Origin of the sequence: Burkholderia sola, from assembly GCF_905400185.1 — a bacterium.
Classification (GTDB): Bacteria; Pseudomonadota; Gammaproteobacteria; order Burkholderiales; family Burkholderiaceae; genus Burkholderia; species Burkholderia sola.
The window spans coordinates 1,257,413-1,315,083 of the sequence record NZ_FR989677.1 but is presented as its reverse complement, the minus strand read 5'-3'; the positions used below and the strand labels follow the sequence as shown (position 1 = coordinate 1,315,083).

At 65.4% G+C, this 57,671-nt stretch carries 34 protein-coding genes, 2 tRNA genes and 3 rRNA genes (2 of these 39 running past the window's edge); 26 read left to right on the top strand and 13 right to left on the bottom strand.

The genetic code is table 11. The features are described from left to right. Both KR541_RS35795 and KR541_RS35790 read left to right on the top strand, forming a co-directional pair. Window positions 1-35, top strand: the final stretch of a protein-coding gene (locus tag KR541_RS35795; RefSeq protein ID WP_050018218.1) for a hypothetical protein. The gene continues 214 nt to the left of window position 1, outside the view; only the last 35 of its 249 coding nucleotides appear in the window; the start codon falls outside the window, past its left edge; it ends in the stop codon at window positions 33-35. Window positions 36-116: 81 nt separating this feature from the next. After that, entirely contained in the window at window positions 117-4,142 is a 4,026-nt protein-coding gene (locus KR541_RS35790) for a DUF3683 domain-containing protein (RefSeq protein WP_332371627.1), read from the top strand. Between the two features lie 50 nt (window positions 4,143-4,192). On the opposite strand, the gene KR541_RS35785 is transcribed toward KR541_RS35790, so the two are convergent. After that, window positions 4,193-5,152: a thioesterase II family protein gene (locus tag KR541_RS35785; protein WP_143328928.1), complete on the bottom strand. Its 960-nt coding sequence runs from the start codon at window positions 5,150-5,152 to the stop codon at window positions 4,193-4,195. Window positions 5,153-5,248: 96 nt separating this feature from the next. Here KR541_RS35785 and KR541_RS35780 point away from each other — a divergent pair, with 96 nt between their 5' ends. From KR541_RS35780 to KR541_RS35750, 7 genes are all read left to right on the top strand, one after another. Beyond that, window positions 5,249-5,959 (top strand): ABC transporter ATP-binding protein, encoded by a 711-nt coding sequence (locus KR541_RS35780; protein ID WP_050016640.1) that lies wholly within the window; start codon window positions 5,249-5,251, stop codon window positions 5,957-5,959. Next, a complete protein-coding gene (locus KR541_RS35775; RefSeq protein ID WP_216090210.1) occupies window positions 5,956-7,347 on the top strand; it encodes an ABC transporter permease in 1,392 nt (463 codons plus the stop codon). The genes KR541_RS35780 and KR541_RS35775 overlap by 4 nt, the downstream gene beginning before the upstream one ends. A gap of 61 nt (window positions 7,348-7,408) precedes the next feature. Continuing rightward, a complete protein-coding gene (locus KR541_RS35770) occupies window positions 7,409-7,843 on the top strand; it encodes a FixH family protein (RefSeq protein WP_235356274.1) in 435 nt (144 codons plus the stop codon). Between the two features lie 59 nt (window positions 7,844-7,902). Then, on the top strand, window positions 7,903-9,042 hold the full coding sequence (locus KR541_RS35765; RefSeq protein WP_176017054.1) for a DJ-1/PfpI family protein: 1,140 nt from the start codon (window positions 7,903-7,905) through the stop codon (window positions 9,040-9,042). Between the two features lie 113 nt (window positions 9,043-9,155). Then, window positions 9,156-9,938, top strand: coding sequence for an outer membrane lipoprotein-sorting protein (locus KR541_RS35760; RefSeq protein WP_080334354.1), 783 nt, complete (start codon window positions 9,156-9,158; stop codon window positions 9,936-9,938). Beyond that, the gene (locus tag KR541_RS35755) at window positions 9,935-11,206 is read left to right on the top strand and encodes a hypothetical protein (protein WP_252996721.1); all 1,272 of its coding nucleotides are present in this window, start codon (window positions 9,935-9,937) and stop codon (window positions 11,204-11,206) included. Before KR541_RS35760 ends, KR541_RS35755 begins: the two co-directional genes overlap by 4 nt. A 36-nt stretch (window positions 11,207-11,242) precedes the next feature. Beyond that, window positions 11,243-11,635, top strand: coding sequence for a RidA family protein (locus tag KR541_RS35750; protein WP_050016632.1), 393 nt, complete (start codon window positions 11,243-11,245; stop codon window positions 11,633-11,635). A 19-nt stretch (window positions 11,636-11,654) separates the two neighbouring features. On the opposite strand, the gene KR541_RS35745 is transcribed toward KR541_RS35750, so the two are convergent. From KR541_RS35745 to KR541_RS35720, 6 genes are all read right to left on the bottom strand, one after another. Further along, the gene (locus KR541_RS35745) at window positions 11,655-12,926 is read right to left on the bottom strand and encodes a cytochrome-c peroxidase (protein ID WP_235356272.1); all 1,272 of its coding nucleotides are present in this window, start codon (window positions 12,924-12,926) and stop codon (window positions 11,655-11,657) included. A gap of 13 nt (window positions 12,927-12,939) precedes the next feature. Beyond that, window positions 12,940-13,902, bottom strand: a complete 963-nt coding sequence (locus KR541_RS35740) for an amidohydrolase family protein (RefSeq protein ID WP_050016628.1) — start codon at window positions 13,900-13,902, stop codon at window positions 12,940-12,942. Then, window positions 13,899-14,564, bottom strand: coding sequence for a GNAT family N-acetyltransferase (locus KR541_RS35735; protein ID WP_050016626.1), 666 nt, complete (start codon window positions 14,562-14,564; stop codon window positions 13,899-13,901). The genes KR541_RS35740 and KR541_RS35735 overlap by 4 nt, the downstream gene beginning before the upstream one ends. A 13-nt stretch (window positions 14,565-14,577) precedes the next feature. Continuing rightward, window positions 14,578-15,603, bottom strand: a complete 1,026-nt coding sequence (locus KR541_RS35730; RefSeq protein ID WP_239469026.1) for a PLP-dependent cysteine synthase family protein — start codon at window positions 15,601-15,603, stop codon at window positions 14,578-14,580. Window positions 15,604-15,762: 159 nt separating this feature from the next. Beyond that, window positions 15,763-17,613 (bottom strand): alpha/beta hydrolase, encoded by a 1,851-nt coding sequence (locus KR541_RS35725; RefSeq protein ID WP_216090209.1) that lies wholly within the window; start codon window positions 17,611-17,613, stop codon window positions 15,763-15,765. Window positions 17,614-17,623: 10 nt separating this feature from the next. Beyond that, window positions 17,624-17,890 (bottom strand): acyl carrier protein, encoded by a 267-nt coding sequence (locus tag KR541_RS35720; protein ID WP_050016620.1) that lies wholly within the window; start codon window positions 17,888-17,890, stop codon window positions 17,624-17,626. Window positions 17,891-18,063: 173 nt separating this feature from the next. Here KR541_RS35720 and KR541_RS35715 point away from each other — a divergent pair, with 173 nt between their 5' ends. The 11 genes from KR541_RS35715 (at window position 18,064) to KR541_RS35665 (ending at window position 45,205) form a co-directional block, all read left to right on the top strand. After that, window positions 18,064-18,810, top strand: coding sequence for an iron-containing redox enzyme family protein (locus KR541_RS35715; protein ID WP_050016614.1), 747 nt, complete (start codon window positions 18,064-18,066; stop codon window positions 18,808-18,810). Beyond that, the gene (locus tag KR541_RS35710) at window positions 18,755-20,332 is read left to right on the top strand and encodes an AMP-binding protein (RefSeq protein ID WP_252996720.1); all 1,578 of its coding nucleotides are present in this window, start codon (window positions 18,755-18,757) and stop codon (window positions 20,330-20,332) included. Before KR541_RS35715 ends, KR541_RS35710 begins: the two co-directional genes overlap by 56 nt. Window positions 20,333-20,400: 68 nt before the next feature. Beyond that, window positions 20,401-22,662 carry an AMP-binding protein gene (locus KR541_RS35705; protein WP_050016612.1) on the top strand — a complete coding sequence of 754 codons (2,262 nt, stop codon included), beginning with the start codon at window positions 20,401-20,403 and terminating at the stop codon, window positions 22,660-22,662. Window positions 22,663-22,708: 46 nt separating this feature from the next. Next, window positions 22,709-28,327 carry a type I polyketide synthase gene (locus tag KR541_RS35700; protein WP_216090208.1) on the top strand — a complete coding sequence of 1,873 codons (5,619 nt, stop codon included), beginning with the start codon at window positions 22,709-22,711 and terminating at the stop codon, window positions 28,325-28,327. Further along, window positions 28,324-32,991 carry a condensation domain-containing protein gene (locus KR541_RS35695; protein WP_216090207.1) on the top strand — a complete coding sequence of 1,556 codons (4,668 nt, stop codon included), beginning with the start codon at window positions 28,324-28,326 and terminating at the stop codon, window positions 32,989-32,991. The genes KR541_RS35700 and KR541_RS35695 overlap by 4 nt, the downstream gene beginning before the upstream one ends. A 57-nt stretch (window positions 32,992-33,048) precedes the next feature. Beyond that, window positions 33,049-37,410, top strand: a complete 4,362-nt coding sequence (locus KR541_RS35690) for a thioester reductase domain-containing protein (protein ID WP_275564763.1) — start codon at window positions 33,049-33,051, stop codon at window positions 37,408-37,410. Window positions 37,411-37,933: 523 nt separating this feature from the next. Beyond that, window positions 37,934-38,704 carry a hypothetical protein gene (locus KR541_RS35685; protein WP_050016603.1) on the top strand — a complete coding sequence of 257 codons (771 nt, stop codon included), beginning with the start codon at window positions 37,934-37,936 and terminating at the stop codon, window positions 38,702-38,704. A 443-nt stretch (window positions 38,705-39,147) separates the two neighbouring features. Then, window positions 39,148-40,398: a metallophosphoesterase family protein gene (locus KR541_RS35680; protein WP_050016601.1), complete on the top strand. Its 1,251-nt coding sequence runs from the start codon at window positions 39,148-39,150 to the stop codon at window positions 40,396-40,398. 3 nt (window positions 40,399-40,401) lie between these two features. Further along, the gene (locus KR541_RS35675; protein ID WP_050016600.1) at window positions 40,402-43,872 is read left to right on the top strand and encodes an ATP-binding protein; all 3,471 of its coding nucleotides are present in this window, start codon (window positions 40,402-40,404) and stop codon (window positions 43,870-43,872) included. A 120-nt stretch (window positions 43,873-43,992) separates the two neighbouring features. Next, window positions 43,993-44,517 carry an HD domain-containing protein gene (locus KR541_RS35670; RefSeq protein WP_006489846.1) on the top strand — a complete coding sequence of 175 codons (525 nt, stop codon included), beginning with the start codon at window positions 43,993-43,995 and terminating at the stop codon, window positions 44,515-44,517. Between the two features lie 10 nt (window positions 44,518-44,527). Beyond that, window positions 44,528-45,205 (top strand): DUF429 domain-containing protein, encoded by a 678-nt coding sequence (locus KR541_RS35665; RefSeq protein WP_050016598.1) that lies wholly within the window; start codon window positions 44,528-44,530, stop codon window positions 45,203-45,205. Window positions 45,206-45,355: 150 nt separating this feature from the next. Here the strand turns inward: KR541_RS35665 and KR541_RS35660 are convergent, their stop codons facing one another. After that, complete coding sequence (locus tag KR541_RS35660) at window positions 45,356-45,826, bottom strand: hypothetical protein (RefSeq protein WP_050016596.1); 471 nt, start codon at window positions 45,824-45,826, stop codon at window positions 45,356-45,358. A 610-nt stretch (window positions 45,827-46,436) separates the two neighbouring features. On the opposite strand from KR541_RS35660, the gene KR541_RS35655 reads away from it, so the two are divergent. From KR541_RS35655 to rrf, 5 genes are all read left to right on the top strand, one after another. Continuing rightward, a 16S ribosomal RNA gene (locus KR541_RS35655) occupies window positions 46,437-47,969 on the top strand. Between the two features lie 63 nt (window positions 47,970-48,032). After that, window positions 48,033-48,109: transfer RNA gene (locus KR541_RS35650), tRNA-Ile, on the top strand. A gap of 91 nt (window positions 48,110-48,200) precedes the next feature. Beyond that, a tRNA-Ala gene (locus tag KR541_RS35645) sits at window positions 48,201-48,276 on the top strand. Window positions 48,277-48,555: 279 nt separating this feature from the next. Beyond that, window positions 48,556-51,436 (top strand): 23S ribosomal RNA (locus KR541_RS35640). Between the two features lie 186 nt (window positions 51,437-51,622). Further along, a 5S ribosomal RNA gene (gene rrf / locus KR541_RS35635) occupies window positions 51,623-51,735 on the top strand. The 16S, 23S and 5S rRNA genes sit together here with 2 tRNA genes alongside, the layout of an rRNA operon. A 226-nt stretch (window positions 51,736-51,961) precedes the next feature. On the opposite strand, the gene KR541_RS35630 is transcribed toward rrf, so the two are convergent. From KR541_RS35630 to KR541_RS35610, 5 genes are all read right to left on the bottom strand, one after another. Further along, the gene (locus KR541_RS35630) at window positions 51,962-52,426 is read right to left on the bottom strand and encodes a GNAT family N-acetyltransferase (protein WP_050016196.1); all 465 of its coding nucleotides are present in this window, start codon (window positions 52,424-52,426) and stop codon (window positions 51,962-51,964) included. A gap of 119 nt (window positions 52,427-52,545) precedes the next feature. Then, window positions 52,546-52,944 (bottom strand): nuclear transport factor 2 family protein, encoded by a 399-nt coding sequence (locus tag KR541_RS35625; RefSeq protein WP_050016188.1) that lies wholly within the window; start codon window positions 52,942-52,944, stop codon window positions 52,546-52,548. A gap of 54 nt (window positions 52,945-52,998) precedes the next feature. Continuing rightward, the gene (locus KR541_RS35620) at window positions 52,999-53,598 is read right to left on the bottom strand and encodes a hypothetical protein (RefSeq protein ID WP_050016186.1); all 600 of its coding nucleotides are present in this window, start codon (window positions 53,596-53,598) and stop codon (window positions 52,999-53,001) included. Window positions 53,599-53,791: 193 nt separating this feature from the next. Next, the gene (locus KR541_RS35615) at window positions 53,792-55,045 is read right to left on the bottom strand and encodes a hypothetical protein (protein WP_050016184.1); all 1,254 of its coding nucleotides are present in this window, start codon (window positions 55,043-55,045) and stop codon (window positions 53,792-53,794) included. A 119-nt stretch (window positions 55,046-55,164) separates the two neighbouring features. Continuing rightward, window positions 55,165-56,169 (bottom strand): AraC family transcriptional regulator, encoded by a 1,005-nt coding sequence (locus tag KR541_RS35610; protein WP_089490203.1) that lies wholly within the window; start codon window positions 56,167-56,169, stop codon window positions 55,165-55,167. Between the two features lie 144 nt (window positions 56,170-56,313). Here KR541_RS35610 and KR541_RS35605 point away from each other — a divergent pair, with 144 nt between their 5' ends. After that, window positions 56,314-57,671, top strand: the 5' portion of a protein-coding gene (locus KR541_RS35605; protein WP_089490204.1) for an acyl-CoA synthetase. 310 nt of this gene lie beyond the right edge of the window; only the first 1,358 of its 1,668 coding nucleotides appear in the window; it begins with the start codon at window positions 56,314-56,316; its stop codon lies beyond the right edge, outside the window.

The window sequence follows — 57,671 nt, the reverse complement described above, 5'->3', positions numbered from 1 at the left end:
CATTCGATTTGATCCGGACCGTCATTTCCGTTTAGTTTCCCTGCTGATTGCCGAATACGATTCCGCTTTTCCGAGCGTGGTTCTCGATCGCTTCATCATTCATTTCATAGACGCCAATGAATGCCCGACTGCCAACCGTACAATTGCTGGAGCGTATTCGGGCAATAGCAGGATTGCATGAACCGTCGCGCAATATTCCGTATAACTACACGTCGTTTTCCGATCGCGAGATCGTGATCCGCCTGCTCGGCGAGGACGCGTGGGCGGTGCTCGACGAACTGCGCGCCGAGCGCCGCACGGGCCGCTCGGCACGGATGCTCTGCGAAGTGCTCGGCGACCTCTGGATCGTGCGCCGCAACCCGTACCTGCAGGACGACCTGCTCGATAACCGAAGGCGTCGCCGGTTCCTGATCGCCACGATGCATGATCGGCTGTCCGAAATTGCAAGGCGCCGTCGGGTGAGTGTGAGCGGATGGTACGACGACGCCGGCCGCGAACGCGCGTCGCGCGTCGAGATGCTCGAAACCGCCGCGCAGCGCGCGGTCGACGAATTCGCCGACGAATTCGACAAGATGGCCGAGTTGCGCCGCCGCGCGACCAAGGCGCTCGGCCGCTGCACGCAGAAGGACAACATCCGCTTCGACGGGCTGTCGCGCGTGTCGCACGTGACGGACGCGACCGACTGGCGCGTCGAATACCCGTTCGTCGTGCTGACGCCGGACACCGAAGCGGAGATCGCCGCGCTGATCAAGGCGTGCTTCGAGCTCGGCCTGACCGTGATCCCGCGCGGCGGCGGCACCGGCTACACGGGCGGCGCGGTGCCGCTCACGCCGTTCTCCGCGGTGATCAACACCGAGAAGCTCGAACAGCTCGGCGCGGTCGAACTGACCGAGCTGCCGGGCGTCGCGCACAAGGTGCCGACGATCTTCTCCGGCGCGGGCGTCGTCACGCGCCGCGTGACCGAGGCGGCCGAAGCGGCCGGCTACGTGTTCGCGGTCGATCCGACCTCGCTCGACGCGTCGTGCATCGGCGGCAACGTCGCGATGAACGCGGGCGGCAAGAAGGCCGTGCTGTGGGGCACCGCGCTGGACAACCTCGCGTGGTGGCGAATGGTCGACCCGGACGGCAACTGGCTCGAAGTCACGCGCCACGAGCACAACCAGGGCAAGATCCACGACATCGCGGTCGCGCGCTTCGAGCTGAAGTGGTTCGACGGCGCATACGCGCCCGGCGAGAAGCTGCTCAAGACCGAGATGCTCGAGATCGAGGGTCGCCGGTTCCGCAAGGAAGGGCTCGGCAAGGACGTGACCGACAAGTTCCTCGCCGGCCTGCCGGGCGTGCAGAAGGAAGGCTGCGACGGGCTCATCACGTCCGCGCGCTGGGTGCTGCACAAGATGCCCGCGCATACGCGCACCGTCTGCCTCGAATTCTTCGGCCAGGCGCGCGAGGCGATCCCGAGCATCGTCGAGATCAAGGACTACCTGTTCGAGACGTCGAAGCAGGGCGGCGCGATCCTCGCGGGCCTCGAGCACCTCGACGAGCGCTACCTGCGCGCGGTCGGCTACGCGACCAAGAGCAAGCGCAACGCGTTCCCGAAGATGGTGCTGATCGGCGACATCGTCGGCGACGACGCCGATGCGGTCGCGCAGGCGACGTCCGAAGTGATCCGGATGGCGAACGGCAAGAGCGGCGAAGGCTTCGTCGCGGTCAGCGCGGAGGCGCGCAAGCGCTTCTGGCTCGACCGCAGCCGCACGGCCGCGATCGCGAAGCACACGAACGCGTTCAAGATCAACGAGGACGTCGTGATCCCGCTGAACCGGATGGGCGAGTACACCGACGGCATCGAGCGGATCAACATCGAGCTGTCGCTGAAGAACAAGCTGCAGCTGGTCGACGCGCTCGAGGCGTTCTTCAAGGGCGGCAACCTGCCGCTCGGCAAGACCGACGACGCGAACGAGATCCCGAGCGCCGAGCTGCTGGAAGACCGCGTGCAGCAGGCGCTGGAGCTGCTCAAGCGCGTGCGCGCGCGCTGGGAATTCGTGCGCGACCGGCTCGACCAGCCGCTGCGCGAGGCGCAGCACTACCTGGTGCAGCTCGGCTACGAGGCGCTCGCCGAGAAGTTCGCCGATCGCGCGGACGCGCAACCGGGCGCGACCGTGTTCCACGTCACGCAGGACCGCACGGTCCGCATCTCGTGGAAGCAGGAGATCCGCGCGGAGCTGCGCGCGATCTTCAACGGCGGCGCGTTCAAGCCGATCCTCGACGAAGCGCAGGCGATCCACAAGCGCGTGCTGCGCGGCCGTGTGTTCGTCGCGCTGCACATGCATGCGGGCGACGGCAACGTCCACACCAACATCCCGGTCAACTCCGACAACTACGAGATGCTGCAGGACGCGCACGCGTCGGTGGCCCGCATCATGACGCTGGCGCGTTCGCTCGACGGCGTGATCTCCGGCGAACACGGGATCGGCATCACGAAGCTCGAGTTCCTGACCGACGACGAGATCGCCGAATTCCGCGCGTACAAGCAGCGCGTCGACCCGAACGGCCGTTTCAACAAGGGCAAGCTGCTCGACGGCGCCGATCTGCGCAACGCGTACACGCCCAGCTTCGGGCTGATGGGCTACGAGTCGCTGATCATGCAGCAGTCCGACATCGGCGCGATCGCCGATTCGGTGAAGGACTGCCTGCGCTGCGGCAAGTGCAAGCCGGTGTGCGCGACCCACGTGCCGCGCGCGAACCTGCTGTACAGCCCGCGCAACAAGATCCTCGCGACGTCGCTGCTGGTCGAGGCGTTCCTGTACGAGGAGCAGACGCGCCGCGGCGTGTCGATCAAGCACTGGGACGAGTTCAACGACGTGGCCGACCACTGCACGGTGTGCCACAAGTGCGCGACGCCGTGCCCGGTGAAGATCGACTTCGGCGACGTGACGATGAACATGCGCAACCTGTTGCGCAAGATGGGCAAGAAGAAGTTCAACGCGGGCAACGCGGCGGGGATGTTCTTCCTGAACGCGACCAATCCGCAGACGATCAACCTCGCGCGCGGCGTGATGATGGGGGTGGGCTACAAGGTGCAGCGCTTCGCGAACGACATGCTGAAGAAGGTCGTGACGAAGCAGACGCAGCACCCGCCGGCGACGACGGGCAAGCCGCCGGCGGTCGAGCAGGTGATCCACTTCGTGAACAAGAAGATGCCGGGCAACCTGCCGAAGAAGACGGCGCGGGCGCTGCTGGACATCGAGGACAACAAGATCGTGCCGATCATCCGCAACCCGAAGTCGACGACCGTCGATTCGGAAGCGGTGTTCTACTTCCCGGGCTGCGGCTCCGAACGGCTGTTCTCGCAGGTGGGGCTGGCCACGCAGGCGATGCTGTGGGAAGCGGGCGTGCAGACGGTGCTGCCGCCGGGCTACCTGTGCTGCGGCTATCCGCAGCGCGGCTCGGGGCAGTACGACAAGGCCGAGAAGATCGTCACGGACAACCGCGTGCTGTTCCACCGGGTCGCGAACACGCTGAACTATCTGGACATCAAGACGGTGGTGGTGTCGTGCGGCACGTGCTACGACCAGCTGGCGGGGTATGAATTCGACAAGATCTTCCCGGGGTGCCGGATCATCGACATCCACGAGTTCCTGCTCGAGAAGGGGATGAAGCTCGACGGGGTGACGGGCACGCGCTACATGTATCACGACCCGTGCCATACGCCGATCAAGACGATCGACCCGGTGAAGCTCGTCAACGAGCTGATGGGCGCGGAGAAGGACGGCTACAGGATCGAGAAGAACGATCGCTGCTGCGGGGAGTCGGGCACGCTGGCGGTCACGCGGCCGGACGTGTCGACGCAGGTGCGCTTCCGCAAGGAAGAGGAGATCCGCAAGGGCGCGGCGAAGCTGCGTGCGATTCCGGTGGTGGCGGGCGATGCGCCGGCGCCGGCCGCCGCGGGCGCGAACGGCCCGGACGTGAAGATCCTGACGAGCTGCCCGTCGTGCCTGCAGGGGCTGTCGCGCTACAACGAGGACGCGAACCTGGAGGCCGACTACATCGTGGTGGAAATCGCGCGTCAGGTGCTCGGCGAGAACTGGATGGCCGATTATGTCGCACGGGCGAACCATGGCGGGATCGAGCGCGTGATGCTGTGACGCAATGACCTCGCAAACAAGGCGGGCGCAACCGGTTCCCTGTATCGAGACTATGCGTGCGCGGCCAGCGTCGCGACAACGTGATCCTGGAGCTCGCGCTCCCGGGCATGGATGAAGAAATGATCGCCGTCGAACCGATGAAGCGAGAACGGCCCGCCGCTGTAGCGGCGCCATTCGCGCAGCGCGTCGATGTCGACATGCGGATCGTGCAGGCCGCCAAATACGGTCAGCCCGCAGCGCAACGCGAAAGGCGTATCGGTGCGATAGCCTTCGGCGAGCGCCAGATCGGCTCGCAGCGCACGCAGGAAATGCCGAAGCCAGTCCGGCTCCGACAGCAACGCATCCGGTGTGCCGCCCATCGTCTTCAGCCAGTCGATGAGGTCCGGTTCCGGCAACCGATGAATCGCTAACGGACGAGGGACGACATGCGGCGCACGGTGCGCCGCGCAGAATGCGTGAATGGGCCCGCGAAGCCGTCGTCGGTCGAGTTCCCTCAGCCATTCGATACCGACGACACTGCCGAAACTGTATCCGAAGGTGCCGAACGGTTTGTCGAGGAGCCCGTGCGCGGCGGTGGCCAATGCATCCGTCATCGCATCCAGCGACGTGGGCGGCGCTTCCGAGAAGCGCGTCTGGCGCCCAGGCAGTTCGACCGCCACGACTTCGATCCAGTCGGGCAGTTCGAGCGCCCAGCGCCGATAGAGCAGCGAGCCGGCACCGGCGTACGGGAAGCAGAACAGCCGGTGCGTGGCCGCGGGTTGGGGGCGATGCAGGATGAACCAGGGCGTGATCTTGACTGGCATGCCGATTGAGAGCGGAAGTCGTGACGCGTCGCAGCCGCGATCCGATCCGGGGCGGCGCGCCGATGACGGTGCAGCGTAATCGCAAGGGCCGGCGACGGGTGCCGTCCGACGGTACAGGTTGACGATCCCTCCCGGCCGTGATTGTTCGCGAATGCGGGGCGCGACATGCGATCCCGGCATCGGGTTCGCGCCCGGATGCTGCCCCAACGAACAGGTTTTTCCCTACACGCAAGTTGGTATTCTGCGCTGCGCGATCGTCCTGCACCGTGCTGTCGCGGCCCGCCAACTTCGTACATCGAGACCATGAACGCCGTAATACTCGAAGCCGTTGAAAAGTCGTATCTGATGGGTTCCGTCAACGTGACCGCGCTGCGCGACGTCACGCTCGACATTCGCGACGGAAAACTGACCGTCATCGCCGGTGCTTCCGGTAGCGGGAAGTCGACGTTGCTGAATCTCGTCGGATGCGTGGACCGGCCCGACCGCGGCCGCATCGTCGTGGCGGGCGAAGACGTCGGTCGTTTGTCGGACGACGCACTGTCCGATTTTCGTGCGCGACGGCTCGGTTTCGTCTTCCAGAACTTCAATCTGCTGCCGGTGCTCACGGCGCACGAAAACGTCGAATATCCGCTGCTTCTCGCGGGCACGCGATTGACGGAGTCCGAACGTGCACTGAAGGTGCGGGACATGCTCGATGCGGTCGGCCTCGCGGACAAGGCGCATCACCGTCCGGGACAGATGTCCGGCGGTCAGCGGCAACGCGTCGCGATCGCACGCGCACTCGTTGCGTCGCCGAACCTCGTGCTGGCGGACGAGCCGACCGCCAATCTGGACAGCAAGACCGGTCAGCAAATCATCGCGCTGATGCGGCGGTTGCAACGGGAGCGGCGCGTGTCGTTCGTGATTTCGTCGCACGATCCGCAGGTCATCGCGGCAGGCGACGACGTCGTTCACATTGCCGACGGGATCGTGTCCGACGTGACACGCACCGACGACCAGGAGGCGTTCGCATGAAGACTTTTTCGCTCGCGCTCCGCAATCTGCTGCGCAACCGTCGCCGCTCGATCACGACCCTGCTCGCGATGATCGTCGGCGCGCACGCGGTGCTGCTGTTCGGCGGCTATACGCGCAACATCACGTACGGTCTGCAAACCGATTACGTGAAGTACGGCGGCCACCTGCAGATCGAACGCAAGGGGTTCTACGAGTTCGGTAGCGGCAATCCTTCCGCGTACGGGATCGACAACTACGAGGCGATCATCGATGCGGTGAAGGCCGATCCGGAACTGGCGACGATGGTGCTCGTCGCGACGCCCACGCTGCAGTTGCAGGGTATCGCGGGCAACTTCGACGCGGGGTTGTCGCGTACCGCGCTCGCGCTCGGCGTGCGCGTCGACGACCAGAACCGGATGCGAGCGTGGAACGACTATCAGTTCCCCGTGACGATCCCGCCGATGGCGCTGACCGGCACGACCGGCGACGCAGCCGTGATCGGGACGGGCCTCGCGCGCGTGCTCGAACTGTGCGGGCCGCTCAAGGTACCCGACTGCCACCCGCCCGGGAAGCCCGCGGATACCACGCCGGCTTCGCCGCTTCCGGGCGACATCGCGGCCCTTGCCGAGGGGACGCGTGCGGCGCCGGTTGCCGCGGCGGACGGTCGGCGGATCGAACTGCTTGCGGCGACCGCGCGCGGTGCGCCGAACGTGGCGGAACTGCAGGTCGTGAAGGCGGAGCGACAGGGCATCAAGGAATACGACGACATGTACGTCGGCCTGCATCTCGCGCAAGCGCAACGACTCGTCTACGGCACCGAGCGGCCGATGGCGACGGCGATCGTCGTCCAGTTGCGCCACACGTCGGATTTGCCGGCCGCGAAGGCGCGGATCGAGACGCTGCTGAAAACGAAATTCGCGGGTACGGACACGGAAGTCGTCGACTACACGGTGCTGAACCCGTTCTATGGTCAAGCGCTTGCGATGTTCGCGACGCTGTTCGGTTTCGTCGCGCTCCTGATCGCCGCGATCGTGCTGTTCACCGTCGGCAACACGATGAGCACCGCGGTGTTCGAACGCACGGTCGAAATCGGCACGCTGCGCGCGATGGGATTGCGCCGTGCGGGCGTACGTCGCCTGTTCCTGTGCGAAGGGTTGCTGCTCGGCGTGATCGGCGCGGTGCCGGGCGTCGCCAGCGCGGCGTTGCTCGCCGGCGTCATCAACGTCAGCGGTCTGACGTGGACGCCGCCGGGCCGCTCGCCGGTGCCGCTGATCATTCGTGTGTGGGGCGAGAACGACCTGATCGTCGGGACCGCGATCGGCCTGCTCGTGGTGGCGATGCTTTCCGCGTTGCTGCCCGCGCGCCGCGCGTCGCGAATGGAGATCGTCGATGCGCTCCGCTATGCGTGATCGAACGATCGGATCGGCCATCGATGAAATGTCGATGAAATCGATTCGTCGGCGGATTGTCATGTTAGCCTTCGCCGGGAGTGGCATCGCGATGCTCGGCGCATGTGGCGCACCGGCCGAGCAGCCGGCGCCCGCGGGTCTGAATTTGTCGCTGACGCAAGCGACGGCGTCGGGCGCGTACGTCGTGACACTCGAACCGCCGACGACACCGCCGCCGCTGAACCGGATCCATGCATGGACCGTGATCGTGAAGCGAGCATCGGGCGAGCCCGTGCGCGGTGCGCGCATCGATGTCGGTGGCGGGATGCCTCAGCACGGGCACGGTCTGCCGACGCGCCCTCGCGTGATCGACGGCGACGCGAACGGGACGTATCGACTGCAAGGGATGAAGTTCAGCATGCCCGGCTGGTGGACGATCACGCTGAAGGTCCGGGACGCGCAGCGCGACGACGACGTGACGTTCAACGTCGTGTTGCCGCCGGCGGCGGCGTCATGACGGTCGACACGGGCGCCATGCCTGATTACTGGATGAGTTCCATACACGGAGAGGCTTCAATGCGAAAAGTCATGCTGTACTGGATGATGGTGCTGCTCGTGCCGTTTGCATCGGGTATCGCGAACATGGCCCATGCGGGGCCGGCGAGCGAAGCGTCGGCGCCGGCCGCCGCGTCCGCGGCGGCACGCGCGGACCGGCTGCCCGCGTATCAGCCGCGCTTCGGGCGCACGCGCCCGATCGTCGCCGTCGTCGGCGAAAACTACTATACCGAGCTGACCGATTACGTCGTTCCCTATGGGATCGTGGCCGAATCGGGCGCGGCGGATCTCGTCGCGCTTGCGACGAAGCCGGGCCCCATCCGCATGTTCCCGGCACCGATGAACGTGATTCCGGACGAAACCACTGCCCAGTTCGATCAGCGCGTGCCCGAAGGGGCCGACTATGTGATCGTGCCGGCCGTGCATCGCGACAGCGATCCGGCGCTGCTGGCGTGGGTGGCCGAGCAGGCGAAGAAGGGCGCGACGATCATCGGCGTGTGCGACGGCGTCTGGGTGGTCGCCCGTGCGGGGCTGCTGGAAGGCCGCCGTGCAACCGGGCACTGGTATTCGATGAACGATCTCCGCAAGAAGTTTGCCGATACGCGCTGGGTCGAAGGCAAGCGTTACGTTGCCGATGGCAAGGTCGTCACGACGACCGGCGTCACCGCGACGATTCCGGTATCGCTTGCGCTCGTCGAGGCGCTCGCGGGGCGCGAACGTGCGCTGCAGGTCGCCGAGCGGCTCGGACGCCCTGCATGGTCGTCCGAGATCGCGAGCGACCGCTTCAACCTCGGCTTGCCGGCGATGGCGACGATCGCAACCAACTACGTGTCGTTCTGGTCGCATGAGGATTTCGGTATTCCGATCGCGCCGGGCGTCGACGAAATCGCGCTCGTGCTCGAGGCCGACGCGTATTCCACGACGTTCCGCTCGACGGCCTACACGGTGGCCGCGAACCGCGAACCCGTGCGCACCCGGCGCGGGTTGACGATCGTTCCCGACCGCGTGGCCGGCGTCGACGCGCCGACGCGGATGTTGTCCGCGCCGATCACGCGCTATCCGTTGCATGCGCTCGATGCATCGCTGAATGCGATCTCGTCCGAATTCGGCAAGCGCACGGCCGCATGGGTCGCACTGCAGATGCAGTATCCGGGCTACTGAGCGGCACACCGCAGCGTTACCCCGTTCCTCCCCAAGCCTGTCGGTTTTCCACCCGTTTTTCGGGTGGGAGCCGAACTCGTCCCTGTCATTCCGTAATTGCTCCGGAGATTCCGATGCAGACGCATTCGATGGCGCGCCTGTCCGCCGCCGCGATCCTCGCACTCGCCTGCTGTACCGCACACGCCGCGCCCGATCCGCAACGCATCCTCGCCGCGAGCGATGCCGTTCGCAACCCGAGCGAACCGTTCACGCTGAACGTCACGCTGACCCAGTACACCGACGGCAAGCAAACGGATTCGAACGCACTGACCGCCTATTCGCGGATCAACCCGACGAGCGGTCAGTTTCGCAGCCTGATTCGATTCGCCGCGCCGGCGCGCGATGCGAACAAGCTGATGCTCAAGAGCGGCAACGATCTGTGGTTTTTCGATCCGGCAAGCAAGGCGACGATCCGCATTTCGCCGCAGCAACGGCTGCTCGGGCAGGCGTCGAACGGCGACGTGGTCACCGTCAATTTCGCACAGGGATATCGTGCCCAGGTCGAGGCGGAGGAGGACGTGCAGGACGGCGAGCGCCAGATGCGCCGTGCGTACCGGCTGAAGCTGGTCCAGAGCGTATCCGACATGACGTATCACTCGATTGAAATGTGGATCGATACGACGGACTCGCGCCCCGTGAAGGCACGGTTCTTCAGCGAAAGCGGCAAGCTTCTCAAGACCGCGTTCTATCGGCGCTTTCAGCAGCAGCTCGGTGCGTTGCGGCCCACCGAGATCGTGATCATCGACGGGCTCAATCCGAATCTCGTGACCGTGATGCGATATGCGGACTACGTGGCGAAGGAGATTCCGGATGCCTGGTTCCAGTCCGATTTCATGGCGCGTTTCCAGCCTGAATGATGACGCGCATCGGCATCGCCTGTATCGCGTTGGCCGGCATGGCGGGCGTATGCCATGCCAACGACGCGGAAGAGGCCGGGCTGGCGCTGGCCGACGCGACGCCGGTGCAGAAGGTCGACGACGGCAAGTACCAGTTCAGTCTTGAACCGGGCCTGCGCTTCGCCACCTTGCGCCCGGGCGGCACGCGGACGGCCACGCGGCTGTCGCTCGACCTGACGGCGCGTCACGCATTCTCGAACGGCTGGGGCATCAGTCTTGCAGACCGACTCGACCTGAACGGTCCGTGGCGCTTCGATGGCGACTCGGGCGCGATCAACACGCTGAAGGAACTGTATGTGGACGGCCGCGTAGGCAGCGGCAGCACGCTGCTGCAGGCCGGTCGCGTCAATGTGCGGCTCGGCGTTGCGACCGGCTACAACCCCACCGACTTTTTCCGCGACAACGCGGTTCGTTCCGTGACCTCGGTGGATCCCGCGAGCCTGCGCGAGAACCGGCTCGGTACGGTGATGCTGCGCGGCCAGCAATTGTGGGCAGACGGTTCCGTCAGTGCGCTCGTCGCGCCGCGGATAGCGGATCGCGCCACCGACGCATCGTTCTCGCCGGACTTCGGCGCAACGAATCAGCGCACGCGCTGGATGCTTCAGTTCACCCAGCGCATCATCTCGGATCTGTCGCCGCAGATCGTGATCTACGATGACGGAAAGCCCGGCAGTTCGCCGCAATTCGGTGTCAACCTGGTTCATCTCGTCAACAATGCGTGTGTCGGCTACGTCGAGTGGTCGGGCGGGCGAGGGCCGTCGACGCTGGCGCGTGCGCTTGGGCAGCCGTACGGCGATGTCGCGTTCCGCTGGAAACTCGCAACCGGTGCGACTTGCACGACGTCGCGCAATCTTTCCGTCACGCTGGAATACGACCGGGACGGCGCCGCGCTCGACCGTGCGGGTTGGCAGGCGCTGCGCAATGGCCCGCCGGCCGGCTACGCCGCGTATCGAACGCTGGCGGCCGCCCAGCAGGACCCGACGACCCGCGACGGGCTCTTCGCGATGATCAGGTGGCAGGACGCGTGGATCCAGCGTCTGGATCTCTCCGGTTTCGTCAGGTTGAACCTCGCCGATCGCAGCCGGCTCACATGGCTCGAGGCGCGTTATCGCTTCGCCAGAACCGATGTCGCGCTGCAATGGCAGATCAATGCGGGCGCGTCGTCGACCGAATATGGCGCGCTGCCTCAGTCGAATCTCTTCCAGTTGCTCGTCAAGCACTATTTGTGACGCGGCAGCGCCACCTGCTTCAAGGAGAAGCACTGCATGAAACACTATGTGACCTCGGGCCATGAACTGCCGCAGTGGCCGTCGCCGATCAGCCATGCGGTGGTCGCGAACGACACCTGTTATCTCAGCGGCCAGCTTTCGCTGGATGCCGACGGCCGCTATGTGCCCGGTACGCCGGCCGAAGAAGCGCGGCGCGCGTTCGCGAACCTGTTCCGTGCGATCGAGGCGGCGGGATTCAGCCCGCGGGATCTCGTGTTCGTCGACATCGCGTTCTCCGACCTCGGTGCGCTCGCGGACGTGAACGGGGTTTATGCCGACCTGTTTCCCGCGGATCGCCGGCCGGCGCGAACCGTCTATCAGGCCGCTGCGTTGCCGTTTGGCGGCCAGGTCAAGGTGATGGGCGTCGCCGTTCGCGACGCGTCGCGCTGACGCACGACGGCGCGGACGATCAGCGCTCGACGATGGGGCCGGAAAACGCGCCGAGCAGCGCGACGAGCTGCCGTTGCTCGTCATCCGACAACGCGATCCTTTTCAGTTCGCTATGCCCGATCGCGGCCGCGGGCGCGTCCGCGTAGTGGCGCATCACCGCGTCCAGCGACGCGAACTGACCCGCGTGCATGTACGGCGGCCGCAGCGCGACGTTGCGCAGGCTCGGCGTCTTGAACGCGCCGAGCATGTGCGGATCGTCGGTCGAGATGAACTGCAACTCGTCGCACTGCTCGGGCTTCGCGTCGCTGAACGGCCCCATGCAGTTGAATTCGTCGTGCAACACCTTGGCGACCGCCGCCGCGCGACCGGGATCGGCAGCCGTTCCGCTACGTGGCGGTACGCCGATGTTGTGGAACTGCCGGTCGCTCAGCATGGGCCCGGTGTGGCAGGTCATGCATTGGCCTTTGTTCACGAACAGGCGCAGGCCTGCTTTCTCGGTCGGCGTCAGCGCGGCCAGCTTGGCCGGGTCGCCGGTCCGGACGCCGTCGACATAGGTATCGAAGCGTGAAGGCCCGTATTGAAGCGTCGCTTCGTACGCCGCGATCGCCTTGCCGAGATTCGCGAACACGCGCGACACGTCGGTGCGGGTGCGTTCGTCGAGTCGCTGCCACACCGCTTTCTCCGCGTCCGTGCCGAGCGGGCCGCCGTCACGGGGCAGCGCGCTCAGGTCGGGCAGCGGTCCGAACAGCGGCTCGTAAGCGTCGCGGTAGTGCTCGGCAAGCACATGGGCGGCGCGCAGCCGGGTGCCGCCGTGTTCGTTGTGATCCTCGATCGGCCCGATCGCCTGCGACCACATACTATCCTTGCGGCCATCCCAGAACAGCCACGGCGCATCGGTCATGCCGACGACGGGCATCGTGCGACGCACGCCGATGCCCAGGCCGATTGCCAGCGGTCGGCCGTCTTCGAACTGGCGATCGGTGGTGTGGCAGCTTGCGCAGGCGATCGCGCCGTTTCGGCTGAACCGCGGATCGGAGAACAAACGCTTGCCAAGCTGCGCCGCCGGTGCGGACGTGGCCACGCGATTCGACGGGTCGACTTTGACGACGACGTTCGCGGGCAGGCGCATCGATTCGAGCTGCGCCCGTTCGTCGGCGCGCCAGTGGTCCGGCGCGTCGGCGGTTTCCGCCATCGCGTCGGCGCGATGCCCCGGCCATGCGGTCCAGACGAGCAGCGCGCCGATCATCGACGCAGCGGCGAGCCCATAGTGCGTGCGGGACGGCCGTCGCATGCGACGGCCGGAATCACGCGACCGCATCGATCGTGCGCGATGCCGGCAGCAGCGCACGCGTATTGCCCGACATCAACCACTTGCGTTGCACCGGCGCGACCGCCGCGAGCGGGCCATCGGCGGCGAGGAACTGCTCCATGACCTTGCGGTGGCCGCCCGAGTTGCGAAAGACCGGCCAGTCGGTGCCGAACAGAATCTTGTGATTGATGTTCATGCGGAACAGCTCCGCGAGCGCGACCGACCACCCCTGCGGATGCTGCGAGCCGAGAAATGCGCTGACGTCGAGATACACGTTGGGTCGATACGCGCACTGTCGCGCGCAAGCGTCGACGTGATGGACGGCGCCGTGCGCGAGGATGAAGTTCACGTCGGGAAAATCGAACGCCGCGCGATCGAGCAGATCCGGGTGCGAGTACGCAAACTCGAGCGCCGGGCTGGTCGGCCCCACGTGCAGAAGCACCGGCAACCGGTGGGCGCGACAGATTTCGTACAGCGGGTACAGGCGCTTGTCGCTGGGGCTGTAGCCGCACGGCGGATAGAGTTTCAATCCGGAGAAGCCGTACTCGACCACGCCTTTCTCGAACAACGCGACACCGTCCGCGCCCCAACGCGGATCCATGCCGCCGAAAACGTGAAAGCGCTCGCCGTGACGCTGCAGAATTGCATGATGCTCGGCATACATCTCGGCGATCGTGAGGTCGCTTTTCATCACGTACGTGAAATCGGGCAGCAACACCACGGCCTGCTCGATCCCGGCCGACGTCATGTCGGCCACCAGTGCATCGCCGAAGTGGTCCTGGCTTTGCGCGAGATAGGTATCGAGCAGTTCCGATCGCGATTTCCGTACGCCATTGGCGACGAGCCGGACATGAACGTTGGCGCAGAATCCCTCGAGGAACGCAGTGGGGATGAAGCGCGTCGACGCGATGTGGCAGTGCGAGTCGATGATCGGCCCGTCGTAGATGGCGTGGCTCATGCCGTTGCTTTGACGGGGGCGGTGCGGTCGGCGTCGCGACCGGTGAGCATGCCGAGCGCGCGTTCCTTGAGGTCGGCCACGCGCTGCATCATGAAGTGGCCGGCATGCATCTTCCCGTTCGCGCGGGCGTAGTCCGGCAACGTGCCCCACGTCTGAAAACCGTAGTGTTCCCATACGCGGTGAGCGGGCGTGCCGTCTCGCACGTCGAGCGTCAGCAGTTCGACATTGTCCCGATCGCATTGCAGCGCGATCTCGACGAACGCGGCAGGCAGCACGCCACCGCCGCGACAGGCGTCGTGGATCATGCCTTTCGCGAGATCGGTGATATGGCGATTGTTGGGGTTCAGGTTGCGGCGCAACGTGCACAGGCCGATCAGCTGCCCGGTGTTCGCGAAGATCGTCAGCAGGCGCACCTTTTCCGCGGCGAGATTCGAGCGCAGTTCGTCGAGATAGCGGCTCGCTTCCGCGTCCGTGATCGTTTCGGCGAAGCCGATGATCGGCGCGCTTTCGCTCGTGCGCCGCATCAGTTCGACGATCTGCGCGCCCAACGTATCGTCGACGGCGTTCGTCCAGCGATAGGTGACGTGCGTGACGTTGGCCTTCGGCAACGCGATCGGATACTGCGCGCCGTCGGCAAGCAAGGTACGGATGGAGTCGTTCATGGGTGTCCCTGGATCACGTGGTTTCGAGGGCCACGGCGCTTTCGGCGCGTGGCGGGGGCGCGTCGGTGCACAGGTCGTCGAGCACGGCCTGGAGGCCATGATCGACCAGCCACTGATCGTCGTAGATCGTGTCGAGATACTTGGTGCCGCTATCGGGGAAGACGAGCACGATGTTGGCCGGACCTTGCAAGGTGGCGACGTAGCGACGCGCGGCCTGCGCGATGGCGCCGGACGAACCGCCGAGCAGCAACCCTTCGTCGAGCGCGAGGCGACGACAGCCGACGAACGCATCGCGATCGACGATGCGCATCGTTTCGTCGACGAGATGAATCAGGATGTTGCCGGGCTGAAAACTGAGCCCCGCGCCGTTCTGCAGATGCGGCCGGTAGGTGCCGCCGAACACGACCGAGCCGTCGGGCTCGACACCGATCACGCGGGTGGCCGGGTCGCGCTCCTTCACATAGCGTGCGATGCCGCTCAGATGGCTGCCGGTGCTCGCGGACACGATCACGGCGTCGAGCCGGTCGGCGAGCTGGGAGACGATTTCGGGCCCGGTGGAGTAATAGTGGGCGTCGATCGCGGCCGGATTGTTGTACTGATCGAGGTTCACGCAATTCGGCACGCTCGCGGCAATCGCCTTCGCGACCGCAATGCGCTTGCGCTGATAGCTGCCCGTCTCGTCGGGGTGTTCGACCATCTCGACCTCTCCGCCGAATGCGCGCACGAGATTCGCATTCGTCTTCGGCGTCTTCGGATCGAGCACGCAAATGAAGCGATAGCCGCGCGTGGCGCACAGCATCGCAAGTGCGTGCCCCATGTTGCCCGACGTCGATTCGACGATCGACCAGCCCGGCTTGAGGCCATGGTCGCGCTCGGCCTGGCGGAGCAACTGCAGCGCGCTCCGGTCCTTCACGCTGTTGCCGGGGTTGTAGCACTCGAGCTTTCCATACACGCGGATTCGCCTGTGTTCATTCGACAGGCTTTTCAGATACAGCAGCGGCGTATCGCCGATCAGTTCGACTAGGCTGTTTGCGTACATTCGACATCTCCGACCAGCGGGTTGGCGTTGGCTTGTGCGTCGTTTGCGAGTTGTACGACGCGATCGGCCGCGTGTGATCCGGCTTGCTTCACAGTGCGACTTTAGTGATCGATGCCCGGGGCCTGTAACTGTCCGAACGGGCATCGGAAGGCGCGTGCGTCACAGTTCGCCCGATTCCATCTCTGTCTCCCTCTCCCTCTCGCCGCGGTCGGCCGCAGGGAGGACGCGCAGTCTCGGATGCGGCAGTGCGTCGGGTGTCAGCGCCCGATCGCCGACGAACGCGCCGACGAGTTGCGCGAGCAGCGCCGCATTCTGCTGAACCATGTGATGACTGCCGGCCTGGAGCTCGATCTGGATCGGGCGAAGCTGGGCCGACGTAATGGCTCGCGCACGAATCGCGCAGGTCATTTCGTCGTATTCGCCGGTCACGAGCAGCGCGGGGATGCCGGCGATCGATCCGTCGCGTTCGGCTTCGATCCGATGGGCGCGGAAATTCAGCAGTTGCTGGCTGTATTCGATCATGTTCGCCGCCGACACGAACGGCGCGTGCAGCCAGTGACGGGTCGCCGAATCGGGTAGCGCGAACATCGATGCGTGGCCGCCTTCGCGTGCGTCGCTGCGTGCCCGCTTCTCCAGGAGCCCGATCATCGATTTGGCCATGCTGTCCGCGGCCTTCGGCATGCGCGCGACGAGCGAGCACATCGTATTGAGATTGTTTTCGTACGCGCTGTCGGCGCCGTCGTAGTCCTGCGCGCCGGCAAACGACGGCGCGATCAGGCTCATCGACGCGATGCGGCCGGGCAGTGCGCGCGCCAGCGCCAGCGCATATCGGGCGCCTCCGCACCAGCTCGCGACGTGAATCGCGTCGATCCCCTCGACGTCGAGCAATTCAGCCACGCTGCGCGCGTAGCGGTCCGGCGCATCGGGGCTCGAATAGTACGCGCGTGTCAGTCCTGCATCGGCTGACGCATCGCTCGCGTCGTCCGCCAGATAGAGCGAAAAATCCGGCGCCAATCCGGCCGCGAAGTCGTGCCACACGTCGTGCGGGATGCCGAATGCGTTGATGAGCAGCATGGCCCGCGAGCCGCGCCCGGCATTCAGATACCGATGCCCGTTGCCGGTCGTGATCCGGCGCGCGGACGGCAGGTCGACAAACCGGGGCGCGTCGCGCCTTTCGTGCCGGGCCGCGTGAGCGGCGACGCGTGAAGCGATCCGGGCTTGCCAGTCGAAGCCGTCACAGCGTAGTCGGTGAGAACGGATGTCGGTCGGGGGAACGTGCGCGTCATCCGCGTATCCCAGCATGTGCTCGGCGTGCTTCAGATTCGTTTCGAGCAGCGCGAGAACGGCGTCGGAGCCGGCCTCGTCGGCATCGCTTCGCGTCGGAATGGGCACCCTTTGCGCGACGCTTTCGGCGAGTTCGCGCCAAGCAATACGCCGATCGCCATGCACGACGTGAAGGCCGGGCGACGCTTGCGTCGCAAGCCAGGCCAGCACCGCTTCAGCCGTCAGCAGGCAGGCCGCGCCGGCTGTTTCGGCAGGCAACGCCAGCGGCTCTTGCTCGAAGTACGTGTCGACGCGGCGGCGTACCTCGAACACGGTTTCGGCGACCGCGTCGGCGAGCGTGTCGAGTGACGCCAGCGATAGCGTACCGGCTTCGCCGATGGCGGCCGTGCCGTCCGCGAGCGCGTCGCCGAGTACGACGATGCATGCGTTCGCAACGGATGCGGACGCAACGTCGAGCGCGGCCGACAGGAGGCGGGGCAAGGACGCGAATTCGCGCGTGCGGCGAATCTCGGGATCGTCGACGACGACGGCGAGCTGCCCGGAACCGGGCGCGTTCAATGCGTCGCGAAGCCGAGCGATGCGCGGGTACGCACCGAGTGCCGTAGTCGCATCGCCGGCATCGGCCGCTGCGCGCAGCGCGGCGAGGTCGCCGGCATCCAGCAGGCAGATACGGTCGTCGCCGCCGGCCGACGGCATCCTGCATGCGTCGTGCGGATGATCGTTCATCGTCATCTCGTTACGCTTTCACGGACAACAGCATTTCCACCAGATCAACCGCATCGCCGATGGTTTCGAGGTTCGCGACCTGTTCCGTGTGCGATGCGAAGCTGATGCCGAGCCGATCCTCGGTCAGCGCCATCAGCGACAGCAGCGAGATCGAATCGAGCATCAGATCCGACGTCAGCGACGTTTCCCGCGTCAGCATGTCCGGCGCAATATCGAGCGCAGCAATCTGCGGAATCAGTTCGGTAAGCGTAGCGAACACGTTCGCGTGGTCGTCCATCGGATTCTCCAAGTGCCGTAGGGGTTCCGCTTTATAGCGTCAAGCCACCGCACTGCCTACCTGCACTGACGTACAGGGTTGGCGCAGCAAGGGAAACACTCGCCCGAACGGACAGGTTTCAGTCTTGAAAGCGGCCATTACATTGCCGGTTACCTCACCGACAGGGAACGATCATGACCCTCACCAAAGAAGCCGTGCTGATGGACAAAGCGACGTTTTCGCGCGCGCTGCGCGAAACGCTGGACGAGCAGCTCACGCTCGATCACCCGATCTTCGCGGAGTTGTTCACGCCGCAGAAAAACTGGCGCTTGCTGAAGATCATCTCGCTCGAGGGATACCAGATCACCCGGTACTTTCTCGAGTACATCGAGAACCTGTACTTCCGCTGCCCGTTCCCCGACCACAAGCGCCGGCTGCTGTACAACCTGTTCGAAGAGGAAACCGGGCGCTTCTCGAAAACGAAGAACCATGTCGAGCTCATGGAAGACTTCATTCGCGCGCAAAACATCAGCGACGAGGAGCGCGATGCGTGGACGCCGTCCGCGGCCACGCGCGAGTTGATCGACTATCGCCTCGAGAACTGCAAGGGCGAGGGTACCTACCATATCGGCGCCGCCGCGGTGATGATCGCGAGCGAAGGGCAGAGCCTGGAAACCCGTGCGGGCGACGCGCGCCACTCGATTCTGGCGAAGTGCTACGGGCTCACCGAGGAAGACACGCGATTCTTCTCGGTTCACCAGAAAGAGGACGTCGCGCACGTCGCCGAGGGCATCTCGCTCGTGACCGACCTGTGCACGACCGTGGAGATGCAACAGGAAGCGCTGTTCGCGGTGCGCCACACGTGCAAGCTGTTCTGGAACATGTATGAAAGCGCCGCGCAAAAGTACTACGCGTCCGCCGAGGGCGTCGCGCACGCGTGACGGGACAACGCCGATGATGACCTTCGACGATCTAGTCGCGCGCTTGCGCGACAGCAGTCATACGCTGACCTTTGTCGACGACAAGGGCGCCGAAACCGTCCGGACCTTCCACGAACTGTTCGAAGACGTGCTCGCCACGGTCGAGCGCGGCAAGACAATCGGCCTCGTACCCGGGGCGCGCGTCGGCATCGCGGCCCCGAACGGCTATCCGTGGATGGTGTGGGATCTGGCGTGCATCGAGCTCGGCTGCGTTTCGGTCGCGTTTCCGAACGATGGCCTGCTCGACACGTGCGACGCGTTGATCGAGCGCTACCAGCTGAGTGTGCTGGCAGTAGACGCACGATGGATCGATGCCGGCGAGACGATTGCCGGGCGCGTCGTGGATATCGATCCCGCCAGCCGCGGCGATTCGCACGCGCGCATCGAGCCGGTGCGGGTCGAGCATATGCCCGATACCCATTCGTTGGTGTTCAGTTCGGGCACGACGGGCAGGACCAAAGGGCTCGTGATGAGCCGCCGCGGCACCGCGCACTTGCTCGGTCTGTATGGCGACTCATTCGGCGTCGCACCGGGCGAGCGGTTCCTGACGTTCTTGCCGTTCGCGAACTATCAGCAACGGATGACGTACTACTTCTGCCTGTATCACGGGGTCGATCTCGTGTCGGTGCCGTTCCACGGACTCTTTCCGGGGCTCAAGCGGCACCAGCCGACGTTCGTGATCGCACCGCCGGTGCTGTACGAGACGCTGCATACGCTGGCGCGCGCGGCTGCCGGGCCCGGCAGCGATCCGTCGACGCTCGCCGAGCGACTGAGCGCGCTGACCGGCGGCAACATCCGCTACATGGTCACCGGGATGGCGCCGATCAAGCGCGCGGCGCTCGATTTCTTCTGGGATTGCGGGATCGCGCTGTACGAGGCGTTCGGGATCACCGAGGCCGGCATGGTTGCGTGGAACAAGCCCGGGCAGGTACGCGTCGGTACGGTCGGCCAGCCGGCGGAGCCGGGCAGCGTCTCGTTGCTGGAGGACGGCGAAGTCGTCGTCACACGGAACGCCCTGCTGTCGCTCGGCTACTTCGATGCGCCGGAAGAGGACAGTCGCGCGACATTCATCGCACCGAATGCGGTCGCGACGGGCGACATTGCCGAATTCGACCGCGACGGCTTTCTGCGCGTCGTCGGGCGCAAGAAGGACGCGATCATCACGAGCAACGGCGAGAAATTCCATCCCGAGCCGATCGAGGCGCTGTTGTATCGCGATCCGCGCGTCGACGTGGCCGTCGTGATGGCGGGCCCGCAAGCGGGGCTCAGCGTCGTCATCGCGACACGCCGGCCGGACGATCCCGACGTCACCGACGCGCTGCGCGAACTCGTCCGCGCGGTCAACGGCACGCTGCCCGCACAACGGCAACTGGTGAAGGTGATTTTCACCGACCGCGCGTTCGACGTCGAAGGCGGATTGCGCACGCGCAACCTCAAGCTCAATCGCCGCGCGATCGCGGACGCGTTCCTGCGACACGCATGAGATCACCCCCCGTGCGCAAGCCGCCGCCTTTGCGCGGCGGCGCGCACGGACCTCATTCTGGATACACCATGACGACGCATCCGAATCCGAACGTGTTTCAGATGGAAGTCGAACCGACCTCCATCATCGAGACGCTCGCCCATCACACCGAGCGAGACCCCGACCGCGTCGCGCTGACCATCCTGCGCGACGGCGAGGCGATCGAAAGCGAAAGCACGTTCGGCGATCTGCATGCCGGCATGATGCGCGTGGCGCGCGGACTCGCGCAACTGACCGAGCCGGGCGCTCGCGTGCTGCTGCTGTTGCCGACGAGCGCCGAGTTCGTCTGCACGTTCTATGGATGCCTGGCATCGGGGCGCGTCGCCGTGCCGGCCTATCATCCGCAGCAGGTGCGCAAGGTCGCGCAATGGGCGAAGCTGCACGCGATTGCCGACAATTGCGGCGCCACGCTGATCGTCGCGCCGGCGACCTCGGTCGAGACCATCGAGACCCTGCGCGCGACGCAGCAGCTGTTCACCGGCTGCCAGCTCGTCACGTACGAAGCGCTCGTCGACGCGGGTGCGAAGGACACGTCGGCGTTGCCGCGCATGCCGGCGCTGGACGATCTTGCGTTTCTTCAATACACGTCCGGATCGACGGGCACGCCGAAGGGCGTGATGATCACGCACGGCAACATCATCGACAACCAACGGTCGATCGCGCTGCTGATGCAGCACGATCGCGACACGCGCATGCTGTCGTGGCTGCCGCTGTATCACGACATGGGACTGTCGATGCCGTTGCAACTGGCGTCGATCGGGCTTTCAGTGGTGCTGATGTCGCCCGTTGCGTTCGTCCAGCAGCCGGGGCGATGGTTGCGCGCGATTGCCGCACACCGTGCGACGACGTCCGGCGGGCCGAATTTCGCGTATGCGCTTGCCGCGGCCGCCCTCGACGGAAGCGACGACGGCGGCCGGCTCGATCTGTCCAGCTGGCGGGTGGCGTTCTGCGGCGCGGAGCCGATTCATCGTCAGACCGTCACCGACTTTATCGACGCCGCAAGCCCGCACGGCTTCGCTCCTGGGTCGTTCTATCCGTGCTACGGGATGGCCGAGGCGACCCTGATCGTATCGGGTGTCCCTTACGGTGAAGGCGCCCATTATCTGGACGTCGACAACGTGAAGCTTGCCGCAGGCATCGTCGAACCGGTTCAGCCCGGCGCCGCGAACGCGAAGAGCCTCGTGTCGTGCGGCGGCACGGCGCCCGGCACCGAGATCCGGATCGCAGGGCCCGATGGTTGCCCGGTGGCCGACCCGAACGGCGTCGGCGAAATTTGGGTGCGCGGCGGCGCGATCGGCGTGGGCTACTACGGCAACCCCGAAGCGACACGGTCGACGTTCGGCGCGCATGTCGATGACGAGCCTGGCGCCCGTCCGTTCCTGCGCACCGGCGATCTGGGCGCGATCGTCGACGGCCGCCTGTACGTGACCGGCCGCGTGAAGGACATGCTGATCGTTCGCGGGCGCAACCTGTATCCGCAGGATATCGAGGCGTGCGTGCAGGACGCGGTGCCGGCGTTGCGCCGCGGGTGCGGCGCCGCCGTATCGGTGCAGGCGGACGGCGAAGAGAAGCTCGTGCTCATCCAGGAAGTCGGGCGCACCGCGCGCCGCACGCTGGACCTCGACGCCACGCTGCGCGCGATGGTGGTCGCGATCGGCGAGGACTTCGGGGTCACGCCGCACGCGATCGTGCTGGTCGAGCCGGCAACCATCGAAAAGACTTCCAGCGGCAAGATCGCGCGTGCGCTGTGTCGTCGTGCGTATCTGCAAGGCGAACTGCGGGCCGTCGCCAGCTGGACCGATGGCGCCTATGCGATGGATGCGGGCGCGGCGCGTGACGGTGCGGTGGCGCCGGCTGTCGCCGAGGTTGCGCCCCATTCCGAATCGACGCTGATCGAGCGCGAAATCGCGGACCGGATCGTACGGATCGTCGCCGAGCGGCTCAAGATCGCCGAGGCGCAAGTGTCGCGCACGGCCGCGTGGGTCGAGATGGGTTTCGACTCGATGAGCGCGCTCCAGTTTTCGTTGAAGGTGCAGCACACGATCGGGCTGACGTTCGACGCCGCCGTGCTGTGGGACTGTTCGAACGTCGAGCAGCTTGCCGCGCATCTGGCGCGCATGCAGGGCGCGGCCGATGCGTTGCGATCGAGCGACGCGCCCGCACCGGCCGCCGCGCACGCGCGTTCCGCGTCGGTCGTCGACGGCGCCGACGCGCCGCCTACCCGGGAGCAGCTTGCGGCGCTCTCCGACGCGCAGGCCGAAGCGCTGCTGCTGAAAGCGCTGCAGGGCTGAGCCGATCCCCGGCAGTCTCGTTCCGCGAACGTCTGGAGTGGTACACATGATCGAGTCCAATCGCGCGGCCGCCGCGCCCCTTACACCCGTGAAGCAAGCGTTGCTGAAGATCGACGCGCTGCAACGCGAACTGGCAGAAGCGCGCAGCGCGATGAGCGAACCGATCGCCATCGTCGGCATGGGCTGCCGCCTGCCCGGCGGCGTGGATTCCGCCGACGCGCTCTGGTCGATGCTCGCGGACGGGACCGACGCCGTCGGCCCGGTGCCGGCCGACCGATGGACCGATGCGATCTACGATCCGCGGCCGGGCCGGCGCGACACGAGCTACAGCCGGCATGGCGGGTTCATCGACGACGTCGATCGTTTCGATGCGGGATTCTTCGGCGTGTCGGAGCGCGAGGCGCCGCACATCGATCCGCAGCAGCGGTTGTTGCTCGAATGCACGTGGCGTGCACTGGAAGATGCCGGCTTTTCGCGGGAAACGATCGCGTCGTACCGAACCGGCGTGTTCGTCGGTTCGTCGGTCGACGACTACGCGCGCGTCAGCGAGAGCGTAGCGGGTGACGCGCTCAGCTATGCGCAGACATCGCTCGGTACCGCGCGGCCCTTCGCGGCCGGACGCATTTCCTATCTGTTCGGGTTTCATGGCCCGGCGTTGCATCTCGACACCGCGTGCTCGTCGTCGCTCGTCGCCGTCCATTTGGCTTGCCATAGCCTGCGTACCCGCGAGTCCGATGTCGCATTCGCGGGTGGTGTCAACCTGATGCTGTCGCCGGAGATGACGATCGCGCTGAGCGAGCTTCAGGCGCTGTCGCCGAGCGGCCGCTGCCGGACGTTCGACGCGGCCGCCGACGGTTACGTGCGCGGCGAAGGCTGCGGCGTCGTCGCGCTGATGCGGCTGTCCGATGCGCGGGCGCAGGGCAGGCCGATCCGGGCGGTGATCCGCGGCTCAGCCGTCAATCACGACGGGCGCAGCAACGGAATGACGGCGCCGAATGGCCGTGCGCAACGCGACGTGATCCGCGACGCGCTCGAGCATGCCGGCGTGTCGCCGGCCGACGTCGACTACGTCGAGGCGCACGGCACCGGTACGCCGCTCGGCGATCCGATCGAGCTGCGTGCGCTCGAGGACGTGTATTGCCGCGACACGAATCGCACCGGCGACCTGTACGTCGGCAGCATCAAGACGAATATCGGGCATCTCGAATCGGCCGCCGCGGTCGCCGGGCTGATGAAGGTCGTGTGCGCGCTGCAGAAAGGTGAATTGCCGCGGCACCTGCATTTCGATACGCCGACCACGCACGTCGACTGGGATGCGAACGGCATTCGCGTGCCGACCGAGCATGCGGCGTGGCCGTCGTCCCGACCGGGCCGGCGTATCGCGGCGATCAGCTCGTTCGGCATGAGCGGCACGAACGCACACCTGATCATTGAGGCATGGCAGGAGACGCGCGCAGCGGAACCCGACGCGGACGTCGCGCTGGCCGGGCACGCGCGTCACGATATCTGGCCGTTGTCCGCCCACACGGCGCCGATGTTGAAACAGGCGATCGAAGACTGCGCGGCGCACGTGCGGGCAGACGCGTCGCTGGCGCCCGACGCGGTCGCCAGCGCGCTGCGTCTCGCGCGCGACAGCCATCGGCATCGCGTGGCGATTGTCGCGGATGCTCGCGACACGCTGCTCGATGCGCTGTCGGACGCGGCGCGGGCCATGACGGTCCGGAGCGGGCAGCCGGGCGGCGCCCGCGACCGGCTTGCGTTCCTGTTTACCGGACAGGGCGCGCAGCGCGCCGGGATGGCTCGACAGCTCTATCGGGATTTCGCGCCGTTTCGCGACGTATTCGACGCATGCGACAGCCATATCGAGGCGCAAGGAGAACTGTCGCTCGTGGACGTGCTGTGGGGCGACCATCAGGACCGGATCAACGAAACGCGTTACACGCAACCGGCGATGTTCGCGCTCGAGGTCGCGCTCGCGCGCTTGTGGATGCACTGGGGCGTCGTGCCGGAGGTCGTGATGGGCCACAGCATCGGCGAGTACGCGGCTGCGTGCATTGCCGGCGTGTTCTCGATCGAGGACGGCTGCCGTCTCGTGACGGCGCGCGGACGTTTGATGGATACGCTCACCGCGCCGGGCCGTGCGCTCGCGGTGTTCGCAAGCGTGCGTCACGTGGCCGATGCGGTGCGCGACTACCCCGGGCGCGTCGCCATCGCCGCGGACAACGCACCGGAGAGCGTGCTGGTGTCGGGCGACCCGGACGCAATCGAGTCGATCGAGCGACTGTTCGCGTCGCGCGGCATCGCGACGAAGGCGCTGGCGGTATCGCGCGCATTCCATTCGCCGCTGATGGAGCCGATGCTCGCCGATTTCGGCGCCGTCGCCGCGACCGTGCGCTATCGCGTGCCTGCGATTCCGATCGTGTCCAACGTGACGGGCCGATTCGAGGCCGAACGCCTGTGCGATCCCGCGTATTGGGTCGAGCATGTCCGGGCCACCGTAGCCTTCCGTGCGGGTGTCGACACCCTGCTCGACGACAAGGTGACGACGGTCATCGAGATCGGGCCTGGCAAGACGCTTTCGAGCCTCGTCTCCGCGTGCACGGCGGAGCGGGCGGATCATCGCAACGTGATTGCGCTGCCGTCGATGGGCAATGACGGGCGCGAAACCGAGCAGTTGCTGCGTGCATTGGCACATGTCTATATGTGCGGTCGTCGTGTCGACTGGCATGCGTACGAGCGCTCCCGAACCGGTGCGCCGATGCGGCAAGCCGCGCGCCGCGGCGTGCTGCCGCCGTATCCGCTCGAAGCGCAGCGTTACTGGGTGAATGCGCGGGAGCCGGCGCAGCGGGCGAACGTGCTGACGAGCGCAACCGGCGCGCGTCGGACCGCCGGTCGCGGCGTGCTGGGCCGGCATCTCGCGATTCCGGCATCGGATCATCTTCGCTACGAGAGCGAGGTGTCCGATCGGCATCTGCCGTTTCTGGGCGGACACCGCGTGCACGGGCAACTCGTTTTTCCGGCGGCAGGCTTCGTCGAGGCGCTGCTCGACGCGGCATCGCGGCGCGATGGCGGCGATACGGAATCCGCGGCCGGCCGCTGGCTGGTCGCGCGTGAGGTGTCGTTCGATAACGCGCTCACGCTGGAGCCCGGCAACGCGGCCACGTTCGGCACGGTCGTGCACGCAGGTGACCCCTCGCATCCGGGCGAAGCAGGCGTGCGGATCGACATTCACGCCTGCCACGACACGGCCGCGTCCCAACCCGAATGGACGTTGCAGTGCGCCGCGCAGATCGGGACGACGCATGGCGTTGCCGACGTGTCCGACGTGCCGGCGCTCGATGAATGGCGCGCGCAATGCGGCGACGCGTTGCCTGTCGACGGTTTCTACGCGCGCTTGCAAGCGACCGGGCTCGAATACGGCGGTGCATTTCGCTCGATTCGCGCGCTGTCGCGGAGCGACGACGTGGCGCTGGCCCGAATCGAAATGGAGCCGGACGGCACGGACGACCTCGTCCGCATCGTTCATCCGGCGCTGCTCGACAATGCGTTTCAGACCGTCGCGGGCGCGCTATGGGATGCGGAGCTGAACACCGCCTTCGTGCCGATCGGCATCGAACGGATCGCTTGCATGCCGATACGCGGCGTGCAGGCGGTGTGGTGTGCAGTGCGGGCTCGGGTGAAGCGCAGCGTTGCTACCGCGGATCTCTGGATATACGACGACGCGGGCAGCTGCGTCGCCGTCGTCTCCGGATTGCGGCTGATGGCCGTCGATCCGCGACGGTTTCAGCGGGTCGCGGAGCCTGTCGCGCTGAACACGCTCGTCTGGCGGCTGTTTGCGGCCAAACATGAGGCGGCCGACGCGCGCGCGAACTTCGTGCTGATCGGCAACGGGTCCGCGCTGGACGCGATGCTGGCGCAGGCATGTGAAGACGCTGACAACGCGTGTGCAATCGCGGCGCTGCCGGCGGACGACCTGTTCGACGACGATGCAGGTACCCGGCGCATTCGTGCTGCGCTCGACGATGCACTAGCCGGCCTGGATGCACGACGTACCGTGCTGCTCTATGTGTGGCCGTCGAGAGACGACGCGGAATCAGAAGATGAACTCGCCGCAGTCGGCGCAGCTTACCGGCGCTTCGCGAACCTCTGGCGCGAAGTGCAGTCGGCTCGCTGGCCGCAGGGCACGCCGGCCGTCTGCATCGTGACCCACGCGGCGCAGCACGTGCCCGGCATCGACGTGCGCGTAGCGCCGTTTCAGGCGGCGGCCTGGGGCGTCGCCCGCAGCCTGATGCACGAGAGCGGCGACATTCCGGTGTGTGTGATCGATCTGCCGGCGCCCGATGCGACGTCTTGCGCGCGCGCGCTGACCGCAGTGGCGGGCGCCGCGACGACCGGCGAGACGCAGTTCGTGTCGCATGGCGACACCGTATACGTTCCGCGGCTCGTCGCACGCGACGCCGGCGCGGCGCAACCGCTTGCGCACGGCGCCTATCTGGTGACGGGCGGACGCGGTGCAATCGGCACGCGGGTGATCGAGCAGTTGATCCGGAATGGCGTGCCGAAGATCGTGTCGGCCAGCCGCCAGGTCCCGGCCGACAGCGAACGCGCGCGACTTGCGTCGATCGCCGATGCGCACGGCGCGATCGTCGAATTCGTGGCGGCCGACGTCGCCTCGTCCGCCGACATCGACGCGCTCGTCCATGCGCTCGAAGCGGATTCCGCGCACCCTCTCGTCGGCGTCCTGCATGCGGCGGGCACGCTTGACGACGGCCTGCTCGCGACCCAGCCGATGACCGACGTATTGAAGGTGCTCGCGCCGAAGGTCGCGGGAACGTTGAATCTGCATCGCGCGACCGCGCATCTGCCGCTGCGGCACTTCGTGTCGTTTTCGTCGATCGTGGCCTGCATCGGCTCCCCGGGGCAATGTGCATACGCCGCCGCGAACGCCTATGTGGACGCGCTGACGGCCGTGCGCAACCAGGACGGCCTGCCTGGGCACACGATGAACTGGGGCCTGTGGGGCGGCAACGGGATGGTCGATCAGCTCGACGCGCGGCAACTGCGCCGCATCGCATCGTTCGGCCTCAAGCCGATCGAGCCGGACGTCGCATTGCGCGTGTTCGACGCGCTGGTCGCCGAACCCGACGGGCAGACGCAGATCTGGAACGTGGAAGTCGATACGCTGATCAAGCGCAGCCCGAGCCGGGCGATGGGCGCGCTGTTGTCGGAACTCGTGCCGCCAGCGCCGCCGGCGCATCGCCCGGCCGGTACCGGCCCTGGCTTGCGCGAGCGCATCGCGGGGGTGCCGGACGACGAGCGCATGCAATTGCTGCGCGGACACCTGACCGACGCCATCGCCGCGACCCTGCATACGTCGAGCGAGCGGATCGCGCCGGATATTCCGCTGATCGAGCTCGGCCTCGATTCGCTGATGGCCGCGGAATTCCGCAATGCATTGCGCAGCGAGCTGGGCGTCGATGTTCCGTTCGGGCGATTGCTCGAAGGCGCGTCCGTCGACGACGTCGTGCGCACGATCGTGACGACGCTCGACCGCAGCGAGTCGCGGGCGCCCGACGGAACACCCCCATCGCGCGCGGCGGACCGGATCGACGTGGTGTCAGGAGAAGCGACGTTCGGCGTCGAAATGGAAGGAGGAGAGCTGTGAGCTCGATCGAATTCATCAACGAACTGGCGGGGCGCGGCATCGAGCTCTGGACCCAGGACGGCAAGCTGCAATACAAGGCGCCGAAGGGCGCGGTCACACCTTCGCTCGTCGACGAGCTGAAGACCCACAAGGCGACGCTCATCGCGCTGCTCGAGCAATTTGCGGGAACGGCGGGCACCTACCCGCTCTCGTTCGCGCAGAAATCGCTCTGGTCGCTGCATCAGCTCAATCCCGACAGCGCGGCATACAACGTGACGTATGCGACGCGCATCGACGACGATGTCGACCTATCCACGCTGCGCCGCTGCGTCGACTATCTGATCGCACGCCATCCGATCCTTCGCACCGCGTACCGCGTGATCGATGGCGAGCCGCGTCAGCAGGTGGGGTCGCAAGCGCGCGCGCAGTTCTCGGTCGATCGCGTGTTCGCGGCCGACGAAGCCGCGATCCGCCGGTGGATCGACGAAGAGTCGAATCGCCCGTTCGATCTGACGCAATCGCCGATCCGGCTCAAGCTGCTGCTGAACGAGCACGACGGCGCCGACGCGATTCGCGTGGTGCTGCTGTTGAACGTTCACCATATCGCCGCCGATTTCTGGTCGCTCGAGATCCTGCTCAACGAGCTTCGCACGCTCTACCGTCTCGCCCGCGCGGGCGAGCCGCTGAAGTTGCCGCCGCTGCCGGTGCAGTACAAGGATTGCGTCGAACACGAGCGCGCACGGCTCGACGGCGCGGACGGCGAGCATCTCGCGGCGTTCTGGCGGCGCGAGCTGGCACACGGATTTCCGGTGTTGAGCCTCGCGACCGACCGGTTGCGCCCGCCGCGCAAAACCGAGCATGGACGCGTCTACGATCGGTCGCTCGGCGCGACGCTATCGCAGCAGGTGCGCGACACGGCCCGGCTGCTGCGCGTGACCCCGTACATGCTGCTGCTCGCGGTCTATCAATTGCATCTTCACCTTCACACCGGGCAGGCGCGGGTGATGATCGGCGCACCGACTTCCGGGCGCAATGCGCCGGGCAGCGAGAGCGTGGTCGGTCATTTCGTGAACACGGTCGTGCTCGCGTGCGAAGTCCGACCGGACGATTCGTTCGACGCGCTGCTGCAGCGCACGCGCGAAATGATGCTGCGCGTGCTCGATCACCAGGATTATCCGTTTCCGTTGCTGGTCGATGCATTGCGTCCGGCGCGCGATCCGAGCCGGTCGCCGATCTACCAGGTGATGTACAACTGGAACCAGGCGCGCGGCGATTTCGCCGCCGAAGGCGGGAGCGGCGTGCCGTTCTATCGTGAGCGTCTCGCCGCATCGAGCACCGGTACGCGCGGCGCGACACACGATCTGACGCTCAACGTACAGGATCTCGGTGACGAATACCTGACCGCCTGGACGTTCAATACGGATCTGTTCGACGACGAAACGATCGCGCGATTCGCGAGCCAGTATGCGCATCTCGTCGAGCAGGTGGTGGCTGACACGCGCCGTTCGCTGCACCAGTACACACTCGCGACCGCACCGACCGACGATGCGCGACGCCGCATTGCCGCGGCCGACGCATTCGTGCGTCGGGCGGCCGATGCCGAATCCGATATGCAGCGGGATGCGTCGCGCGTGGTGTGGCAATTCGACCATCGCGCGATCAGCGATGGCGAGGTCCGCGATGCGGTTCGCGCCGTCCGTGCACAACTGGACGCCCTCGGGATCGGTGCCGGAAATCGAGTCGAACTCCGACTGCAAAGTGTCGCCGAGCGCGCGGTCGCGTTGCTCGCGATCCGCGCCGTCGGCGCGTGCTATACGGTGTCGGGCGACACGGCCGACGCAGTGTGCCGCGGTCGTGGCGACGGTTGGTCCGGCTGGGAGATCGACGCGATAGAAGTGGTGCAGGCGCGCGATGACGCCGCGCGCGGCGACGGCGTTGCCGCAGGCAGCGCTTCTGCGGTCGAGCCGCTGCTCGACTATGTCGGTCAATTGCTCCATCTCGACGCCCACGCAACGGTGCTCGTTCCGCACGGCGCGCATGACTGGCTGTCGGCAGCGGCGCTTGCACAGGCCGTGCTTGTCGGCGGCACGGCTCGACTGTCCGAGCAGGCCGCCATTGGCGCGCTCGCTTCCGGCGACCCTGCGATCGCGAACAGCGCATACGCGGCACTCGACCGGTTGCTCGCGGACGGCCCGTCGCTCCTGCTGCCGTCGCTTCTGTTGCAACGTGCGGACGTCGCCGGCGTGGGGCGGGCACGCGCGCTTGTCGCGTACGGCGAGCATCCGCAACCGTTGAAGTCGCTCGCCGCGGCCAACCGGATACCCACGGCGGCGTACTTCGTCCCGGTGCAGCACGCGGCTACCGGTTCGGCGCTGTGTGCGTTTGCGGCCGGCCCGGACGGCTGGCAATTGCTGGCGCCGTCGTATCCCGGACGTGTTGCATTCGCGCTCGGATCATCCGGAAGTTTCGCCGACGATCGTCAGGCCGGAAAACTGCATTTCTTCGACGGCGCGTCGATCCGCGCGTCGGCTGCAGGAGCTGCACTCGAAACCGCGCCCCCGGACAGGGCGCTGATACCCACTGGCGTGTCGGTCGTGCGCCGTGGCGGCGACCTGCTGTGCGCCGATCCTTCGTCACGGGTCGCGCGTCACCGGCCCGTGCCGATCGAAATCGGCACGGTCGAACAGGCGATCTCCGCGATCCCCGGTGTGGCCGCCGTCGCCTGTGCATGCGTCGTCCGCGACACGCGGGAAATGCTGGTCGCCTATCTCGTCGCGGATGACGGCCACGTGGATGTGCATGCGCTCGAAAACGCGGTGCGTTCGGCATTGAAGCATGCGTTGCCGGACGCGATGCACCCCGACGCGATCGTGGTGCTCGACCGGCTGCCGCTCGACGCGGGCGGCGCACTCGACGCAGGCGGGCTCCCGCTGCCTCGCGCAAGCGAGCGGGCCGACCGTCGCGCGTCGACCGACATCGAACGCAAACTCGCGGCGATCTGGGCCGACGTCCTCGGCCAGCCGTCGGTCGGCGTCGATCAGGATTTCTTCGAATTGGGCGGCGATTCGATTCTCGCCGCGGTCATCGTATCGCGGGCCGCGCTCGACGGCATGTATTTGAAGCCGCAGGACATTTTCCTGCATACGACCGTGGCGGGCCTGTCGACGGTGGTGCGCGAGACGCCGGGTCTCGATGTCGATCAGGGGCCGGTGCAGGGCGAGACGGTGCTGGGTCCGGCGGCGCAATGGTTCGTCGAGCGCGTCGACGTCGATCGTTCGCACTTCAACCAGGCGCTGCTCGTTCCGCTCGGCGAGACGCCCGACGCGAACATCATGGCCGAGGCGATTCGCGTCGTCATGCGGCATCACGACGTGCTGCGTTCCCGGTTCGTCGCGCACGGCGATGGAATGCGACACATGTTTGCCGGCGACGGCGGCGCCGACGCCGTCGATTTTGCGATCGTCCCGTGTATCGACTCGGCTGGCCGGCATTGCGAACGCATGTGGCGCGATGCGATCGACGCCGCACAGCGCAGCCTCGACCTCGAGGGCGGTCGGCTCATCGCGGTCAGGTGGCTCGAGAGCACCAGCGTGTCGAGCAGCCGGCTGCTGATCGTCGTTCATCACATGGCGATCGACGGTGTGTCCTGGAGCATCCTGCTGCAGGACCTGGCCGATTGCTATCTGCGCTTGCGTGACCGCACGGCGGCGGCGTTGCCGCCGAAGACGAGCTCCGTAAAGGCTTGGGTGGACCAGTGGCTTGCGCTGGCGCAGGGCGACGCGCTCGACGACGACCGTCTCTACTGGCGCAACGTGAACGCACAGGTGCGTGACGTGCTGGATGGGCCGAAGCGGGTGGCGCTGATGCGTCACGGGCTGACCTCGATCGTTCAGCATGCTTATCAGGAATCGTCGCTCAGTTGTGCGATCACGCTCGATGCGGATCTGACGCACGCGTTTCGAACCACGGCGCCGCGTGCTTACGGCACCGACGCGAACGATCTGCTCATCGCCGCGCTGCACGCGGGTTTCCATGCCTGGAGCGGCAGCGATGCGTTGCTGGTGGACGTCGAGGGGCATGGCCGGGATGGCCTCGGCGACGCGATCGACCTGAGCCGCACGGTCGGCTGGTTCACGTCGATCTATCCGGTGCTGATCGACACGCCGGCCACCGCCGCGGATCCGTCGGCGCTCATCAAGTCGGTCAAGGCCCGACTGCGCGAGGTGCCGCGCAAGGGCGCGAGCTATGGCGTGCTGCGCTATCTCGACACGAAACCGCAGGCCGGCGCCGATGCGCTGACGTCGTTTCCGCGCGCACCGATCCTGTTTACCTACCTCGGTCAACTGGAGCAATTGTCGGGACCGTCGTCGCCGCTGTACGGCGGGCCGCCCGAACCGGCGCCGGGCATCCGCAGCCCGCGCCAGCGGCGCACGCACCTGCTGGACGTCGTCGCGTACGTGTCGCGCGGCAGGCTGACCGTGGAGTCCAGCTTCTTCGGGGTGCCGGGCGTCGATGAGAGCATCGGCTGCCTGATGTGCCGCGTCGAAGAGGCGCTGACGATGCTGATTCGCCATTGCAGCGCCGACGGGGTGGGCGGTCTGACACCCGACGACGTTCCTCAACTCGATGTCGACCAGGACGCGCTCGACGCGCTGCTGGAAGAAATCGACGCACTCGAGCGCTGAACGCGGCGGCGCGCGATACCGCGCGTTCGTCGAGCATGACCGCACCAGGAATTCAGGATGACCCGAAACGTCGACACCATTTACCCGCTCACGCCTCTGCAGCGAGGCATGCTTCACCATTCGCGACTCGATCCGGCCTCCGGCATCTACGTCGAGCAATTTTCCTGCGTGTTGCATGGCCCGCTGGACCTCGAGCGATTCCGCGGCGCGTGGGAAGCGGTCGTGCATCGCCACGATACACTCAAGACGCTGTTCATTCGCCTGCACGAAGAGAATCCGTTGCAGGTCGTCCGGCATACGGTCGGGTTGCCGTTCGAGGTGATCGACTGGCGCGATCACGCGGCCGACGAGCAAGCCGATCGATTCGATCGATTGCTCGCGAGCGACCGCGCGCGCGGCTTCGATTTCAGCGTCGCGCCGCTGATGCGTGTCACGCTGATCGACCTTGGTCACGAGCGGCATCGGTTCCTGTGGACCTATCACCATGCGATCCTCGACGGCTGGTCGATGCCATTGCTGCTCGGCGAGGTGTTTCAGCGTTATTCCCGCCCGGACGCGCCGCTTCCTGCCATCGCGCGGGACTATCGCGACTACGTTGCGTGGCTGCGCACACGCAATGGCGACAGTTCGCTCGACTATTGGCGCGATCTGTTGCGCGGCTATCGCAGGCCGGCAGGATTCGCGCCGTCGGTATGCCCTTCGCCGGCGAACGGTGCCACAAGCGGCGCCGACACGCGCCGCACGCTGTCGGTTCGGGCCGACACGATGCCGGCCGGATGGATGGAGGCGGCCGGCCGCGCGTGCCGCGTCGCCCGGGTGACACTCAATACGCTGTGCCAGGGTGCGTGGGCGATGCTGCTTGCGCGCTACGGCGGTTGCGACGACGTCGTCGGCGGCATCGTCGTATCGGGACGTGCGGCAGAAGTGGACGGCATCGAACGCATGGCCGGCCTGTTCATCAACACGCTGCCGTGGCGTGCGACGCTCGACGGCGAGCTCGATACGGCCGACTGGTTGCGACGCTTGCAAGCCGATACGCAGCGCCTGGAACAGCATGCGCACAGCGCACTCGCGGACGTATTGAAATGCAGCGAAGTGCCGCGCCAGCAATCGCTGTTCGACACGCTTTACGTATTCGAGAACTATCCGGGCCGGGATGCGTTCGACCGGCTCGCGGCGAGTTGCGGGTGGCGGATCGACGACCCGCGCGCCGTCGAGGAAACGAGCTATGCGCTGGCGCTGATCGTATTGCCGACGGATACGCTGACGTTTCAGTTGACCTACGACACGGCCCGCTTCGACGCGGCGTTCATTGAACGCATGGCGTCGCAGTACCGCGGGCTCCTCGAAATCCTGGCCGACGCGACCCCGCGAAAAGTGCGCGATCTCATGCTCGATGCGCGACCGTCGACGGGTACCGGCGGCGCGCCCGACGCATCCGCACACGCATCGATGGGCGACGCGACGTTGTCGGCGCATATCGCCGCGCATGCCGCACGCACGCCGGATCGAATCGCCTTTGCCCGGTTGGACGGGCGCGAGTTGCCGGGCGGCGCGCACGGCGTCACCTATGGAACGATGGCCGATCGCGTGCAGCGTGCCGTTCATCAATGGCGGCGTTTCGGCTATCGGCCGGGCGAGCGCGTGCTGATTGCATGCGACGACCCCGTCTCCGGGCTGGTCTTGCTGCTGTCCGGGCTGACGTATGGCGTCGATTGCGCGATGACCGATCCGAATCTGCCGTCGGCCGCGTTCGATGCGCTCGTCGACGGCAGTTGGTCGCCGGAACCGCTGCGAAGCTGCGTGACGACCGCGCAGCATACGCCGTTGACCGGCGTCATGTGTTACGTATTCGACGAGCAGGACCCGATGTACGGGCAAATCGACGGTGCGCTCGACGATCGTTCAGATCCGGTACAGGGCGCATGTTCGTTGCTGCGGCGCGATGTCGATGGCGATTGGCATGTCGTGCGCTATACGCACGCCCAGCTTGTCGAAGCCGCGCGCGCGTTCGGCGCGACGTTACCGGCCGGTGCATCGCGGGATGTTGCGCTCGGCGACGGGCCGCTGTCGCATACGGCGTTGTGGACGGTACTGGGCGCACTGAGTGCCGGGCTGTCGTTGCACCAGATCGCGAGCGCCGGCGATCCCGCGTTTCTGCGGCGAGCGGCGTCTCCGGATGCGCACTGGCACGGTATCGTCCTGAGTCCGGAAGCGACGCGTCATATCGTCCGCGCCGCGTCGATGCTGTCGGCCGGCGCGCTTCGCACCGACTGGGTCATGGCCGATGCACGCTCATTGACGCGTGCGGACGCCGCGAGACTCGCCGAGCTCGCACCCGGCGCGAAACGTTTCCGGCAATTGTGCTGGCCTGCGTGGTCGCTCCCGCATGCGGTGTCGTCGGCCGATGGATTCGATCGCGTCGAATCGGGCGTGGTATCGGCCAATGAATCCGTGTTCGTCGCCGACACCCATCTGAACCCGGCGGGTGGGGACGCGCTCGGTACGCTCGTCGTGTCGGGGCATTCGGTGCCCGATCTGATGTTGCGCAACGGCAAGCCGGACCGCGACAGCCTGACCGTCACGCGCAACGGTACGTGGTTGCGCACGACGCTGGACGCGTGGCACACCGAGCATGGCTGTCATACGTGGCTGCCCGACCGAAGCGCGTGTTCCGACGAGACGACGGCGGATTGGCTCGATTTCGAGGCCGACGTCGCACGGCAGGCGGGCGTCGATGAGGTGGCGCTCGTCGAGCGGATCGCCGAAAGCGGACAATGGGACCATGCGCTGTTCCATCAGGACGCGACGGCCGACGCCGCGGACATCGTGCGCCGACTGGCCGGGCTGCGCGGCGTGCCGGCACTGTCCGCCGGCGCAGTCGTCGCGCTCGCCGCCCTGCCGCGTTCCGCGAAAGGCAGGATCGACCGCGTCCGGCTGCTTTCCGGTGACGTCGAGGTTCGCCGGCATGGTCGCCATGCGGCGCCTCGCGACCTGGTGGAAACGGCGATCCACGACATCTGGTGCGTGTTGCTCAAGCAGCCGCGTATCGGCATTCACGACAATTACTTCGATCTCGGCGGGGATTCGCTGCAAGCCACCGTGATGCTGTATCAGATCGGCGAGCGGCTTCAGCACCCGATCGACATGGAAACGCTGCTGGCCGCGCCGACGATCGCCGGCCTGGCCGCCAGTATCGCGAATGGCGATGTGCGTCGCGATACGCCGGCCGTCGATTTGCCGGGCGAAGCGCGGCTCGACCCGGCGATCGGGACACGGCAACCGTATGCGTGGCGCCCGTATCGGACGGTGTTGCTCACGGGCGCGACCGGATTCCTAGGCGTGCACCTGCTCCATACGCTGCTCGCGACGACCGACGCACGCGTGATGTGCGTGGTGCGCGCCGACGATCCGGCCGCCGGCGTGCGACGTATCGAGGCCGCGATGCAGTCGCACGGCTTGTGGGACGCGCAGCACCGCGATCGGATCGTCGCCGTGCCGGGCGATCTCGGCGAACCGAACCTGGGCTTGTCGGCGGCTGCATTCGACGCGCTCGCACGTGAAATCGATGCGATCTACCACAACGGCGCGCTGGTCAACTTCGTTTATCCGTACGCAACGCTGAAGCAGGTCAACGTGCTGGCGACTCAGGACATCGTCAGACTGGCGAGCCTGCATCGCGTGACGCCGATTCACTACGTGTCCACGGTCGGCACGCTGAACCGTTATTCGGATGCGTTGCCGGAAACGCTCGCGGTGCCGTTCCACGAACACCTGACGAGCGGCTATGAACAGAGCAAATGGGTCGCCGAGCAGTTGCTCGCGCAGGCGCACGCGCGCGGCGTTCCCGTCACGGTCTATCGTCCGGCGCGGATCGTCGGGCATGCGGTGAGCGGGCGGATGAACCTGGACGATCTGTTCTGTCGATTGATCAAGGGCATCATCCTGTTTGGAAAGGCGCCGCGCGACGTGGGGTTCGACAACATCCTGCCGGTCGACGTCGTCAGCCGGATCATCGTACGCGCGTCGCTCGACCCGACCGCCGCGGGGCAGGGCGTACATGTGATCAACCCGCGCTGGAACTCGCTGGACGCGCTGGTCGATTTCATCGAAGACGAAGGCTTCGCGATCGAGCGGGTGAGCTACGACGCGTGGCTCGCGGCATTGGCCGAGCATGTGCGGCAGGACCCGGCGCATCCGCTTTCGATGCTGATTCCGGTGCTCAAGAAATTGAATCCCGTTGCGGATCCGACGGTCGGGCGCATTCTTCCGATCGACGTCACCCAACTGAAGCGGCTCGCGGGCGACGTGCTCGCATCGAGTCTGCGTCCGGCCAACGACTGGTTGCGCACGTTCTTCGATTACTTCTACGAAGACGGTTTTCTCCAGCAGCCGGATGAAAAGCTGGTCACCGCATGAGGGGTGGTTCGCCGGTGAGACCGCGCGCGAGACGATGATCCGAGGTCGGCGCCGTCGGACCGCGACGACCGACGTCGTCGAATAGTCGATGCCGGGAAGGCGGGCTCACCGTCGTCCCGGTTACCGCATTGCCCGAGAGCGATACGTTGCCTTGTTGCAAGTCGCGCCGGCATCGAAACGTTATCTGCCGACTGTATTGGCGGATCGCGAGCGGTTGAAGTGCCGAGCTTTGACGATGCACCCGCGCAGGGTCGCCCGGCAGCAACGCGCCCATCGGTGAGAAAATACCTCCAACGAATATCACCGAAGTGCCGCGCTCGATCAATCCCGGATCGACGGCCGACCCCTGCCCAATGCACGCGCGCCATGCTTAAATAGCAGGGCTCCCGACCGCCGGTCGCCGCGATGGCAGCGCCGGTCGGCACGGGCCAGCATGTCCGATCGACACCGTGACGACAGACGATACAAAAACACCGTTCCGGCGCGCCCGGCGCGGTCCGATAACATTCCGAGGCATCACGTCATGACCATTCTGTTCCGTCTTCTCGCGCTCGCCTGCGCGCTGTGGCTGGCCGCCTGTGCGGCGCCGCCCCCGCCGCCTTCCAGTACCACCGCGTCCGCTCCCGCACCGGATGCCAGCGAGCGCCGCGGGCTCGGCACCGCGTGGGGCGAGTCGGTGCGATCCGAAACCCGGCAGGTCGAATTCGAACGCGCGGATCCGGCGAATCCGACGGATCTCGCGTCGGTTTACTACAACGACGTGCTGCCCGGCCATCTTCCCGCGTCGCAGGTGCGTCGGCTGCCGACCCGCGTCGCGCTCGCGAACGGCGACATCGCGCTGTCGTTTACCGACGAGAAGGGCGCGCCGCTGCGACTCGCGCGCCGCGACGGCCGCTGGCACATGGCGGGCGTCGAGGGATCGCGCTACATGATCGTGTTGCGCAACCAGGGGCGGCGCGCGTTCGAAGTCGTGTCGACGGTCGACGGGCTCGACGTGCGGTCGGGGCGGCCGGGCAGCTATACGAACGGCGGCTACGTGCTGTATCCGGGCCGCACGCTGACGATCGAGGGCTTCCGCAAGAGCCGCGACGAAGTTGCCGCGTTCCGCTTCGCGGCCGTGCCCGACAGCTATGTCGCGAATTCGAAGTACGGCGATGCCGCGAACGTCGGCGTGATCGGCGTCGCGCTGTTCGCGCAGAAGGAGAGCGACGAGGACGCGCTGCGCCGCAGCGCGAATCCGTTTCCCGGCAACGACAACGGCTATGCGCCGCCGCCGGTCCCGCGCGGCGAGTGAGCGCAGGTAGCCGGGCGCTCGCGTGCATCGTGACGCACGCGGGGCGAGCCTGTGTGCTTTCCTGCTGCCCGTTCAACGCCGTTCCCGTTTGGTTTCGCCCGACACACGATTCGGCGCGCGTCCGCGCTATTGGGCGATCGCGCGGCCATCATGTCGTGCGCTGCCCGTTCTTCAGCGGCGCGGTATCGCCGTCGCTCGCTCGTGCTGCGGCACAATGTCGGTTCGCATCGGTATCGCGTGCTTCCCCGTCATCCCGACCGACGGAGAGCGCATGTCGTTACCCGCTTTCAGGTACCATCCCGACCCGCTTGCAGCGGGCAGCATGATCCGGTCCGACGCGTGTCGCATGTGCGGCGGCAAGCCCGGCGGCTACCGGGACGACGCATGACGGCACGGCCCGTGCGAGCGGCGTCGCCCGTTCGCCATGAAACAGAGGAACCTTCGTGAAGTTCATCCACGCGGCAGACATTCACCTTGACAGCCCGTTGCACGGCCTGAGCGCGTATCCCGACGCGCCGGCCGCGCAGTTGCGCAACGCGTCGCGCGAGGCGTTGCGGCAACTCGTGGATCGTGCGATCGAAGAGGAAGTCGCGTTCCTCGTGATCGCGGGCGACCTGTACGACGGCGACTGGAAGGATCACAACACCGGCATCTTCTTCGGCCAGCAGATGGGGCGCCTGCGCAAGGCCGGCATCCGCGCGTTCGTCCTCGGCGGCAACCACGATGCCGAAAGCGAGATGACGAAGAAGCTGACGCTGCCCGACAACGTCACCGTGTTCGGCCACCGCAAGCCGGAAACCGTCAGGCTGCCGGAATTCGACGTCGCGCTGCACGGCCAGAGCTTCAAGGACAAGGCCGTCGTCGACAATCTCGCGATCGGCTATCCGGACCCGGTGCCCGGGCACTACAACATCGGCGTGCTGCACACGGCGCTTGAAGGCTACGCGGCGCATCCGAACTACGCGCCATGCACGCTGGCCGAACTGCACGCGAAAGGCTACGACTACTGGGCGCTCGGCCACGTGCACGAATTCCAGCAATGGACGGGCTCCTCCACCGTCGTGTTTCCCGGCAACCTGCAGGGACGTCATATCCGCGAGACGGGCCGGCGCGGCGCGGTGCTCGTCACGGTCGAGCAAGGCAGGACGCAGGTCGAACGTCTGTATCTCGACGTGCTGCGCTGGGAAGCCGTGTCGGTCGATGCGTCCGATTGCCTGTCGGTGGCCGATCTGTCGCGAAAGATCGGCCAGTCGCTGGAGGCGCTGTTGACCGTCGACGGCCACGTGCCGCGCGCGGTGCGCGTCACCGTCACGGGGCGCACGCCCGCGCACGGCCTCTTTTTCGGCCGCGCGCCGCAGTTGCGTGCGGAAGTGCTGAACCAGATCGGCATCATCGGCAACGAGCGGCTGTGGCTCGAGAAGGTCCGGCTCGCGACGTCCGCTGCCGATCATCAGCCGGGCGAGAGCGAGCAACTTGAAGCGCTGGAGGACCTGAAGCAGATCCTGGCCGATGCCGCGCACGATCCGGATTTCCTCGCGCTGCTCGAGCGCGACCTGAAGCCGTTCGTCGGCAAGGTCCGTAGCGACGTGAAGGAGGACGTGCCGTTGCTGACGATGGCGCGGGCGGGCGAGCTGACGGCGCTGGTCGAGCAGGTCGGGCCCGCGTTGCTCGCGCGGCTCGCGAGGGGGGAATAAGCGATGCGCATCAGTCAGCTCGATCTGATCAAGTACGGCAAGTTCACCGACGAGACGCTGCGGTTCCCGTCGGCCGCCGAGGATTTCCATGTGATCGTCGGGCCGAACGAGGCCGGCAAGTCGACGATTCGCACGGCCGTGTCCGAGTTGCTGTTCGGGATGAAGCTGCAGACGCCGCTCGATTTCCTGCACAGCACGCCCGAGTTGCGGATCGGCGGCGTACTGGAGAGCGGCACGGGCGAACTCGCGTTCCACCGTGCGCGCGGGCGCAGTCCGTTGCGCACGCCCGCCGACGACAAGCTGCCCGACGACTATCTGGCGTCGATTCTCGATGGCGCGACGCGCGAATTCTTCGAGCAGATGTTCGGGCTCGATCACGGGCGGCTGGTCGATGGCGGCCGCAGCATTCTCGATGCCTCGGACAAGCTCGGCCAGGTGCTGTTCGAATCGGCTGCCGGGGTGGGCAGCCTCGGGCCGGTGCGCGAGGAACTCGACGCGCGCGCGCTCGAATTGTGGGCGCCGCGTCGCAGCGGTAGCGCGTTCGCGCTGGCCGAAACGGCATTCAACGAAGCGGTGGCCGAGCTGAAGACGGTCCAGGTGCGCACGCGCGACTGGGTCGATCGCAAGGACGCGCGCGAAGCGGTCGAGCAGCAGATCGAGCAGGCGCGCGCGGAACAGCGCCGGCTCGAAGCGCTGCGCTCGAAGCTCGAACGCGTGCGGCGGCTCGCGCCGTACCTGAAGGAGCTGACGGTCAAGGACGCGGCGCTGGCCGAACTGGGCGCGGTCGTCGAGTTGCCGCCGACCGCGTATGCGGATCTGCTGAAGGCGCAGGGCGATCTCGCGGCCGAGCGGAAGGTGCTCGAGGAACGGCGTGCGGACCTGCTCGCGAAGCGGCAGGCGCGCGACGCGATCGCCGCGGACGCCGACGCGCTGGCGCTCGAAGCCGATATCGAGGCGCTCGATCGGCTGCGCGGCGCATGCATGAATCACGCGCAGGATCTGTTGCTGCTCGGCGCGGACGTCGAGCGGCACCTGTGCGCCGCGTCGTCGGCGGCCGCGCAGCTCGGCTGGCCGACGGACGAGGCGTCGCTGCGCGCCGCGTTGCCGACGGCGCTGTCGCTGAAGACCGTCGCGAACCTGCTGCGCGAACATGGCGCGCTGCACCAGGCGCTTGCCGGCGCGCGCGAATCGCTCGACGAACGCACGCGCGAACTGGTGCAGGTCCGCGAACAACAGGCGCGCCTGTCGACCGTCGACGTGCCGGAAGCGTTGCGCGCGGCGCTGGCCGATGCGCAGGGTTTTCGCAACAGCGGCCCGCGCGAGCAGGCGCTCGCGCACGACATCGCGGCTGCCGAACGCACGCTGTCCGGCGCGCTCGATGCACTCGGCCAATGGCGCATGCCGGTCGACGCGCTGCGTGCGCTCGACGTGCCGTCGGCGGCGCGGCTTGCCGCGCTGCTCAAGGAAGACAGCGAACGCGCGAGCGCCGTCGCTGCCGCGCGCGACGCGCGGGACGGTGCGCTCGAAGAGCTCGAGCGGCTTGAATTGCAGGAAAGGCATTTCGCGGAGAACCACAAGGTCGTCACGACCGCCGACGTGCTGGCGGCACGCGCGCGTCGCGATGGCGCGTGGGGCGATATCCGCCGCGGCGCCGTCGATCTCGTGACGGGCGCACCGGCGGTCGACGACGCGATTCGTCTCGCGGACGAACTCGTCGATGCACAGCTCGGCGCGACCCAGGCCGCGGCGACGCTGCAGTCGCTGCGTCAGCAGGTCGAATCCGCGCGTGCGGGCGTGGCGCGCCGGCAGGCCGCGCTCGACGAACGCGAGCGCGAACGCGCCGCGCATCGCGACGCCTGGGCCGCGCTCGCGACGGCGGCCGCGGTGCCCGGCATGCCGCTGGCGGCGATGGGCGACTGGCTGGCGAAGCGCGACGCGGTGTTCGCCGCGCAGGCCGATCTCGATCGCCAGCGCCGCGAATTCGACACGATGCGTGCTGCCCGCGCCGGCGCGGAAGCCGCGCTGCGTGCGGCGCTGTCAACGGTATCGCGAGGCGGCGAGTCGGACGGGCTGGCCGCGCTCGTCGCCGTTGCCGAGACCTTCGTCCAGTCGGCCGAGAAAGCGGCCGCACGAAAGGACAGTCTCGACGATCGCGCGCGGGAAGCCGAACGCGGGTGCGAGACCGCGCAGTCGCGGGCCGACCTTGCACAAGCGGCTTACGACGCGTGGCAAGCGCAATGGCGCGACGCGCTGACCGACGCGAAACTGTCCGCGAGCGCGACGACGCTGGCCGCGGCGGAAGGCGCGCTCGGGCTCGCGAACACGGTGACGGCCGAACTGGCCGATGCCGACGCGCCGCGCAACCGGATCGCCGCGATCCGCGCTGAGCTGGCCGCGCTCGAGGCCGGCGCGCGGCGGCTTGCCGAAGCGCTCGCGCCGGAATGGCTGGCGAGCGGCGACTGGCCGGACGTGGCGCGCCGGCTGACGATGCGCCTCGCGGCCGCCAGGGAAGTCGCGCGGGCGATCGATCGTGCCGACGAGGCCGTGCGGCAGGCCGACGCCAAGGTCGCGGACGCGGCCGCCGCGGTCGCGGGCGCCGATGCGCGGATCCAGCCGCTGCTGCAACTGGCCGGCGTCGCGTCGATCGACGCGGCGCTGCCGTTGGCCGAGCGCTCGGATCGGCAGCGCCAGCTTCGGCAGGCGGTCGATGCCGCGCATGAAGCGCTGGTGCGCGACGGCGACGGGCTGTCCCGGTCCGCCGTCGAGGCCGAGGTGGCGGAACAGGACATTGCCGACGTGCCCGCGCATCTCGAAGCGGTGAAGCAGTCGCTCGGCGATGTCGGCAAGCGGCTGAACGAGCTGGCGCAGCAGCAGGTCGTGGCCGACCAGGCGTTCGGCGCGATCGACGGCCAGGCGAACGCGGCGGTTGCCGAGTCGAAACGGCAGGAGGCGCTGGCGGCGATGGGCGACACGGCCGAACAGTATCTGGAGGCAGCCACCGCGAGCCGCTTGCTGAAGTGGGCGACGGATCGCTACCGCGACCAGAAGCAGGGGCCGATGCTCCGGCGCGCGGGCGAGATTTTCGCGGGGCTCACGCTGGGCGAATTCGCGAAGCTGACCGTCGATACCGAGCGGGCGCCGCCCGCGCTGTATGCGCGCCGCACGAGGGGAACGTCGGTCGAGGTCGCCGGGCTGAGCGAAGGGACGCGCGATCAGCTGTTCCTCGCGCTGCGGATCGCGGCGCTGGAGTTGCAGCTCGGCAGCCGCACCGCACTGCCGTTCGTCGCCGACGACCTGTTCATCAATTTCGACGATGCGCGCGCGAAGGCGGGGCTCGATGCGCTGCGCGATCTGTCGACGCGCACCCAGGTGCTGTTCCTGACGCACCACGACCACCTGCTGCCGCTCGTGCGGGACGTATTCGGCGCGCGGGTCAACGTGGTCGAGTTGCAGCGCGCGCCGGCCGGCGCGTGATGCGCGGTATGCCGGAGGGTCGGTGCGCGGGAAGGGTCATCGCGTACAGGTAGTATGAGCAGTTCCGAAACGCATGCGGCCGGTTCAACGGTCGCGGGTCTGGCCACACGAGGGGGGAATATGAAGAAGCTGGTAGCCGCGATTGCGTTCGCGGCGGACAAGCATCGCAATCAGCGGCGCAAGGACGAAGAGGCGTCGCCGTACATCAATCATCCGATCGCGCTCGCCGACGTGCTGGCCAACGAAGCCGGCGTCGAGGACGAACGCGTGATCGTCGCGGCGGTGCTGCACGACACGGTCGAGGATACGGAGACGACCGAGCAGGAATTGCTGCGGCTGTTCGGCAAGGACGTGGCGGACATCGTGATGGAAGTCACCGACGACAAGTCGTTGCCTAAGGAAGAACGCAAGCGTCTGCAGGTCGAACACGCGGCCACCATCAGCCGGCGCGCGAAGCTCGTGAAGCTGGCCGACAAGATCTGCAACCTGCGCGACATCGCCCGGCATCCGCCCGCGGACTGGCCGCTCGAACGCAAGCAGGCGTACTTCGACTGGGCGAAGTCGGTCGTCGATCCGATGCGCGGCGTCCATCCCGGTCTCGAGGCGATCTTCGACACCGCGTACGCCGCGCGGCCGGCGGACTGACGCACGCGTTATGCGATCGGCCCGATCCGCCGCACGGCAATCGGCTGCCGTGGCGGGCGTCGACGTCGGCGGCGACAGGAAGCTGTGCGATCTCGTGATCCTGCGTGGGTCGACGGTCGTCTGCCGGGAAGCGCGGATCGTGCCCGAGTCGCTGCCCGCCCTGTGCCTCGCTCATGATGTCGTCGCCATCGGCGTCGACGCGCCGAGCCTGTGGTGGGCGGGGAGCGGCCGCCGCGCGGCCGAACAGGCGCTCGCGCGTGAACGGATCTCGTGCTTTCCGACACCGTCGCGGGCGCAGGCCGTCGCGAGCACGTCAGGCTTCTTCGACTGGATGTTCATGGGCGAGCGCGTCTACCGCGCGCTCGCCGGCGCCTATCCGCTGCTGACCGACGCGCGCTACGCGGGCGGACGCGTGAGCTTCGAAACCTATCCGTATGCGATTACCTGCGCGATGCTGGGCAAGGCCGTGGCGTCGGCGAAGCAGAAGCGCAACCAGCGCCGGCACTTGCTGGAGCGGCTGGGCATTGACGTATCGACGCTGCGTTCCGTCGATGCGCGCGACGCGACGCTGTGTGCGTTGACCGCGCAATACGTGATCGACGGGAACGCGCATGCGTACGGCGATGCGGCGGGCGGATACATCCGTGTGCCGATGGTGAGCGAGACGATCGTGCTCGATTCGCCGTAGGAGTGGCGTGTGGCTCTGCGCGGGATGATGGCGATCGCAGGGGGCGTTTCGTGAGGGGATGCGGCAGGCCCGGCGACGAAGAGGTCAGCTAGCGACTGTCGGCGGGCGTGGCGCGACGCCTCTGCATCGCGCGATTTCGGGTAAGCCTGCTCAATTCTCGAGGATGGATTTCGGCACGCTGGACAGGTCGCAGGCTTGCGCGTGTTCGAAGTAGCTGTCCGCATCGTCGATCATCACGACCGCGACGTCGATCAGCTCGTCCAGCCGTTGCAGCAGCGATTCGCGCCACTCGATGTCTTCGTCGCGTTCGGGCGCCTTGTCCAGCTGCTCGATGATCGAGTCGGCCGTCTGCAGGAACGGAATGGCCTGCTGATAGTTTTCGATCGAGACCAGCGCCGCATTGCGTGCGCCGACGAGCCGCTCGCGATGCGTGTCGGCCAGTTCGGATTCGCCGCTGATGCGCGGCAACATGTCCGAGATGCGTTGCAGAAGCGGCGGCACCTGTTCTTCCAGCAGGATCGCGCGTTCGCGCAGTGCCGCATATTCGTCGCGAAGGTCGCTGTCGCCGGATTGAGTCGTGCTGTCCATCATCAATATGAGTGCGTGGTTCGGTCGCGGCATGATACTCGACCGCGCCCGTTTCCTTGCTTGTTCCGCGTCCTCTTATATAGAAGGGAAGCGGCGCCTTCGTCATATCTTTGGAGGGCGGCGGGCGTTGCGTTTTACGGTCCGTCGAGCCAGAAGCCTCCGTACGCGCCACCGCACGGAGGCTTTTTCAAACTTTCTTCACAAAGGGCTTGCGCGGATGGGGGCAGGTGCTTAGAATCACGCCTCTTTCGCGCTAACGGAAACGCGGCGCGGGAGGAAGGAAAGCGGTGCTGTTGGGGTTCGGTCGTAGCGAGCCTTGGCGGTACAGGAAGTTGAGCCCCGCAGTCGCAACGATGTAGTGTAAAAAGTTGTTGACGAGCTGCGAAACGCGGTTCATAATCTCGCTTCTCTGCTGCTGAAAACGCAGCGCTGCCGGGAAACACGGAGTTCCTCGCAGAATGCTCTTTAAAAATTAACAGCCGATAAGTGTGGGCGCTTGATGAAAGCGAGCTGATCCTCGGATCAGATAGCGAAAGTATCAAGAGTCTCACACTAAAGTAAGTCAGGTTTATGAAGTGATTCATATTCCTGTCAGCTTTGAGTGAGCGACCGGTTCTACGGAATCGAAAACAGTAACAGGTTTGAACTGAAGAGTTTGATCCTGGCTCAGATTGAACGCTGGCGGCATGCCTTACACATGCAAGTCGAACGGCAGCACGGGTGCTTGCACCTGGTGGCGAGTGGCGAACGGGTGAGTAATACATCGGAACATGTCCTGTAGTGGGGGATAGCCCGGCGAAAGCCGGATTAATACCGCATACGATCTACGGATGAAAGCGGGGGACCTTCGGGCCTCGCGCTATAGGGTTGGCCGATGGCTGATTAGCTAGTTGGTGGGGTAAAGGCCTACCAAGGCGACGATCAGTAGCTGGTCTGAGAGGACGACCAGCCACACTGGGACTGAGACACGGCCCAGACTCCTACGGGAGGCAGCAGTGGGGAATTTTGGACAATGGGCGAAAGCCTGATCCAGCAATGCCGCGTGTGTGAAGAAGGCCTTCGGGTTGTAAAGCACTTTTGTCCGGAAAGAAATCCTTGGCTCTAATACAGTCGGGGGATGACGGTACCGGAAGAATAAGCACCGGCTAACTACGTGCCAGCAGCCGCGGTAATACGTAGGGTGCGAGCGTTAATCGGAATTACTGGGCGTAAAGCGTGCGCAGGCGGTTTGCTAAGACCGATGTGAAATCCCCGGGCTCAACCTGGGAACTGCATTGGTGACTGGCAGGCTAGAGTATGGCAGAGGGGGGTAGAATTCCACGTGTAGCAGTGAAATGCGTAGAGATGTGGAGGAATACCGATGGCGAAGGCAGCCCCCTGGGCCAATACTGACGCTCATGCACGAAAGCGTGGGGAGCAAACAGGATTAGATACCCTGGTAGTCCACGCCCTAAACGATGTCAACTAGTTGTTGGGGATTCATTTCCTTAGTAACGTAGCTAACGCGTGAAGTTGACCGCCTGGGGAGTACGGTCGCAAGATTAAAACTCAAAGGAATTGACGGGGACCCGCACAAGCGGTGGATGATGTGGATTAATTCGATGCAACGCGAAAAACCTTACCTACCCTTGACATGGTCGGAATCCTGCCGAGAGGTGGGAGTGCTCGAAAGAGAACCGGCGCACAGGTGCTGCATGGCTGTCGTCAGCTCGTGTCGTGAGATGTTGGGTTAAGTCCCGCAACGAGCGCAACCCTTGTCCTTAGTTGCTACGCAAGAGCACTCTAAGGAGACTGCCGGTGACAAACCGGAGGAAGGTGGGGATGACGTCAAGTCCTCATGGCCCTTATGGGTAGGGCTTCACACGTCATACAATGGTCGGAACAGAGGGTTGCCAACCCGCGAGGGGGAGCTAATCCCAGAAAACCGATCGTAGTCCGGATTGCACTCTGCAACTCGAGTGCATGAAGCTGGAATCGCTAGTAATCGCGGATCAGCATGCCGCGGTGAATACGTTCCCGGGTCTTGTACACACCGCCCGTCACACCATGGGAGTGGGTTTTACCAGAAGTGGCTAGTCTAACCGCAAGGAGGACGGTCACCACGGTAGGATTCATGACTGGGGTGAAGTCGTAACAAGGTAGCCGTATCGGAAGGTGCGGCTGGATCACCTCCTTTCCAGAGCTATCTCGCAAAGTTGAGCGCTCACGCTTATCGGCTGTAAATCAAAGACAGACTCAGGGGTCTGTAGCTCAGTCGGTTAGAGCACCGTCTTGATAAGGCGGGGGTCGTTGGTTCGAATCCAACCAGACCCACCATTGTCTGACGTGTCGGTGATCGTTAGCGCTTTAGCGCTTACGAGCAGCCCATGCCGATAGGCTGTAGTACCTGAGGTCATCTGTACTCAATGGGGGCATAGCTCAGCTGGGAGAGCACCTGCTTTGCAAGCAGGGGGTCGTCGGTTCGATCCCGTCTGCCTCCACCAATCTTCAATGACAAGCGTTCGAACGAAGCGTTGTTCGAGTCTTTGTCATTGGCGATTGAGCCAGTCAGAGTGATACGTAGTATGTATCGGCTGTCGTTCTTTAACAATCTGGAAGAAGTAAGTAATTTGGATAGCGGAAGCGTCTCGAGATGGACGTGGAAGTTATCCGGGTTGTGATTGTATCGATGTATCTCAAGATGATTCGAACTCTATGTTCGACTCAATTGGAATACGGCACAACGCGAGAACTCAACCTGTAACGAGACAGACTCGTTATAGGGTCAAGCGAACAAGTGCATGTGGTGGATGCCTTGGCGATCACAGGCGATGAAGGACGCGGTAGCCTGCGAAAAGCTACGGGGAGCTGGCAAACGAGCTTTGATCCGTAGATGTCCGAATGGGGAAACCCGGCCCTTTTGGGTCATCCTGGACTGAATACATAGGTCCAGTGAAGCGAACGCGGTGAACTGAAACATCTAAGTAACCGCAGGAAAAGAAATCAACCGAGATTCCCAAAGTAGTGGCGAGCGAAATGGGATGAGCCTTGCACTCTTTATTTGTATTGTTAGCCGAACGCTCTGGAAAGTGCGGCCATAGCAGGTGATAGCCCTGTAGGCGAAAACAGTATGAAAGAACTAGGTGTGCGACAAGTAGGGCGGGACACGTGAAATCCTGTCTGAAGATGGGGGGACCATCCTCCAAGGCTAAATACTCGTGATCGACCGATAGTGAACCAGTACCGTGAGGGAAAGGCGAAAAGAACCCCGGGAGGGGAGTGAAATAGATCCTGAAACCGCATGCATACAAACAGTCGGAGCCTCGCAAGGGGTGACGGCGTACCTTTTGTATAATGGGTCAGCGACTTACGTTCAGTAGCAAGCTTAACCGTATAGGGCAGGCGTAGCGAAAGCGAGTCCGAATAGGGCGTTCAGTTGCTGGGCGTAGACCCGAAACCAGGTGATCTATCCATGGCCAGGATGAAGGTGCGGTAACACGTACTGGAGGTCCGAACCCACTAACGTTGAAAAGTTAGGGGATGAGCTGTGGATAGGGGTGAAAGGCTAAACAAACCTGGAAATAGCTGGTTCTCTCCGAAAACTATTTAGGTAGTGCCTCGTGTCTCACCTTCGGGGGTAGAGCACTGTCATGGTTGGGGGGTCTATTGCAGATTACCCCGCCATAGCAAACTCCGAATACCGAAGAGTGCAATCACGGGAGACAGACATCGGGTGCTAACGTCCGGTGTCAAGAGGGAAACAACCCAGACCGCCAGCTAAGGTCCCCAAATATAGCTAAGTGGGAAACGAAGTGGGAAGGCTAAAACAGTCAGGAGGTTGGCTTAGAAGCAGCCACCCTTTAAAGAAAGCGTAATAGCTCACTGATCGAGTCGTCCTGCGCGGAAGATGTAACGGGGCTAAGCTATATACCGAAGCTGCGGATGCGAGCTTGCTCGCATGGTAGGAGAGCGTTCCGTAAGCCTGCGAAGGTGCCTTGTAAAGGGTGCTGGAGGTATCGGAAGTGCGAATGCTGACATGAGTAGCGATAAAGGGGGTGAAAGGCCCCCTCGCCGTAAGCCCAAGGTTTCCTACGCAACGTTCATCGGCGTAGGGTGAGTCGGCCCCTAAGGCGAGGCAGAAATGCGTAGCTGATGGGAAGCAGGTCAATATTCCTGCACCATTGTTAGATGCGATGGGGGGACGGATCGCGGAAGGTTGTCCGGGTGTTGGAAGTCCCGGTCGCTGCATTGGAGAAGGCGCTTAGGCAAATCCGGGCGCGCAATTCAAGGGTGTGGCGCGAGCTCCTTAGGGAGCGAAGCAATTGGAAGTGGTTCCAAGAAAAGCCTCTAAGCTTCAGTCTAACGATGACCGTACCGCAAACCGACACAGGTGGGCGAGATGAGTATTCTAAGGCGCTTGAGAGAACTCGGGAGAAGGAACTCGGCAAATTGGTACCGTAACTTCGGGATAAGGTACGCCCTTGTAGCTTGACTGGCCTGCGCCAGGAGGGTGAAGGGGTTGCAATAAACTGGTGGCTGCGACTGTTTAATAAAAACACAGCACTCTGCAAACACGAAAGTGGACGTATAGGGTGTGACGCCTGCCCGGTGCCGGAAGATTAAATGATGGGGTGCAAGCTCTTGATTGAAGTCCCGGTAAACGGCGGCCGTAACTATAACGGTCCTAAGGTAGCGAAATTCCTTGTCGGGTAAGTTCCGACCTGCACGAATGGCGTAACGATGGCCACACTGTCTCCTCCCGAGACTCAGCGAAGTTGAAGTGTTTGTGATGATGCAATCTACCCGCGGCTAGACGGAAAGACCCCATGAACCTTTACTGTAGCTTTGCATTGGACTTTGAACCGATCTGTGTAGGATAGGTGGGAGGCTATGAAACCGGAACGCTAGTTTCGGTGGAGCCGTCCTTGAAATACCACCCTGGTTTGTTTGAGGTTCTAACCTTGGCCCGTGATCCGGGTCGGGGACAGTGCATGGTAGGCAGTTTGACTGGGGCGGTCTCCTCCCAAAGCGTAACGGAGGAGTACGAAGGTACGCTAGGTACGGTCGGAAATCGTGCTGATAGTGCAATGGCATAAGCGTGCTTAACTGCGAGACCGACAAGTCGAGCAGGTGCGAAAGCAGGTCATAGTGATCCGGTGGTTCTGTATGGAAGGGCCATCGCTCAACGGATAAAAGGTACTCTGGGGATAACAGGCTGATACCGCCCAAGAGTTCATATCGACGGCGGTGTTTGGCACCTCGATGTCGGCTCATCTCATCCTGGGGCTGTAGCCGGTCCCAAGGGTATGGCTGTTCGCCATTTAAAGAGGTACGTGAGCTGGGTTTAAAACGTCGTGAGACAGTTTGGTCCCTATCTGCCGTGGGCGTTGGATATTTGAAGGGGGCTGCTCCTAGTACGAGAGGACCGGAGTGGACGAACCTCTGGTGTACCGGTTGTCACGCCAGTGGCATCGCCGGGTAGCTATGTTCGGAAGAGATAACCGCTGAAAGCATCTAAGCGGGAAACTCGCCTTAAGATGAGATATCCCTGGGGACTAGATCCCCTTGAAGGGTCGTTCGAGACCAGGACGTTGATAGGTCAGGTGTGTAAGCGCAGTAATGCGTTCAGCTAACTGATACTAATTGCCCGTAAGGCTTGATCCTATAACAAGTCTGTCTCGATGCCCGTTAGCGCTTCAGCGCTTACGGACATCGAGCGTCGAGTGCGAGGCACTCGACGTACGACGGTTGAACTACCGCGTATGTGTGAGATACAACCTCACAACCCACCTAAATTACTGCTTCTTCCAGGATTGGTCGCGCTGCGAAGCAACGCGACAACCCCCTTTGCCTGATGACCATAGCGAGTCGGTCCCACCCCTTCCCATCCCGAACAGGACCGTGAAACGACTCTACGCCGATGATAGTGCGGATTCCCGTGTGAAAGTAGGTAATCGTCAGGCTCCCTCAAGCCAAAAACCCCCGTCCGAAAGGCGGGGGTTTTTGCATTTCGGCGGCGGAAATGTTCGGTGTGCCTCGCGACACGAGCTGGGGCGTAAACGGCGTTATCAGGCCCGCTGGCCGGACTGATCCAACTCCGCTGTTTCCGCTGCAACCTCTGTTACCGCAGTCGGTAGCTCAATCCCATCAATTGCACGCGGTGAGCGATCTTGCTGCCATCTGCTCCTATCAGACCGGAATCCGCAAGATCGGAAAGAATCTACCCGGGATGACACCCGATTCTTTTTCGCCGATTTTTTCGGCTCCCAACGCCAGATAGAACGGTGCAGCATTGGGATCGGCTTCGATCACAAAGCGCTTAATTCCTCTCGCGGCGGCTTCGGTCCGAACTGATTCCCACAGAGCACGGGCGATGCCCTGGCCCATATGATCGGGATGAACGAACAGCCATCCGGGTGTCGGCAGATCCGAATCCAATGATGCTCGGATCCAGAACCCGATGATCGACTCGCCTGATTCCGCGACGTAGCCAATCGCCCCTTCGATCGTCTCCGGCGAAATCGTAAGATCTTTTTGCCACAAGTCGAGCCATTCCTTTGGATAGCCCCAGTGCGCTTTCGACAGGCGCGCCAGTCGCGCGAGTTCGTCCGCGTCCGCGGCACGCGCAGAACGCACGGCAAATAGGTTGTGCATTTCGTCTCTCATCACTGCCGACACCACGTCGGCCGGCGTCTTCATCAGTGCATCGTCAGAACCGCGGCGTAGCATTGCCCGATTGATGGCCAGCATGCTCGCGGGGGCGTTGCCCGACACTATTGATCCCCGCACGGCCGGCGCAATGACATGACCTGCGATGCATGTCCGGCAACGACCCGCCATTTGGCGTCCGATCGACGCCAAAGTCGCGTATAGGCAAACGTACCGGCGAATGCCGCGCCATCGAAATGGCCTGCGAGCTTCGCTCGCGTCGTGGTCAGGATCATCTCGTCGATCGCGCATGCACGCATTTCGTGGACGTCGAGTGCGTCGAGACGCAGAAGCTTCGCGCGATGCGCGGTGAGGTCGTCCTCCTTCGAGATGATCTGGCCGGTCGGGACGGTGAATACCAGATCGTCGTCCAGTAGCGCGTCGAGCGCTTCGACATCGTTGGCCAGCATCGCTGCGCGGAGCGCGGTTTCGCAGGGTTCGATGACGGTACGGATTGCATCCATGTCAGACCTCGCATCATTTCGGAAGGGAAGCGGCACGGCGGCGACAAACGCAGCCTACCGCGCATTTGACAACGACTGACGTCGGACCAGCATCACCAGGCAGATGCCGATCGACGCGATGAGATTGACGACCGGATAGAACGCGACCGCGACACTCCACGTGCTCAATGCCAGCAACGCCAGTGCGTACTTGAGCACGCACAGCGCGAAATAGGCGAAGCTCTCGCTCCACGGATCGCGGATCGTCTTGCGCACGGTCGGGCCAAGGCCGGCAAGCTCGATCAGCGTGACCAGACAGATCGACACCGTCGGATCGTCGGTCAGCATCCACAGCGGAATGGCCGACAGTGCCACGCACAGGAACAACCAGTCGAGGCCCGTCCAGCCACGCTCGCCGCGAAACAGGCTGGCGATCAGCGTCAAAAAGCACGTGACGGCAATCGCCGCCGTGCACCACGCGGACGGCCCCGCGCCCGCGACGAACTGGCCGGCGGCCGCGATCGCCGTGACGACCGACCACACGAGCCACGTGAACAGATGCGGGCGAACGGTGCGCCGGTAGATCGCGAGCGCGTAAGGGATCGCTGCCAGCAACGACACGGCCGTTCCGATCACGCCGAAGATCGAAGCGGCGCTCCCATCGACATTCACCATCGGCGCAACCTCGTTCAGACCGGCCGACCAGTATGTGGTCTGACGGATCGGGGTGCAACGTCATACGCGCGCTGCGGTGCGGCGAGCTTCATGCAGATTCGCACCGGAACGTGGGAGAAATCCGATCCAAACAAACGGCACCCGGACGGCGATGCTGCAGGCAAACCCACGGCGCATCGGCGCCTGCTTGACGTCAGCAATCGAATGTCCGCAGGCGCTCGGCGTGTTCTTCGAGCCCGTCGAGCCCGAGATAGTGGCTGAGCTTGCCGGCGCGAACCTTGCGGATGTCGGCCTGCAGCTTGTCCAGCAGTTTCTCGCTCGCCGCGCGGTAGGCAGCTGCTGTATCGACGCCATGGGCCGACAGCGCTGCGCCGATCAGCCGTGCGCTATCGGTGCCGCCGCCCGCGACGCAACGCGCCATTGCGTCGGCATCCGGCTGCACGCCGGCGTCAAGCAGCATGCGCATCAGGATGGCGGGTATGGCGCCGGACACGGATGCCAGCGCATCGGGCACGACCGGTGCGCCCGCTGCGAGCAACGCGGCGGCGGCGGAAAACTTCTGGCGTCGCAGCGCGTAATCCGTCGGAATCGAACTGCCGGCGAGCGCCACGCCGAGATCGGCGACAAGCGGCGCCAATCGCGCGATGAGTGCCGCATCGTCGTGATCGATCGCATGGCGCAATGCGTGACGTGCGAGCACCGGCTGCGCGCCGAGTGTGCCGTCGGCGAGCGGCGTGCGCCAGTCGATCACCGCTTGTCGATAGAACGCGATCAGCTTGTCCGCCAGCGATGCCGACAGGCCATGATCGTCGCGGCGTTCATCGACGTATTCGAGCAGCGTGACACCGGTGCCTGGTTCGCCGCCGGGCGCCAGCGGGTCGACATGAAGCTGCAGCGCGCCGAATGCCGCGTACAGATCGGGGGCGATCGTCGCGACACCGTCCTCGTGCATCGCGCCGCGCCACGCGGGCGGCAACCCCTGTTTCCACGCAAGTACATGGCCATAGTCGTGGGCGCCGGGCTCCGTCACGACGTAGATGCGGTCGCAATATTCGAAGCCGCCGAACGGCAGCGCACCGATTTTGCCGTTCCACGTGCGCGCGTTCTCTTCCGCGGCTTCTTCGGCCAGTTCGAGTTCATGGTCGATCCAGCCCTGCAGGTCGCGGTAACCGTCGCTGCCGTTGTAGAACAACTCGCTCCAGCTGATCGCTTCGACATTGCCGTTCATCTCCAGCGTCAGGTCGTAGTCGAGGCTGCCGCCGGCCGTGACGCGCCATAGCTCGAGCAACGGGAGCGGAATGTCGCCGTGACAGCAGGCCTGCACGGCCGCGATCTGGTCGGCCGCCATCGCCGGTTGCGCGTCGAAGATCACGCGGCCGGCAAACAGCACGATACCGTGCGCGCGCAGAACGGCCAGTTCGGTGTCGGAAAAGTGGGTGGCTTGCATCGGAGCGTGAGCGGTGATGGTAGATCGGTGTTCGCCGCGGTCCGCGGACAACGGACGGCAGCCACGTGGGTGCATCGTATCAGCGGCGCGTGGCGAGACGCTCCGCGCCTGCATGCCACTCAAGACTCCGCGTTCGCCGCATGCACGTCGCGCCGAAATGCACCGGGGCTCGTGCCCGTCCATTTCCGGAACGCGCGATGAAACGCGCTCGGCTCGGTGAAGCCGAGTTCGGCCGCGATCTCCGCGACGCTGAGCGCGTGCCCGCGCAGCAGCGACTGGGCCAGCGCACCGCGCAACTCGTCCTTGATCGCCGCGAAGCTTTGCCCTTCGCTGCGCAAACGCCGCCGCAGCGTCGCGGGCGTCGTGTCGAGGCGCGCGGCCAGCGTGTCGAAGTCGGGCCACTCGGCGGCCGGCAGCGCCTTCAGGTACGCGCGCGTCTTCGCGACCCAGCCCGTGTCGTGCCGGTAGCGCACGAGGAGGTTGCCGGGCGCGCCGCGCAGGAAGGTCTTCAGCGCCTGCTCCGAACGGATCGTCGGCAGCGCGAGATAGGCGGCGTTGAATGCGAGCCGGCTGTCGGGCCGGTCGAAATGCACGGGGACGCCGAAGAACTGGTGATAGTCGCTGCGCTGGCCGGGGCTCGGGCACGCGAAATCGATGCGCTGCAGCGGGATGCGCCGGCCGATCAGCCAGCACGCGACGCCGAGCAGGATCAGCCAGAACGTCCGGTATGCGAACGCCGGGTATGGCGTGCCCGATTGCGCCAGCACGATCTGCGCGTGCCCGTCGGCCACGACGAGCTCGCCGTGCGGTTCATCGAGCACGACCCGGAGGAACTGCAGCGCGCGCCGCAGCGCCTTATCGAGCGTGCCCGCATGCAGTACTGCGTGGCACAGCAGCGTGAAACTGCCGCGCCGCATCGGGCGCGCGGCGAGGCCGAAGAATTCGTCGTCGAGCACGCCCGCGATCGCGAGCCACAGTCGGCCGTACTGCTGCGGCGTGACGGGCTCGCGCACGACGGCCGGCAGCCCGGCGGTGCGCAGCACGGGCGCCGTCGGCAGGTCGTGCCGGCGCAGGCACGCGAGCGCATCGTCGACGAAATCCGGCGAAATCATCTGCGGCCCCATTTTCCTGCGTCCTCCCGACATGGCAAAAACGATCACGATTCTAGATTCCGTTTGTCATTGATTGCAATGTATGGGCTGTCTACTATCGATGTATCCCCGTCGCGCCCCTGGCTCGCCGGCGGCCATAACGCACAGGAGACACGCATGCCAGAAGGAGCTACCGCCCGGGCGGTGCCGGCTTACGCCGACGCCGTGGCCCGATTCAGTATCGAGACCGCCGCCGCGCAACTGAGCGGCGACCTGGAGCGCGGCCTGAACGCGTGCATCGAATGCTGCGACCGGCACGCGAAGTCGGACGCTATCGCACTCGACTGGATCGACGCCGGCGGGCAGCACCATCGCTTCACGTTCGCGCAGATGCAGGCGCTCTCGGCCCGGGTCGCGAACCTGCTCGTTGCGCAGGGCGTGAAGCCGGGCGACGTGGTGGCCGGGCTGCTGCCGCGCACGCCGGAACTCGTCGCGACGATCCTCGGCACGTGGCGCGCGGGCGCCGTGTATCAGCCGCTGTTCACCGCGTTCGGCCCGAAGGCGATCGAGCACCGATTGCGCATGAGCGATGCGCGGCTGATCGTGACCAACGTCGCGAATCGCGCGAAGCTCGACGAAATTGCCGAGTGCCCGCCAGTGGCGACGGTGCGCGAAGCAGGCGAGACGCTGTCGGCGCACGACATCGATTTCCGCGCGGCGCTCGACGCGCGGTCCGATACGTTCGAGCCCGTGCCGCGCAAGGGGTCGGACCTGTTCATGATGATGTCGACGTCGGGCACGACGGGCTTGCCGAAGGGCGTGCCGGTGCCGCTGTACGCGCTGCTTGCGTTCGGCGCGTACATGCGCGAAGCGGTCGATCTGCGCCCCACTGACCGGTTCTGGAATATCGCCGACCCGGGCTGGGCGTACGGCCTCTATTACGCGATCACCGGCCCGCTCCTCCTCGGCCATGCGACGACGCTCTACGAGGGCAGCTTCACGGTCGACAGCACGTATGACGTGATCGAACGGCTCGGCATCACGAGCCTCGCGGGTTCGCCAACCGCGTTCCGGATGCTGATGGCGGCCGGGCCGGAAGCGGCCGCGCGCATGAAGGGCCAGCTGCGCGTGGTGAGCAGCGCGGGCGAACCGCTGAATCCGGAAGTCGTGCGCTGGTTCCACGCGGCGCTCGGTGCGCCGATCCACGATCACTACGGCCAGACCGAGCTCGGAATGGTCGTGAACAACCATCACGGCCTCGCGCACGTGGTGCACGTCGGTTCAGCCGGCTTCGCGATGCCGGGCTATCGCGTCGCGGTGCTCGACGAAGCGGGCCGCGAGCTCGGCCCCGGCGAGCCCGGCAACCTCGCGATCGACATCGGGCGCTCGCCGCTGCTGTGGTTCCGCGGCTACTGGCAGCAGGACACGCCGGCGATCGCGGGCGGTTACTACCGGACCGGCGACAACGTCGAGCTGGAGCCGGACGGCGCCGTGAGCTTCATCGGCCGCGCGGACGACGTGATCACGTCGTCCGG

Coding starts and splice junctions, on each gene's coding strand:
- KR541_RS35790 (WP_332371627.1), top strand. CDS start 117: ATGAATGCCCGACTGCCAACCGTACAATTGCTGGAGCGTATTCGGGCA.
- KR541_RS35780 (WP_050016640.1), top strand. CDS start 5,249: ATGAACGCCGTAATACTCGAAGCCGTTGAAAAGTCGTATCTGATGGGT.
- KR541_RS35775 (WP_216090210.1), top strand. CDS start 5,956: ATGAAGACTTTTTCGCTCGCGCTCCGCAATCTGCTGCGCAACCGTCGC.
- KR541_RS35770 (WP_235356274.1), top strand. CDS start 7,409: ATGTTAGCCTTCGCCGGGAGTGGCATCGCGATGCTCGGCGCATGTGGC.
- KR541_RS35765 (WP_176017054.1), top strand. CDS start 7,903: ATGCGAAAAGTCATGCTGTACTGGATGATGGTGCTGCTCGTGCCGTTT.
- KR541_RS35760 (WP_080334354.1), top strand. CDS start 9,156: ATGCAGACGCATTCGATGGCGCGCCTGTCCGCCGCCGCGATCCTCGCA.
- KR541_RS35755 (WP_252996721.1), top strand. CDS start 9,935: ATGATGACGCGCATCGGCATCGCCTGTATCGCGTTGGCCGGCATGGCG.
- KR541_RS35750 (WP_050016632.1), top strand. CDS start 11,243: ATGAAACACTATGTGACCTCGGGCCATGAACTGCCGCAGTGGCCGTCG.
- KR541_RS35745 (WP_235356272.1), bottom strand. CDS start 12,926: ATGCGACGGCCGTCCCGCACGCACTATGGGCTCGCCGCTGCGTCGATG.
- KR541_RS35740 (WP_050016628.1), bottom strand. CDS start 13,902: ATGAGCCACGCCATCTACGACGGGCCGATCATCGACTCGCACTGCCAC.
- KR541_RS35735 (WP_050016626.1), bottom strand. CDS start 14,564: ATGAACGACTCCATCCGTACCTTGCTTGCCGACGGCGCGCAGTATCCG.
- KR541_RS35730 (WP_239469026.1), bottom strand. CDS start 15,603: ATGTACGCAAACAGCCTAGTCGAACTGATCGGCGATACGCCGCTGCTG.
- KR541_RS35725 (WP_216090209.1), bottom strand. CDS start 17,613: ATGAACGATCATCCGCACGACGCATGCAGGATGCCGTCGGCCGGCGGC.
- KR541_RS35720 (WP_050016620.1), bottom strand. CDS start 17,890: ATGGACGACCACGCGAACGTGTTCGCTACGCTTACCGAACTGATTCCG.
- KR541_RS35715 (WP_050016614.1), top strand. CDS start 18,064: ATGACCCTCACCAAAGAAGCCGTGCTGATGGACAAAGCGACGTTTTCG.
- KR541_RS35710 (WP_252996720.1), top strand. CDS start 18,755: ATGAAAGCGCCGCGCAAAAGTACTACGCGTCCGCCGAGGGCGTCGCGC.
- KR541_RS35705 (WP_050016612.1), top strand. CDS start 20,401: ATGACGACGCATCCGAATCCGAACGTGTTTCAGATGGAAGTCGAACCG.
- KR541_RS35700 (WP_216090208.1), top strand. CDS start 22,709: ATGATCGAGTCCAATCGCGCGGCCGCCGCGCCCCTTACACCCGTGAAG.
- KR541_RS35690 (WP_275564763.1), top strand. CDS start 33,049: ATGACCCGAAACGTCGACACCATTTACCCGCTCACGCCTCTGCAGCGA.
- KR541_RS35685 (WP_050016603.1), top strand. CDS start 37,934: ATGACCATTCTGTTCCGTCTTCTCGCGCTCGCCTGCGCGCTGTGGCTG.
- KR541_RS35675 (WP_050016600.1), top strand. CDS start 40,402: ATGCGCATCAGTCAGCTCGATCTGATCAAGTACGGCAAGTTCACCGAC.
- KR541_RS35670 (WP_006489846.1), top strand. CDS start 43,993: ATGAAGAAGCTGGTAGCCGCGATTGCGTTCGCGGCGGACAAGCATCGC.
- KR541_RS35665 (WP_050016598.1), top strand. CDS start 44,528: ATGCGATCGGCCCGATCCGCCGCACGGCAATCGGCTGCCGTGGCGGGC.
- KR541_RS35660 (WP_050016596.1), bottom strand. CDS start 45,826: ATGCCGCGACCGAACCACGCACTCATATTGATGATGGACAGCACGACT.
- KR541_RS35630 (WP_050016196.1), bottom strand. CDS start 52,426: ATGCACAACCTATTTGCCGTGCGTTCTGCGCGTGCCGCGGACGCGGAC.
- KR541_RS35625 (WP_050016188.1), bottom strand. CDS start 52,944: ATGGATGCAATCCGTACCGTCATCGAACCCTGCGAAACCGCGCTCCGC.
- KR541_RS35620 (WP_050016186.1), bottom strand. CDS start 53,598: ATGGTGAATGTCGATGGGAGCGCCGCTTCGATCTTCGGCGTGATCGGA.
- KR541_RS35615 (WP_050016184.1), bottom strand. CDS start 55,045: ATGCAAGCCACCCACTTTTCCGACACCGAACTGGCCGTTCTGCGCGCG.
- KR541_RS35610 (WP_089490203.1), bottom strand. CDS start 56,169: ATGGGGCCGCAGATGATTTCGCCGGATTTCGTCGACGATGCGCTCGCG.